At 44.7% G+C, this 54229-nt stretch carries 39 protein-coding genes; 14 read left to right on the top strand and 25 right to left on the bottom strand.

From position 1 onward, the window contains the following. The 8 genes from AB4486_RS15745 to AB4486_RS15710 all read right to left on the bottom strand — a co-directional run. On the bottom strand, nt 1-2507 hold a 2507-nt coding region (locus AB4486_RS15745), incomplete at its 3' end, for an AAA family ATPase (protein ID WP_372117685.1). Between the two features lie 262 nt (nt 2508-2769). Then, nucleotides 2770-5175, bottom strand: coding sequence for a phenylalanine--tRNA ligase subunit beta (pheT, locus tag AB4486_RS15740; RefSeq protein ID WP_372117682.1), 2406 nt, complete (start codon nt 5173-5175; stop codon nt 2770-2772). Nucleotides 5176-5193: 18 nt separating this feature from the next. Beyond that, on the bottom strand, nt 5194-6177 hold the full coding sequence (pheS, locus tag AB4486_RS15735) for a phenylalanine--tRNA ligase subunit alpha (protein WP_004734764.1): 984 nt from the start codon (nt 6175-6177) through the stop codon (nt 5194-5196). 218 nt (nt 6178-6395) lie between these two features. Further along, the gene (locus tag AB4486_RS15730) at nt 6396-7505 is read right to left on the bottom strand and encodes a GGDEF domain-containing protein (RefSeq protein ID WP_029235308.1); all 1110 of its coding nucleotides are present in this window, start codon (nt 7503-7505) and stop codon (nt 6396-6398) included. A 202-nt stretch (nt 7506-7707) separates the two neighbouring features. Beyond that, complete coding sequence (locus AB4486_RS15725) at nt 7708-8916, bottom strand: hypothetical protein (protein WP_372115155.1); 1209 nt, start codon at nt 8914-8916, stop codon at nt 7708-7710. Between the two features lie 9 nt (nt 8917-8925). Beyond that, nucleotides 8926-9732, bottom strand: coding sequence for an outer membrane lipoprotein-sorting protein (locus tag AB4486_RS15720; protein WP_017060448.1), 807 nt, complete (start codon nt 9730-9732; stop codon nt 8926-8928). Nucleotides 9733-9776: 44 nt separating this feature from the next. Then, a complete protein-coding gene (locus AB4486_RS15715) occupies nt 9777-12239 on the bottom strand; it encodes an RND family transporter (protein WP_372117679.1) in 2463 nt (820 codons plus the stop codon). Nucleotides 12240-12410: 171 nt separating this feature from the next. Further along, on the bottom strand, nt 12411-13196 hold the full coding sequence (locus AB4486_RS15710) for a TetR/AcrR family transcriptional regulator (RefSeq protein WP_004741595.1): 786 nt from the start codon (nt 13194-13196) through the stop codon (nt 12411-12413). A gap of 545 nt (nt 13197-13741) precedes the next feature. On the opposite strand from AB4486_RS15710, the gene AB4486_RS15705 reads away from it, so the two are divergent. Both AB4486_RS15705 and AB4486_RS15700 read left to right on the top strand, forming a co-directional pair. Then, nucleotides 13742-14533, top strand: coding sequence for a hypothetical protein (locus AB4486_RS15705; RefSeq protein ID WP_102321034.1), 792 nt, complete (start codon nt 13742-13744; stop codon nt 14531-14533). Then, nucleotides 14454-15236, top strand: coding sequence for a hypothetical protein (locus AB4486_RS15700; protein ID WP_372117687.1), 783 nt, complete (start codon nt 14454-14456; stop codon nt 15234-15236). The genes AB4486_RS15705 and AB4486_RS15700 overlap by 80 nt, the downstream gene beginning before the upstream one ends. A gap of 155 nt (nt 15237-15391) precedes the next feature. Here AB4486_RS15700 and AB4486_RS15695 read toward each other — a convergent pair whose 3' ends face one another. The 3 genes from AB4486_RS15695 to AB4486_RS15685 all read right to left on the bottom strand — a co-directional run bounded on the left by AB4486_RS15695 (nt 15392) and on the right by AB4486_RS15685 (nt 21600). Then, a complete protein-coding gene (locus tag AB4486_RS15695; protein WP_017065440.1) occupies nt 15392-15886 on the bottom strand; it encodes an outer membrane beta-barrel protein in 495 nt (164 codons plus the stop codon). A gap of 143 nt (nt 15887-16029) precedes the next feature. Further along, entirely contained in the window at nt 16030-20073 is a 4044-nt protein-coding gene (gene hrpA / locus AB4486_RS15690) for an ATP-dependent RNA helicase HrpA (protein ID WP_372117676.1), read from the bottom strand. A gap of 198 nt (nt 20074-20271) precedes the next feature. Beyond that, on the bottom strand, nt 20272-21600 hold the full coding sequence (locus tag AB4486_RS15685; protein ID WP_017070881.1) for a MipA/OmpV family protein: 1329 nt from the start codon (nt 21598-21600) through the stop codon (nt 20272-20274). An 81-nt stretch (nt 21601-21681) separates the two neighbouring features. On the opposite strand from AB4486_RS15685, the gene AB4486_RS15680 reads away from it, so the two are divergent. The 3 genes from AB4486_RS15680 to AB4486_RS15670 all read left to right on the top strand — a co-directional run bounded on the left by AB4486_RS15680 (nt 21682) and on the right by AB4486_RS15670 (nt 24884). Then, nucleotides 21682-22134 (top strand): hypothetical protein, encoded by a 453-nt coding sequence (locus AB4486_RS15680; RefSeq protein ID WP_102428589.1) that lies wholly within the window; start codon nt 21682-21684, stop codon nt 22132-22134. 101 nt (nt 22135-22235) lie between these two features. Beyond that, entirely contained in the window at nt 22236-24263 is a 2028-nt protein-coding gene (locus tag AB4486_RS15675) for an alkaline phosphatase family protein (RefSeq protein ID WP_372058509.1), read from the top strand. A 171-nt stretch (nt 24264-24434) separates the two neighbouring features. Continuing rightward, a complete protein-coding gene (locus tag AB4486_RS15670) occupies nt 24435-24884 on the top strand; it encodes a TerB family tellurite resistance protein (RefSeq protein WP_017060439.1) in 450 nt (149 codons plus the stop codon). 118 nt (nt 24885-25002) lie between these two features. Here the strand turns inward: AB4486_RS15670 and AB4486_RS15665 are convergent, their stop codons facing one another. Both AB4486_RS15665 and AB4486_RS15660 read right to left on the bottom strand, forming a co-directional pair. Next, nucleotides 25003-25533: a 3'-5' exonuclease gene (locus AB4486_RS15665; RefSeq protein WP_017060438.1), complete on the bottom strand. Its 531-nt coding sequence runs from the start codon at nt 25531-25533 to the stop codon at nt 25003-25005. Nucleotides 25534-25620: 87 nt separating this feature from the next. After that, a complete protein-coding gene (locus AB4486_RS15660; RefSeq protein WP_372117673.1) occupies nt 25621-27159 on the bottom strand; it encodes a diguanylate cyclase domain-containing protein in 1539 nt (512 codons plus the stop codon). Between the two features lie 350 nt (nt 27160-27509). Here AB4486_RS15660 and AB4486_RS15655 point away from each other — a divergent pair, with 350 nt between their 5' ends. The 3 genes from AB4486_RS15655 (at nt 27510) to AB4486_RS15645 (ending at nt 33100) form a co-directional block, all read left to right on the top strand. Further along, nucleotides 27510-28142: a DUF2760 domain-containing protein gene (locus tag AB4486_RS15655; RefSeq protein ID WP_372117671.1), complete on the top strand. Its 633-nt coding sequence runs from the start codon at nt 27510-27512 to the stop codon at nt 28140-28142. Beyond that, entirely contained in the window at nt 28142-30106 is a 1965-nt protein-coding gene (locus AB4486_RS15650) for an Hsp70 family protein (RefSeq protein ID WP_372117669.1), read from the top strand. The genes AB4486_RS15655 and AB4486_RS15650 overlap by 1 nt, the downstream gene beginning before the upstream one ends. A 153-nt stretch (nt 30107-30259) precedes the next feature. Beyond that, nucleotides 30260-33100: an Hsp70 family protein gene (locus tag AB4486_RS15645; protein WP_017067721.1), complete on the top strand. Its 2841-nt coding sequence runs from the start codon at nt 30260-30262 to the stop codon at nt 33098-33100. Nucleotides 33101-33271: 171 nt separating this feature from the next. Here AB4486_RS15645 and AB4486_RS15640 read toward each other — a convergent pair whose 3' ends face one another. The 4 genes from AB4486_RS15640 to tyrR form a co-directional block, all read right to left on the bottom strand. Next, nucleotides 33272-33487: a hypothetical protein gene (locus AB4486_RS15640; protein WP_017065431.1), complete on the bottom strand. Its 216-nt coding sequence runs from the start codon at nt 33485-33487 to the stop codon at nt 33272-33274. Nucleotides 33488-33755: 268 nt separating this feature from the next. Beyond that, on the bottom strand, nt 33756-34229 hold the full coding sequence (locus AB4486_RS15635; protein WP_017060433.1) for a DUF2947 domain-containing protein: 474 nt from the start codon (nt 34227-34229) through the stop codon (nt 33756-33758). Nucleotides 34230-34381: 152 nt separating this feature from the next. Further along, nucleotides 34382-34969: a ribosomal protein S5-alanine N-acetyltransferase gene (gene rimJ / locus AB4486_RS15630; protein WP_065584184.1), complete on the bottom strand. Its 588-nt coding sequence runs from the start codon at nt 34967-34969 to the stop codon at nt 34382-34384. Nucleotides 34970-34987: 18 nt separating this feature from the next. Then, nucleotides 34988-36532 (bottom strand): transcriptional regulator TyrR, encoded by a 1545-nt coding sequence (gene tyrR / locus AB4486_RS15625; RefSeq protein ID WP_372117667.1) that lies wholly within the window; start codon nt 36530-36532, stop codon nt 34988-34990. A gap of 265 nt (nt 36533-36797) precedes the next feature. On the opposite strand from tyrR, the gene traF reads away from it, so the two are divergent. Further along, entirely contained in the window at nt 36798-37946 is a 1149-nt protein-coding gene (traF, locus tag AB4486_RS15620) for a conjugal transfer protein TraF (RefSeq protein ID WP_065584182.1), read from the top strand. 56 nt (nt 37947-38002) lie between these two features. Here traF and AB4486_RS15615 read toward each other — a convergent pair whose 3' ends face one another. From AB4486_RS15615 to AB4486_RS15600, 4 genes are all read right to left on the bottom strand, one after another. After that, nucleotides 38003-39055 carry a YcjF family protein gene (locus tag AB4486_RS15615; RefSeq protein WP_102333205.1) on the bottom strand — a complete coding sequence of 351 codons (1053 nt, stop codon included), beginning with the start codon at nt 39053-39055 and terminating at the stop codon, nt 38003-38005. Between the two features lie 14 nt (nt 39056-39069). Beyond that, nucleotides 39070-40443 carry a YcjX family protein gene (locus tag AB4486_RS15610; RefSeq protein WP_017067718.1) on the bottom strand — a complete coding sequence of 458 codons (1374 nt, stop codon included), beginning with the start codon at nt 40441-40443 and terminating at the stop codon, nt 39070-39072. A 199-nt stretch (nt 40444-40642) separates the two neighbouring features. Then, the gene (locus AB4486_RS15605) at nt 40643-40828 is read right to left on the bottom strand and encodes a hypothetical protein (RefSeq protein WP_004734731.1); all 186 of its coding nucleotides are present in this window, start codon (nt 40826-40828) and stop codon (nt 40643-40645) included. 164 nt (nt 40829-40992) lie between these two features. Then, nucleotides 40993-42510: a fumarate hydratase gene (locus AB4486_RS15600; RefSeq protein WP_102320448.1), complete on the bottom strand. Its 1518-nt coding sequence runs from the start codon at nt 42508-42510 to the stop codon at nt 40993-40995. Between the two features lie 254 nt (nt 42511-42764). Between AB4486_RS15600 and pabB the strand changes: the two genes are divergently transcribed. Then, nucleotides 42765-44144, top strand: a complete 1380-nt coding sequence (gene pabB / locus AB4486_RS15595) for an aminodeoxychorismate synthase component I (RefSeq protein ID WP_372117663.1) — start codon at nt 42765-42767, stop codon at nt 44142-44144. A gap of 162 nt (nt 44145-44306) precedes the next feature. Here the strand turns inward: pabB and AB4486_RS15590 are convergent, their stop codons facing one another. Then, nucleotides 44307-46025, bottom strand: coding sequence for an ATP-binding protein (locus AB4486_RS15590; protein WP_017065652.1), 1719 nt, complete (start codon nt 46023-46025; stop codon nt 44307-44309). A gap of 1 nt (nt 46026) precedes the next feature. Then, the gene (locus tag AB4486_RS15585) at nt 46027-46569 is read right to left on the bottom strand and encodes a heme NO-binding domain-containing protein (protein ID WP_065584176.1); all 543 of its coding nucleotides are present in this window, start codon (nt 46567-46569) and stop codon (nt 46027-46029) included. Between the two features lie 303 nt (nt 46570-46872). Between AB4486_RS15585 and AB4486_RS15580 the strand changes: the two genes are divergently transcribed. The 3 genes from AB4486_RS15580 (at nt 46873) to AB4486_RS15570 (ending at nt 50517) form a co-directional block, all read left to right on the top strand. Beyond that, on the top strand, nt 46873-47472 hold the full coding sequence (locus AB4486_RS15580) for a CoA pyrophosphatase (protein ID WP_102320451.1): 600 nt from the start codon (nt 46873-46875) through the stop codon (nt 47470-47472). A gap of 309 nt (nt 47473-47781) precedes the next feature. After that, complete coding sequence (locus AB4486_RS15575) at nt 47782-49035, top strand: aromatic amino acid transport family protein (protein WP_102320452.1); 1254 nt, start codon at nt 47782-47784, stop codon at nt 49033-49035. A gap of 120 nt (nt 49036-49155) precedes the next feature. Then, on the top strand, nt 49156-50517 hold the full coding sequence (locus AB4486_RS15570; protein ID WP_017060420.1) for an L-serine ammonia-lyase: 1362 nt from the start codon (nt 49156-49158) through the stop codon (nt 50515-50517). A gap of 119 nt (nt 50518-50636) precedes the next feature. Here AB4486_RS15570 and AB4486_RS15565 read toward each other — a convergent pair whose 3' ends face one another. Both AB4486_RS15565 and AB4486_RS15560 read right to left on the bottom strand, forming a co-directional pair. Then, the gene (locus tag AB4486_RS15565) at nt 50637-51779 is read right to left on the bottom strand and encodes an amino acid permease (protein ID WP_017060419.1); all 1143 of its coding nucleotides are present in this window, start codon (nt 51777-51779) and stop codon (nt 50637-50639) included. Nucleotides 51780-51860: 81 nt separating this feature from the next. Beyond that, nucleotides 51861-52058: a hypothetical protein gene (locus AB4486_RS15560; RefSeq protein ID WP_048611631.1), complete on the bottom strand. Its 198-nt coding sequence runs from the start codon at nt 52056-52058 to the stop codon at nt 51861-51863. A gap of 501 nt (nt 52059-52559) precedes the next feature. On the opposite strand from AB4486_RS15560, the gene AB4486_RS15555 reads away from it, so the two are divergent. Continuing rightward, nucleotides 52560-54182 (top strand): methyl-accepting chemotaxis protein, encoded by a 1623-nt coding sequence (locus tag AB4486_RS15555; protein WP_017068771.1) that lies wholly within the window; start codon nt 52560-52562, stop codon nt 54180-54182. Nucleotides 54183-54229: the final 47 nt, after the last annotated feature.

The following is a 54229-nucleotide window of genomic DNA, read 5'->3' as shown; positions in this document are numbered from 1 at the left end:
ATTTGATCAACAACGCCGTTATATTCATCAAATGCATGGTGCTCTTGATTTTGACCTCCCCAGTTTATTAGGTCGTTTTTCAGGTAATTAAAGGTATCGACATTCCCGTTCAATGATTTCGCAAACTCGCTATAAGTAGCCTCTAAGCTAATTTCCAACCAATTATCTTTTTTGAGCTGTCTACTAGAAAATGTTGTCGTAATTTGAATTTGATTGTTGACACAATACTCATTGATCATAGTTTCAAACCAAATTCGCGAGTAGACTAAAGCCTGACGAATATCGTACACATCTAACGCTTCTTTAACCTTTTGAGAGTAACTTACACCAAAGTTTTGTATTACTATCCCCTTTGGTGTCGATTTTAATATTTGACTTGAAAATGTATCAGCATCAGTTGCTCTTTTATGTTTGTTGGAAATCTTTTCCCAAAACATTCTGTCATGTGTTGTTATTATCCTTTGAACCTGTTTTAGATAATCATCTTCACTAAACATATCTATAATATTTGACCGATGTTCAGTATCAATTGCATTGACTACATCATCAAAAATAATTATTGGATGACAATTTTTCTTTGCTACAGATAACAGTAAAGCAAGTCCCAAGCCTCTCAAGTGTCCTTCACTTAACACACAAAATGCATCATCTTCACGACCATCTTGCATCTTAAGAATAATTCTATATGTACCACCCGTTTGCTGAAATTTAACTTCCGACACAATTTCATTTGGGTTGTCATGCTTGTTGATCTGACTGTAATAATTGAGCGTTGATTGTTCTATCCCACTTATATTTTCAGCCTCTACTCCTCGCTTGTACTCATTAAGTTCTGAAAACAGTTTCTTGTAACTACCTTCTAGTTGTTTTGCAAAATCGTTAAACCTTTCATCACTAAGAATCTGATTAAGTTGATTTTTTCTTTGACTTAGAAGGCGAATTATCTCTTCGTGTGCCTCCGATAGATTGACAGACTTCGTGGCAATATTTGTTTCAAAAACTGTAGCTGAGCTGAGCTTTTCTTCGATCTTATCAATTTCAGAATTCAGAGATTCGAGGCGTTTAGCTTGATTTACTACTCTCTTATTTTTTGCTCTAATCTCAACATTTAATGTTTCTATCTCAGCCGAGAATTCGTTCAATGCTGATAATTGTATTAAATACTCGGCTGAATCCGATTTGTTTGAAGATAAAGTACTATCAATTGCGAGAACCAAGTTTTCCGATAAAGTATCCCGATGAAGGTTTAAGAACGTTTGTAGATAGGCAGAGGAAACTGTTATACGTTCTTGTAATTGAAGCTCGATCTTTGTGCAGGTTATCGATGCCCGATCTAAAAACTCTAGTTTCGGTAACTCGTCTTCAACAACTTTCTTTGGATGTTTGTAAACGTCTTTTATGGGTGTTTCACAAGTTGGACAACTCTCAATATCAGACATATCACCGAAATTTTGAATAGCCTTATACAAGTCTTTGTAGTTAACTTTGCTAGCATTAGTTGCTAACAAGTTCCTTCTATTTGCTAATAACTCAATTAGCCAAGTAATTGAATCAATATATTTAATAAGGGAGTCTAGTTTGATCTCTTCACTAACAACTTCAAATTTCTGAGTACTTAACACTAAATGTTTCTTCAACCGATCAAAGTAGTTTTTCCTTGCTACTATATGAGCACTATCATATTTTTCTAACCCAAACAGTTCCGCTAAGAGCTGTTGCTCGCCTTGGATTTCATCTATCTTTGTTTTTCTCAAGCGCCTTTTAGCAGCTAGTTCTTGATTAACCGCGTCATAACGCTCTTGACCAGAGCTTCGAATAAACTCAATAGCTTTAAATGAAGCTGGTTTAACCATTCCATTTACAATGTCATCAATTTCTTCGAGTTCAAACAATGTAGCAAGAACATCTGCTTGTTTAACGTTAGTATCCTTTGAACCCAATAGCGAGAATTCTTGAAGCCTGTTCCTATCAATAAAACAACTATTCCAAAATGGTGATTTAGGGACGACTCCATTGACCAACTCGCAGATAATGCTTGGTGTTCCGCCATTCTTTATATAGTTTTTTAACGGGGTATTTCTGCGATCAGCTTCTTTTACATTATCTGTAAGGCTATATTCGATAGCCTCACATAATGATGTTTTTCCCCCACCGTTTGGTGCAAAAAAGACATTAACACCCTTACTAAATGGGATTAATGTCCCTTGATCATTGTCGTTAAGGGAAGAGAAACCTCTAAAGTTTTTAACTTGTATTGACTTCAGCGGCGTCAGCACTAAATTAGAGCTGTCACGTGCTAAAGCCATATTTTGGTCCACAATTCGTCTATACCTTTCGACCTGCCTTCCAACTCTTCTTCTTAACTTTTCTATGTCACCCAGTTCTGAATAAATTGCTTTTGTAAGCTTTTTGCCCTTCTGCTTTTTAAGCAGAGACAATAAATATAGGTAAGAACAATTATCATCTAGAATTTGATTTTTGAGGAAATTATTTAAGTGAAAACTCATGGAGGGTGCGCCTGTGCAACTGGTTGTAACGACATGCTACCACTGAAGCTAACTACATGTTAGTCATAGTTTTATTTGCGAAAGGCTAGATTGATCTATGTAGATATTTGAGTTATTAAACGCGAAAAAGAGCACTGATAATCTCTTCTACACCATCACTAGTACTGAAATGTTAGACTAATTGTTAGTCCCTAGTCCCTTAGGACACAAACAAAAAGGCCTCGCAATGCGAGGCCTTTGTTTTTCTATCTATCAGAAGAGATTAGTCGCGAAGTGCTGCGCCGAATTTCTCTGAGATTGAAGCTACGATAGCATCTACTGAACCAGCGATGTCTGCATCTTCAAGTGTGCGCTCTACAGACTGTAGGCTAAGTGCGATTGCTAGGCTCTTCTTACCTTCTTCAACGCCTTGACCAACGTATACGTCGAACAGTTTAGCGCCTGTTAGGAATTCACCACCAGCAGCGATACACGCTTCTACGATGTCGCCAGAAGCAACTGCTTCATCAACAACAACGGCGATATCACGACGGTTTGCAGGGAACTTAGATACTGCTACTGCTTCTGGAAGCACGCGAGTGTTGATAGCTGCCCATTCGATTTCGAATACGATAGTACGGCCGTTAAGACCAAACTTACGCTCTAGTTCTGGGTGAACAGTACCAATGATACCCACTTCTTTGCCGTCTACTACGATAGCCGCAGTTTGACCTGGGTGAAGTGCTGGGTGCTTAGCTGCTTTGAAGCTGTATGCGATTTCGTTTGCAGAAAGCTCAAGAACTGCTTCTAGGTCACCTTTAAGATCGAAGAAATCTACAGTGTTAGTTGCAATGTCCCAGTGCTCTTCGCCACGAGTACCAGAGATAACGCCCGCAAGCATCATTTCTTGGCGCATGCCGTTTTCAGCCGTTGCTTCAGGGATGAAACGTAGGCCTGATTCGAATAGACGAACGCGAGACTGTTGACGCTTCTGGTTGTGAACAACTGTGTTTAGTAGACCTTGGATTAGGCCAAGACGCATTGCTGACATATCCGCAGAGATTGGGAATGGCAGGATTAGCGGCTCAACACCAGGTACAACAAGTTTTTGCTGTTCTGGTTCTACGAAGCTGTATGTGATTGCTTCGTGGTAGCCACGGTCTACAAGAAGGTCACGAACGCGCTTAAGCGGTTGGTTAGCTTCTTTGTGGTCATTCATTTTAAGTGCCGCTTTAGGCGCTTGGTTTGGAATGTTATCGTAACCGTAGATACGACCTACTTCTTCAATTAGGTCTTGCTCGATTGCGATATCGAAACGCCAAGATGGAGACGTTGCCGTCCAACCAGCTTCTGTCGTTTCAACGTTACAACCTAGGCGAGTAAGAATTTCCACTACGTCTGTAGATGGGATTTCGTGACCTAGTAGGCTGTCTAGCTTAGCGCGACGTAAAGCAACTACGTTTGCTTTAGGAAGATCAGCTTCAGATTCGCTGCCGTTTACTGGCGCAACTTCACCACCGCAGATTTCAACTAGAAGCTGTGTTGCACGCTCCATTGCTGCTGCTTGAAGTGTTGAATCAACACCACGTTCGAAACGTAGAGAAGAATCTGTGTGAAGGCCGTAAGCACGTGCGCGACCACGGATATGATCCGGTGCGAAGAATGCTGCTTCAAGAAGTACGTCTGTTGTTTCAGTCGTAACACCTGAATCTTGACCGCCAAAGATACCAGCGATTGCTAGTGCTTTGTTGTGGTCTGCGATAACAAGTGTGTTGCTGTTTAGTTCAGCTTCGTTGCCATCTAGAAGTGCTAGTTTCTCGCCCTGCTCTGCTAGACGAACCACGATGCCGCCTTCGATCTTAGCTAGATCGAATGCGTGCATTGGTTGGCCTTGCTCTAGCATCACGTAGTTTGTGATGTCTACAACTGGGTCGATTGAACGGATACCACAACGACGCAGTTTTTCTTGCATCCAGATTGGTGTTTCCGCTTTCACGTTTACGTTCTTAACCACACGGCCAAGGTAACGTGGACAAGCATCAGTTGCTTTGATTTCAACAGATACTGTGTCTTCAATGCTTGTTGCAACAGCGTCAACTGTTGGCTCTGTAACGTCTGCGCGGTTTAGTACGCCAACTTCACGAGCAAGGCCACGGATGCTGAAGCAGTCTGCGCGGTTTGCTGTTAGGTCTACGTCGATAGTTACGTCGTTAAGCTCAAGAAGCTCACGTACGTCCATGCCTAGCGTTGTGCCTTCTGGTAGCTCAAGGATGCCGTCAGACTCTACGTCGATACCTAGCTCAGAGAAAGAACAAAGCATGCCGTGCGATGGAACGCCACGTAGTTTTGCTTTCTTGATTTTGAAGTTACCAGGCAGTACTGCGCCAACTGTTGCTACTGCTACAGTTAGGCCAAGACGACAGTTAGATGCACCACATACGATGTCTAACAGCTGTTTATTTCCATCAAGATCGGCTTCACCAATATCGATTTTTGTAACTTGTAGTTTGTCTGCGTCTGGGTGCTGACCGCACTCAACCACTTTACCTACTTTAACGCCGGTGAATTCACCAGCAACAGGTTCTACATCGTCAACTTCCAAACCAGCCATAGTGATTTGGTGAGCTAGCTCTTCGCTGTTAATTGCAGGTTTAACCCACTCGCGTAGCCAAGATTCACTGAATTTCATAGTTTTGACTGCCCCGGATTACTTGAATTGTTTAAGGAAACGAAGGTCGTTCTCGAAGAACGCACGAAGGTCATTTACGCCGTAACGAAGCATCGTTAGACGCTCTACACCCATACCGAATGCAAAACCAGAGTATTTCTCAGGGTCGATGCCAACAGAGCGAAGTACGTTAGGGTGAACCATGCCACAGCCTAGAACTTCTAGCCATTTGCCATCTTTACGTTTCACGTCAACTTCAGCTGAAGGCTCTGTGAACGGGAAGAATGAAGGACGGAAACGCACTTCAACTTCTTCTTCAAAGAAGTTACAAAGGAAATCGTTAAGAATGCCTTTAAGTTGTGCGAAGTTTACGTTCTCATCAACTAACATACCTTCCACTTGGTGGAACATTGGCGTGTGAGTTTGATCGTAGTCGTTACGGTAAACACGACCCGGAGCAATGAAGCGGAAAGGCGGTTTGCCGTTTTCCATCGTACGGATTTGAACACCAGAAGTGTGCGTACGTAGCATTAGATCAGGGTTGAAGAAGAAAGTATCGTGATCAGTACGAGCTGGGTGATCGTCTGCGATGTTTAGTGCATCAAAGTTGTGGAATGCATCTTCGATCTCAGGGCCAGACTCAGTGCTAAAGCCAAGCTCACCAAAGAACTGTTCGATACGCTCAACTGTGCGAGTAACTGGGTGAAGACCACCGTTCTCAATGCGACGACCTGGTAGGCTCACATCGATAGTTTCTTCAGCTAGTTTCGCTTCAAGCTCTGCACGTTGAAGTGCGTCTTTGCGAGCTGCGATCGCTTGTTGAACAGCACCTTTCGCTTTGTTGATCTCTTGACCAGCAGTGCGACGCTCTTCAGGTGGAAGTTTACCTAGGCTTTGTAGTTGAAGAGTTAGTTCACCCTTCTTACCTAAATACTGAACTCGCACTTCATCAAGTGCGACTAACGAATCTGCTGTATCAATAGCAGTCGTTGCATTAGCAATGATCTCTTCTAGATGTTGCATCATTTCCTCATCTACCAGTTGGTAGTGTCCGTATCGGATGATTAGTTTTTTTAGATAGCTACACATAGTAATCAAACACGCAACCAATGCCAAATTGAATCGCTAAAAGAACAAGTTATTGCCTAAAAACACGGCAAATTTAACAGGATATTAATGAGGAGTAGGAAGAAGTGGAACAATTACAGGTTCCACTTCTTAATTTGGAAATGACCTGAAGGCTAGATCTGAATAGAACAAACGCTGTTCTTCCCTGCGTTTTTTGCTAAATAGACGGACTCATCCGCCGCTTTAATCAATTCGTTCATGGTTTCGAATTCTTGGGTCATTTCAGCGACACCGACACTAATACTGCCAATCCAAACTTGATGACTGGTTTCAACCTCTAATTCAGACACTTTCTGTCGAGCGGTTTCCGCGATGTACATCCCACCTTTAAGGTCGGTGTTTGGGCAAATAACCAAGAACTCATCGCCACCTAACCGGCAAACAATATCATCATTACGGAACGTGTTTTTCAGTTCACGCGAGAGGGTTTGTAGCACCAAGTCGCCTGCATCATGGCCGCTGGTGTCATTAATGCGCTTGAAGTGGTCGGCATCAATCATAATACACACTAAAGGCATGCCCAGTTCTTTGGAGTCTTGCCAATGCAGCGCTAACTGTTTAAAAGCACTACGACGGTTATGCAAATTAGTAAGAGAGTCGGTTAATGACAGTTCTTCAAGTCTCTTATTCGCTCGTTTTAATTCTGCCGTACGTTCCTCAACTTTATCTTCGAGTAACTGGTTGAAGCGTAACAACTGTTTGTTTCGTTCAGAGACTTGTTCAAACAGGCCGTTAAGCGCAGCCAATAGCGGGACAGTCGCAGAATCTTGCTGCTTTTCTTCCGCTTCAAAGGCTTGCAGAGGTGTCGCGCCCTCTTCTATCGCGGTCATTTGTCGCGCCATGTTTTGGTCGATGCCGAGGATGTGGTAAGCAAGCCAGTGGATCAATAAATCAAGTAACTGCCGTGCTGACGACTGATCTTCTTCCATGATGAAAGCTTGCATACTGTAGATATCTTGCATAAATACACGATGCACTTTGATATGCTCTTCAATGTGTCGCTCATACACACCGCAATCTCTCATCAAAGATTCTTCTTCTTTAAAGTGAAATTCGGCATAGCATGTGAGATCTAGTAAAGCGACGTTTATGTCGTCGATAGAGATAGTGTTCTCTGACAACAGATTTCCGTAGTGGTTGATAATACCAACAAGATATTGATGCTGTTCATCTACAACACCAATGCCTGTTTCAAAGTTTTTATCCCAATTAAATGAATTCATAAATCCCTTAAGGCCGATACCACCAGCACGATTTACATGCATATTCGGAGGTTATAGATACTGAAAAAATATAACCACTTTACCTGTAGGTTTATTCGATTGTTTGATCCACTTTATAAAAAGACGACTTTGAACATTCTAAATATGGCTCATCTTAAATTTGAGACGTCCCCCCCAACAGGAACGCCCCACGAAGCTAACATTAGAAATAATATTCCAACGCCATCTCAACAAAGTCATCCTTGCGTGCGAAGAACAACAAGTCCTCTGGGGTTTCGTTCTCAAACAACCAAGCATTCAGTCGCCACTTGAGATTGTTGTTAATACGGCTCGATGCCTCTAGCTTGGCACTGTAGACATCACTGTTATCTAAGTCTTGAGTGATACCAGTAAGCACTTCGGTGCCGTCTTCATCGTTCAAAGCGAAACGGGCGCCAAGGAACACATCATTTTGGCCGATGGTTTGGGCATTGTTGCCTCGGCTGTCATACAGGTATTCAGCGATGAAGCCGATGTCCCAGTACGATTCAAGCGCCCCTACCCAAGTGTATTCAAAGCCTGTCGCCACGCCGGTATGGTTGTCGTAGCTGTCGCGATAAATGCTTTCCAGCTTCCATAACCAGTCACCGATAATGCCTTGAACATCCAATCCGAAGTGTTGCATTTGGGCGTAGTATGGCTTGAGTTGATTGCCTTCCACACGGTAATAAGGGTCGCGGTTTGTGCCGCCTAAGTAGCTTAAACCGACATCCCAATCACCGTACATTTGGCTGTAACGCAATGCCACATCAACGTGTTTTTCTTCTCGTGAAGATTCGTAAAGCGCATCGTCCGATACTGGCACGGTTGGCCTTAATCGACCGTCTTCGCCTGCGAAGGTACGCTCACGAAAATACGGCAGTAACATGGCGTCTATGGTGCCCCACTCTTTTATCGAGGTGAAGTGCACCATAGGCTGACCTAACTTGGATTCGCCATCGACCGATTCAATGGCATCGGTCTGGTTTACCACATCCACTAAATGCGCCGATTCGGTTACGCCCCAAAATACCTTTCCAACACCCGCTCGCAGTTCGTAATCATCCCAATAGGTTAAATACAAGGCTTCGCGAATATCACCATGAGTTCGTTCATCGTCTTCACTGTCTAGGCGATAAAACGGGGTGAAGGTAATGCTGCCGTTGTCCTCTTGTTGCTCCCAGTAAAACTCTGGCTGCAACACCAGTGAGCTTTGTCCTTTGTCTTGCCCTTGAAAGCCGTCGCTAAAGAACTGCCTATGTTCAAGGTTAACCTGCCCTGCGATATCAGGACTAAAGCCTGCCGCCACACAAGGCAACGACACCTGCATAAGCCCGACGGTCGCCGCCAAGGTTAAGGATAATTGGGTTCCTGTTGCCACAATCCTTTTCATATTCCTGCCTTATTTCGCACGTTTTAGTGTGTTCTTTTGGAAATCCTTGTCTTTAAGACCGGTCTGGAACACTAAATCTGTCGTGGTTAATACGGTGCTTTTGCCTGTTTGATGGTTTTGCATCGCCATGGTGTGTGCGCGCCAGTATTGGTTTAGGTACTGTTTGTAATCTTGGAACGATAGAGTTTTAAGCAGTGCGCCTTTGCGGTCGTAAAACTCGACTTTCATTGGGCGGTAGTGCTGTTGGTCTAGCCATACCTTTTGCATGGTGTAGCCTGAGTTTTTATCGGTCGGTACTTGCTCTAAAACAAAGGTGTCTACGCCTTCCAGTTTCGCGTCTTCAATGTAGTTGAAGGTGTACTTTTCAAGTTCAAACGAGCTTAAGTCCTCATACGCAAATTCACTGCCCATAAACGGGCCAGATTTGTTGCGTGAAGAGATGCGTTTTACACGCTTGAGTGCAGGAAGATACAACCACTGGTCATCGGATTTGGTGATGTGCGAATGGTTTAGGAAAGCCGTGCCTTTTACGTCGCGTGGTTCATCAAAAATGGTTAAGCCTTTGTCGCCATCGTCATCGACTTCCAAAGATTTCAATCGCATCAGACGTGTACTGCTTTCGCCCTGTTTGTTGCGAAGTAGCATTTCCATGGTTGCGACAGAATCGCCCCACCCGACATCGACCGCTTTACGTTGCTCGGCAATTTCTAAGCCTTTCGCTGGGTCTGCTAATGCTGGGAAAGCGGCGAATGTGCTCAGTGCCAACGAGCTAACAGTAAGTAATGTAGTAGCGAATGTTTGTTTAACGCTTTTCATAAATATCTCCTTGAGTCAGCCCACCGCAGCAGGCCGACGTTTCCTTATTTGGTCGAAGTAGTCAGTTCGGCTGTCGATCTAGGCTGCGACTTGGTATCTGGCTTTGATTCGTGCTGAGTTTTAGCTGAATAGTGGGTCTGTTTGTCGAAGATCATCAGTAAGCTTGGTAGCAAGATGAAATCGACCACCAGCGCAATGAAAATCACAATCGCGCTGAGTAAGCCCATGTCGGAGTTGAGTCTGAAGCTCGACATCGCCAGTACAGAGAAACCGGCCACTAGCACAACAGTGGTGATCCACAAAGCGCGACCTACGGTGTGGAAAGCGTATCGAACCGCTTCTTCTGCTGATTTCCCTTCGATTCTTGCGCGCTGGTATTTACTCAAGAAGTGCACCGCATCATCAACCACGATACCCAACGTGAGCGTGACCACGACTGACAAACCGAGGTTGATTTCACCTGAGATAAGCGCCCATAAACCAAAGCCAATGATCGCAGGCGCAATGTTGGGCACTAGGCTGATCATGCCTAAGCGAACCGAGCGCAATGCAAAGATCATCAAGCCAGAGATAAGCACTAGGGTGATAGGCAAAGTTGATAGCATGCTCGCCATGTTGGTTTCGCCAATATGAGCAAACATCAGTGACGGGCTCGAAGCCACCACTTCATATTGCGGTGCATTGGCTGCAAACCATGAGTAAATGCGCTCTTCGAGTTCGACTAGCTCAACGCTGCCAAGGTTATCGACGGTAAGTACCATTTTGATCGATGATTTATCGACGTTGATCTGGTTGTTCAAGTCCAAGCCGTACGGCAGAGACATTTCGTAAAGCAGCAGATATTGCGCGGCAAGTTCACGGTTCAGCGGTAGCTTGTAGTAGCTGTCGTCGTCGGCATGCATATTCTTGTTCAAACGCATATAAACATCAGAAAGCGTTGCCACATGGTCAGTTTCTGGTTGAACGCGTAGCCACTTAGTAAAGTCACCAATTGCTTGCAAGAACACAGGATCAGCAATCGCTTGAGACTCGTTAGTTTTCACTGCGATACTGAGGGTTGTCATGCCGCTTACGGTCTCTTCCATGAAGTCAGCCGCTTGTCTGAATTCACTTGAGGTATCGAAATACTTCACCGATTCATCGTTGACTTTGTTGAGCGGAATTAACGCGGCAGCGCCAACAATCACTAGCGTAGAAATCGGCAGCAGTGCTTTACGGTTAGTTACGACAAAATCGCCCAGCTTATCCATGAAGGTGACTTTGTCTGCCGCCTTAGGGTTGGCAGGTAGACGTTCGACTGGCAGCAGTTTTAGCAACGCTGGCAACATAGTCACAGACAAGAAGCACGCAATAAGTACACCCAGTGCCGATAAGTTACCGAAATCACGCAGCACTGGTGAGTCCGACATGTTCATCATCAGGAAACCAATCGCAGTGGTCACCGAGGTGATCAGAATCGGCATCGCATTGAGCTTGATGCTGTATTGAATGGCTTGTGCTTTCTCCATACCGCGCTGCATCGCTTGTCTCATGGTCACAATCACGTGAACACAATCAGCCACCGCCAAAGTTAAAACCAAGGTTGGCACATTCACGGTTGCGGTACTCAAGAACATCCCTGCCCAACCAGACAATCCCATGGTGGCAACAATCGAAGAGATGATCACAATGAGCGTCGCCACCACACTAAAGAACGAGCGCAGCATAAAGGTCAGGAACACCAGTACCACCAACAGCATTAAGGGAACGAGCGTTGAGCTGTCTTCTTGAGCCGAAGTCATAAATGCGTTGTTCATGGCTATGATGCCCGCTTTATGGAATTCGACATTAGGATACTGAGCTTGGTACTTGCCGATCATGGTATTGATTGCCGCAATCACCTCTTGCACTTCTGCGGTTTTGTCCACTTCTGGCAGTTGCACGGTGACGTTCACAATCGTCACATCGCCAGAGGCCGACACCAAGGCATTCTTAAGCAACGGCTCGTTAAGGGCGATCTGTTTTACTTTGGCGATGCGTTCTGGTGTGTGTTCGTACTCTTCATACAGCAAGTCTTCTACCAAAAGATCATCTTCAATGGCTTCGGTGTGCTGATAATTAGCAAGGGAATCGACACGGCTTGAATACGGGATCTGCCACGCATCAACCGTGAGATTTTGAATCAGGGTGAGAGTTTCAGGGGTGAAGACATTGCCATCTTCAGGTGCGACAACAATCGCAAGGTTGTCGGTTTTTGCAAAGGTGGTTTGGATTTCATCGAACGCCATCAACTGCTTGTTGGTGCCTTCGAAGAAGATGTTGTAGTCCCCTCTAAAGTAGAGGTTCTTAGCCCCTAATGCAGAGAGAATGATGATTGAAAACACCACCAGCAGAACGATAAACGAACGCTTGGTAGGTATTGAGTGCCAACTGTTTAGATCTGTGTTTGCGCTATCGGCATTAGGGTTATCTCGGTTTTGCTGATCGAACGTGGGCTTCTGGCTGTCATGTTTCATCACAGTCTCCATTTGTGACGATTCGTCATATTTGTGTCATAAAAAGCCAGCCGAAGCTGACAAAAGACACAATGCTTAGTCAAACACTCAAGAAAACAGCAACCACAGTCGGTCAGTCTCAAGTTTGTGACGAATCGTCAAAAATGGTTATTAATAAACCCACATGTGTGGGCTTAACGGAAGCTATCGACCTACAGACTCTAAGTAAGCGATCTCTTCACTGAACAGTTCTTGTTCTACACGACGCCAAGTTTTGCGGTAATCCCAGTCACTAGAAAGGGGCTGCCAATTGAGGCCGTCTAGAATCATGTTCGCGTTGTGTAATACTGAATACGGGTCTTGTAACCGCTTAATACAATGACTGTTTGATGCATTCTGTGACAAAGCATTTGAACCAAATGCGATTGACCAGTTAGCAAAAACGATGGCATCTGAGCCAACGCCAGAAGAGAACTTTAGGTCACCCGCTTCTACCGCTTGGTTAACCATAGAGTCGCATTGTTCAATCACCAACTCTTCCAGTTCATTCATCTCGGCGACGCGTGCACTAGACGCTTTCTCTAGTACCCACGGGCTTTTAGCCATGATCGCACAGGTTGATAGTACCGGTTCCATGCGAGCATAGATTCGGTAAGCAACGTGCAATGCGACGATCTTTTCACGTGTGTTGCCTTCAAACTCTCCAGAGCGAGCAAACATCATTGCTTCTGTCTTGAGAGAGTGAATACATAACGCTAAAACGACGTCTTCTTTGCTGCAAAAGTGATTGTATATCGTACCTTTAGAATAAGAGCTCGCTGCCGTTAGCTTGTCCATCGTGAGGTTTCCGAACCCTTGTTCTCGAACCAGATCTTTTGCTAACAACATCAACTCTACTTCTCGGTCTGCAATAGACTGCTGCTTTTTAGACAACACGCCTTTGCAACCAAAGATACCTTGTTTATCGCCTTTACAACCAAAGCCAAACATAATTTTTTAGTCCGTATATGAGCTTAGCCGTTATCTAAGCTTCGCCAGTATTTAAAACACTCCTATCCAATATATTAACACGAATAGTAAATTCATGTAGTTAACCATTTTGTGACGCTTCGTCATTTCTGACTTATCGTCATAATAGCGCAAATATTGATCACATCAAGGGGTTTTATAAATTAAATACATTTTGTGAATGGAAAGAGAATAAATGGGATATAGCTAAGAAAATCATCAATAGTTGACCTAAAGAGAAGACTTTAAAAGAAGACCTGTATTGTGACCAACAGAATGTGGACGCGAATTGGGCATTCTTAACCTAACAAAGAATGTCGGCACTTTAAGCTGCTATGCGTATTCATGCCCAATGATTCCTAGCTTAAACCACAAGAATGAATGACTGTAGGCTTACTTTATGGGGCAGACGTCTCCTTATGGTCAATATTTGGCTTACTAATGCCGTTTTCTGTTAAGTTGCTATAAATTCGGTAAGGGGTGACTTACAATAGTGACAACGACTTACCTTTTTTGAGAACACGATATTGAGCGCCAAATATTCTTATTTAGCTTGGCAAGTGAATACTTCTAGCCCTGCAGAAAAGCTGGTTTTATTGATGCTTGCAGACGGTGCTGACGAATTCGGCTACACCAATGTGTGCCTACAAACAGCAGGTCAACTTTGTGCTCTCTCTACGTTTGGTTTAGCCGACTGTCTTAAGTGTTTAGTCGACCAAGGTTTTCTCGATAAGGTAAAAGTAGATTATCGGGATAAAAAAGAGATTCACGTTTTCAAAATGCTCATTGAGCAAGAGCAAACTGCGGCGCACGTTGAGGTTCAACCGACCAATAGTATTCCGGTCTACTCTACGGCACCTGCACCTGCACCTGCACCTGCACCTGCACCTGCACCTAAGTTTCAGCCTGCTCCGGCACCAATGCAACACATGCAGCAGGCCCCTCGCCCACAAGGTCGAGGCTCAATGAACAGCAACACCGTCTCTACTCATGATCTCAACGAAGAAGAGATACCATCATGGGCAGAACGTGCGTTTAAATTCTCCGGTTTGACCGGTGACCATAGTTTAGTATGGAAGAAATTTGTCCTCTGGTATAAAGCCAAAGCCAATGAATTAATGCCATTATCTCGGATTGAATCCAAGCTGCAGTACTGGCTAGTTAACGAGAAGCAAAATGAAAGACAACAACAGCAGAAGACCTCTCAATATTCAGGAAATGCAGGACAAGCTCAAGGAAATGGGTATAGACAAAAGCTTAGCCCATCTGAACGCTTCAGGCAGCAGCTCATTCAAAAAGGCAAAAAGCCAACCTTCTGAGCCAGCTCAACCTGTTGTACCTGACGCTACAGGTCCATTAGTACCTGAAGTGATTGAAGCGCAAAGTACCGAAGTGAAAGTAGCGGCTGCACAAGCTGCGGATTCTGGTGCGTCTCAAAAAGTGCCTGTTGTCGATCAAGATCCGGCAGAGTTAGAGCTGACTGATTGGTGTATCCATGTATTTGGTTCTTTCTTAAGCGTGTACGAAACACAATGGGAATACCAATACGGGAGCGAGCCGAGCGGTAAGTTTATTGAATTTGCTAACTCAGTCGATTCAGACGGCCTTAACCGCGTGCTAATGCACTGTCATGAACGTATTCAACTTGGCAACAGTTGGCCGCCGCAAATGGGTGAGCTTTGGATCCTGAAAGATTCTTTGACTGAAGAGGAGTTGTTGGATAGCCGTATTCGAGTGTTGTCACGCTCTGCAGATAATAAGATTGAACAATGGTTAATCCAGAATAAACTGTACGATTTAAAGCGCACGGCTGAAAACAAACTCGATGGCCTGTTCAAGAAGTATTACTTGGAAGCGAAACGTTTAGATGAGAAAGGCATGCTTGAAACTGAGTTACCAGAATTCCTTCTTGCCGCTAACTCTGTAAAGAACCTGAACGATTTAAAACGTGAAGAGTACGAAAGTAAACACGGTAAAGCGATTAACCCAAGAATTCAGCGTATTCTGAACAGTAAAAAGTAACCATCCGCTTGCTATCTGTTATAAGAAAACAGAGTAGCGATTACACGGTTAACAGATACAAAAATGCCAGCTATCAAGCTGGCATTTTTTACGAATTCTTACGAACTCTACAAATATCCGTGACCAACGGTACGTCTGTCACTGACTGCAAGTAATTACAGTAGGTGGATAGTTGCGTTTAGCGTGAATACGCCAGAGTCGTCATCTTTCATTTTGAAGTTTTGGTAGCTAGCGCCTACAGATAGTGGACCAAAGATGAAGTATTCAGCGCCTACACCGTACATGATATCAACATCGTCTTGCTTGAAGCCATCAGCTTTAAGCTCGTAAGAGTGAAGACCACCCTTCGCGTATACGTGAAGAGGACCAAAATCGATGCTTGGTTTAATCGCTAGGTAAGCAGTGCTTGCGTCTAAATTCTTAAGATCGCGGTTGCCGTAATTAACGCTGCCGAAAGAACCTAGATCCCAGTAACCCGCTTCAACACCGATTAGTGGAAGGATACCTGTACCTACGTGGATGCCCACCGCGTTTTCATCTTCACCAGCGAATGAGTTTTGACCACCCATTACACCGCCGTACAACCAAGAATCAGCCATTGCTGTTGAAGATGCACCTAGTAGTGCTAGTGCCAATAACGTTTTTTTCATATTCGACCTTTTTCGTCCTAGTGGCAGGCCTTGAGTGGTAATAAATTGCCACCAAGTCGCCCTGTATGTAATAACTATTCAATTAGTAATGCAATAAGCAAGATTTATACCCAAACCTTGCCATTGCGTCTAGCTTTATTCCTTTAGCAAGCATCAATCGCGTTTTTAACACGCTTATCTGATACTGGGTAAGGCGTACCGAGCTGCTGTGCGAAGAAGCTTACACGAAGCTCTTCTATCATCCAACGCACCTCTTTTACATTTTCTGGAACCGCGATCCCTTTTGGAATTTTATTCAGCAGTTCTTTGTAATCATTCATTACTGACTCAACTTTGATCATGTGAAGACGATCTTTGTTCGGGTCAATTGGCAGTTTTTCCATGCGGCGTTCAATCGCTCTCATATAGCGTAGAATATCCGGCAAGCGTTTCCACCCACATTCTGTGGCAAAACCCTTAAAAATCAAACCTTCTACTTGAGCTTTTATGTCAGAAAGTGCGAATGCCATAGAAAGATCCACGCGTCCTTTCAGCTTTTTACTGATGCTGAATGCCGTGGTTAGGATGGTTTCAACCTGTTGAGCAATCTCTACTACGGTATCACCCAGCTCTGCACGTACGTGTTCTTTCAGAGCTTCAAACTGCTCTGGTTCCCAAACCAAACCGCCCTTCTCTTCAATCAGCTTATCAATACCACAAGCGATACAGTCATCGATAAGATCGAGTACCTGTCCGTATGGGTTGAAGTACAAGCCAAGTTTCGATTTGTTCGGCAGGTTCGAGTGCAAGTATTTGATCGGTGATGGCACGTTCAACAAGATTAAACGACGCTGACCCGATTTCATTGCCGAGATTTGCTCTTGCTCGGTTTCGAACAGTTTGATCTCTACGCTGTCTTTGGTATCCACCAGCGCAGGGAAGGCTTTAACATCGTAGCCACCACGTTTCTGTTGGTAGACTTTTGGTAATTCACCAAAGCTCCACGTGTGCAGGTTCTGCTGCTCGATATCGTCGTCTGCCACTTTAGAAAGCGTTTCTTGAACCTTGTCTTTCAGGCTCTCTTTCAACTCATGCAGATCTTTCTGTTCTTTCAGCTTACGCTTGCGATGATCTACAGCGCGGAATGTTACCTTTAAGTGCTCTGGAATCTGGTCTAACTTCCAGTCATCACGTACCACTTCCACACCCGTCATGCGGCGTAGCTCTTTCTCAAGAGAATCCAGTAACGGTGCTTCAAGCGGTGTCACACGTGCCAAGAATGCATCTGCGTAGTTTGGCGCAGGTACAAAGTTACGGCGTAGCGTTTTAGGTAACGACTTAATCAAGCTAATTACTAGCTCTTGACGTAGACCCGGGATCTGCCAATCAAAACCGTTCTGGTCGATCTGGTTCAAGATAGGCAGCGGAATGTGTACCGTTACACCATCGTTATCGTCGCCCGGCTCAAATTGGTAACTCAGCTTGAGCTTGATACCGTTTTGGTGCCAGAAGTTCGGGTAATCCAGATCGGTAACGTGGCTAGCATCACCGCGGAACAGCATCGATTTTTCAAAGTTAAGCAGCTCAGGGGTTTTCTGACTGGTCTTCTTCCACCATGTATCAAAGTGACGGCCAGAAACCGCCTCTTCACCAACACGCTGGTCATAGAAATCGAACAGTTCATCATCGTCGATCAAGATGTCACGACGACGCGATTTATGCTCAAGCTCTTCCACTTCTTGCAGGAGCTTGCGGTTCTGTTTGAAGAACGTATGTTTGGTTTCCCACTCACCTTCAACCAATGCACTGCGTACAAACAATTCACGGCTGACAGTGGCATCAATCGCACCGTAGTTAACTAAGCGTTTTGGAATGATTGGGATTCCGTAAAGCATCACTTTTTCGTGTGCCATTACTGCCGCTTGCTTCTTCGACCAATGTGGTTCGCTGTAACTGCGTTTAATCAGGTGTTTCGCTAGCGGTTCAATCCATTCAGGTTGAATCTTCGCGATAACACGGCCCCAAAGTTTTGAGGTTTCCACCAGCTCAGCAGACATGATCCACTTAGGCTGTTTCTTAAATAGGCCAGACGCAGGGAAGATGTGGAAGCGTGCATTACGTGCACCTTGATACTCATTCTTCTCTTGGTCTTTCATACCAATGTGCGAAAGCAGACCTGATAGCAGTGACATGTGAATGCCATCGTAGCTGCCCGGTTCTGTATTCAACTTAGTATCTAGCTCACGCATTGCTTGGTGAATTTGGAAGTACACATCTTGCCATTCACGGATACGTAAATAGTTGAGGTAATCTTGCTTACACTGTTTGCGGAACTGGTTACTCGACAATGCTTTTTGCTGCTGCTTGATGTAATCCCATAAGTTCACAAACGTGATGAAGTCAGACTCTTTATCGAAGAAACGCTTGTGCTTGTCATCAGACGATTGTTGCTTATCTGATGGACGCTCACGCGGATCTTGAATCGACAACGCAGACGCGATCACCATCACTTCGTGTAGGCATCGGTTACGTGGCGCTTCAATTACCATACGCGCTAAACGTGGATCGATAGGCAGTTTTGCCAGCTTACGACCAATCGCGGTTAGCTTCTTCTTGTCGTCGCCGTGGTTCTTGTTTTTGTTCGCTGACGGTTCAACGGTGGCGATCGCACCAAGCTCTTCAAGCAGCCTTACACCGTCTTGAATGTTGCGCTTATCGGGCGCTTCAACAAATGGGAACGCTTGAATGTCGCCTAGACCAAGCGCTGTCATCTGAAGAATTACAGACGCTAGGTTAGTACGAAGAATCTCTGGGTCAGTAAACTCTGGGCGTGACTCGAAATCTTCCTCAGAGTACAAACGAATACAGATACCTTCTGCAACACGACCACAACGACCTTTACGCTGGTTTGCACTCGCTTGAGACACTGGCTCAATCGGTAGACGTTGTACTTTAGTACGATAGCTGTAGCGGCTAATACGCGCCGTACCCGGGTCGATAACATACTTGATGCCCGGAACGGTTAACGAGGTTTCTGCCACGTTGGTTGCCAGAACGATGCGTCGACCAGTATGAGACTGGAAGATACGGTTCTGCTCACCCGCCGATAGACGCGCGTAAAGCGGGACAATTTCGGTATCACGAAGGTTGCGTTTACTTAATGCATCTGCGGTATCACGAATTTCTCGCTCACCGTTCATGAAGATCAAGATATCGCCAAGGCCTTCATCACACAGCTCATCAACGGCTTCAAAGATGCCTTCGATTTGGTCGCGGTCTGAATCACTTTCATCACCACCTAATGGGCGGTAACGCGTATCAACTGGGTAAGTACGACCAGACACTTCAATGATCGGTGCATTGTTAAAGTGCTTAGAGAAACGCTCTGGATCGATGGTTGCCGACGTGATGATCACTTTCAGATCAGGACGCTTTGGCAGTAACTCTTTCAGGTAACCCATGATGAAATCGATGTTCAGGCTACGTTCGTGCGCTTCATCGATAATGATGGTGTCGTACTGATTTAAGAAACGGTCGTGTTGAATCTCCGCCAGTAGAATACCGTCGGTCATCAGTTTGATTTGGGTATTGTCAGAAATCTGGTCGTTGAATCGAACCTTATAACCAACGAACTCACCCAGCTGTGTTTCCATCTCTTCAGCAATACGGTTCGCAACCGAACGCGCCGCAAGACGACGGGGCTGAGTGTGACCAATTAAGCCAAAGCGGCCGCGGCCAAGCTCAGAACAGATTTTTGGTAGCTGAGTGGTTTTACCCGAACCCGTTTCACCCGCCACGATAACCACTTGGTTTTCAGCGATGGCTTTCGCGATGTCTTCGCGCTTTTGGCTAACCGGGAGAATTTCTGGGTATTCAATCGTTGGTTTCTGTGCCGCGCGCTGAGTTGCCGTCATCATTGACTTAGCAATGTCTAACGCAATCTCATCAAAGACAGCGTGCTTAGCTTGTTCGTTCTTAATTTTACTCGCACCAGCAATTCGCTTACTCAAACGGAAGCGATCGCGTATCATACATTCGTTGAGCGCTTTACGAAGAGAGGCTGGGCTATTCTGAGATGATTTGTTGTTTGTCGCTGATTGTTCAGCAGATTTTTTCGATGCAGCTTGGTTTGGTTTCGCTTTGCTCTGTGAAGAACTTGGCTGTGCTGCATTCTTGTTGTTATCTGCTTTTTCCGGAGACGAAGTCAAAGCGTGTCCTATTCTTGTACTTATTAAACTCGCGCGATTATATCACAAGTCTCAAACAAAAAAGCCTGACAGCAAAGGGAAAACCTTTAGCTATCAGGCTGATTAATCTCGCTAACACTCGCAGGAGCTATGAAAGCGCGGTCAAATGTAATTCGTACTTAGTCAACTCTGGTTTAAAGCTAACGTTAAAAACTGCGCTTAAAACTCATATTGGAAGTAAACCGTGTTGTAGTTACTACCGCCTTTGATACGACCATACTGAGAGGATTTTTCAAAGATTGCAGAACGGTGATGCAATGAATAACCGAACCATAAGTTGTTCAAGTCATTCTTACCAATCAAGTCGCCAACGTTGACATCGAATGAGAAGTCTAAGTAGTTCAATAGATGGCTTGCGGTGTAACCTTTACGGTCCATCTCAGAGCCTTCGATGTAGGTAATCGAATCGATGTAAGACATACCTTCTGCCACACCAACACGCCACTGAGTTGGCCAATCAAAGGTGTAATACGCTTTGATTGCGATGATGTATTCGGTGCTGCTTGATTGAACGTCTGAGCTCCAGTGGTGGGCAATACCTGGGGTCAAATAGATATCCAATGGCAAGCCGAAGATCTCATCAGTTAATGGGTGTCCATAGAAGAACGAGGTCAACTGGTTGTTGTATTCGTCTTTTTCTCTATTGAACTTCATGATGTCGCCAATATTGGATGGCGTTCCCCAGCCGTGTGCGACACGTAAGTAAGGCGCATTGCTCAGTTTAGGTTTTGGCGCTTTCTCTTTGTCGTTAAAGAAACCAAAGCCAAGGTACAATTCCCCCTGATAACGGTCTTCAACAATCGAAGAATCGTAAGCGTTATCGTCCAATCGAGTCACACTGGTTGAACCCAATAAGTACAAGTTAGAAACCACATGGTAACGCGTTTCAACACCAACATTTAAGTCAACACCAGCACCAATGGTTTCATTAGATGCGGAGTAATACTCACTGTTGAAATCAGCACTTTTATAACGCAGCGTCGCGCTCGGGTAAAACTCCCAATCTCCAGTTTCATACTTGGCTTTAGCTCGTAAGTTACCGTGGAAGTTGTATTCACTGTCGCTCATTAACTCCGTCTCGACAGACCAAGAATCATCAAGTTGGTAGGTCAGTTGAGCACCAAAGTCCGCCGTATCGCCTTCAATCGCGTTCTGCTCAGATGCAGGAATATCAATAAAGCGCATGCGAGAGATAGCATTGAAAGACCACTTCTCATCGTCAGTTTGATAGAGGTATGCCCCCATCTCAGTACCGTCAATAAACACATAATCGTTCTTGAAAAACAGCATCGGTACGAATGAGCTAACCGATTGGTCGCCACCAGACGTGTCATAAGGGATGCTTGCTGTACGGAACATTGCAGCGATGCCCCACTCTTGCTCTTCAGCGGCCCACGCATTAGCACTTACGAAAATGCCACTTAGGAAAGCGCTACCTAGTAAAACCAATCCAGATGAAGGAAGAGTCGGTAAATATTTGAGCTTCATTCTTGTGTAATTACTCTTTGAAAAAAATATTGTTTTACTGATTAGACATTTATTAACCATGACGGCTAACTATTTTTAGGTTTGCTCGGCATTGACCGTTACAATGTAGAATATTCTCGGTTAAATGAAAGTATTGTGAAAGTCTCCGAATTACAAAACATTATAGATCACTTACCCAAAGATTCCGATCCAGATATTGTTATGGGTGAGGCGTGGTTGCCTGAGCGTTTGGTGGATACCAACCTAGACGGTGACATGCTATTTCTTGAATTCGATAATGCCCCTGAAGACAATCAAGGGGATGAAGAAGGCCGTGGCTTTGTTGAGCACGAGATTGCTATGATTCGAGAAAAGCTCGAACTGTTATTAGACGAGCCTTCCGATACCAAGACCAAAGCCGATGCCCTATTGGCAATATTTCTAATGGGCCATGAACTTTCTAGCTCAGAAGTTATCGAAGTTCTTGAATCAACAGAATCTGAAACGACAGAGCCTGAGATTGCAGAGCATAATCAACAGAATCTGACTCAGTAGAATTTGAAGCATCAACGCTTGGAACCACAAAGCCAGACACGAACAAGCTCGAAACAAAAGAACACCACGACGACTAGCCACCAACGATTTTAGGTACCGTATTGAAACCCTCTACGACATCATCTCTTCCCCTGTTACTCGCCGGACCCATTTTAAGAAAAACCACCGCGACTGAAGTAGTACTTTGGTTAGCCACCAGCTCGCCTCTTACAGGCAGAGCCGAGCTTCATACTCAAGAAATAGACGATTCTGAAGCAGCACAAGACCAGCCGTTTTATACCTCATCGCTTGAAGAACATGATTCGATTCAAATCGGTACACATGCGTGGATAACGCTAATTCGCTTACAAGGTGAGTTTCCGACTAATACGCTGCTTGAATATGACATTCACACAGAGTCAGGTTCACTAAAAGAGCTCGCCCCTCACCTTGTTTACAACGGTAAATCTCGCGTTGAGTTTAAGATATCGACCTCAGCTGATTACATTCTTCATGGCTCTTGCCGCAACCCGCATCATCCAAGCAAAGACAGCCTAGTTGCAGCCGATAACAAGATGGCCGATCAAACCGTCGCTGAAAGACCCGACATGCTGATGATGAGCGGCGATCAGATCTACGCCGACCATGTGGCAGGCCCAACACTTGATGCTATTCAACAAGTGATTCACCTGCTTGGCCTTGTAGGCGAAAGCTTACCGACTGACTCGCAAATTAAACAAATCAACAACAGTGACGCTCTGTATAACAGTGAATACCACTTATACCAGCGTCATCACTATTTGCCGCACCACACAGCTTCAGAATCCATGCTCGATAAGTTATTCCCGAACCGTGGCGTGCCGATTTTTAGCTCTACCGATTGTGAAAACCACTTGGTCACGCTGTCTGAGTTTATCGCGATGTACTTATTGGTTTGGTCTCCGACACTGTGGCAATGCGTCAATCGAGAGCGTTTAATTGAGAATAACTTCACTCAAGGTGGACGCCAATTAACACCGACTGAGCAGCAACAATGGCGTGATGAAAGCGTCATCATGGATGATTTCATTGCTGGCTTACCGCAAGTGCAACGTCTGTTCGCGCATATTCCAACGTACATGATCTTCGATGATCACGATGTGACGGATGATTGGAACCTTACCGTGGGTTGGGAGCATGCCGTCGACCAAAACCAGTTCGCGACCCAAGTCATTGGTAACGGCCTTGCGGCTTACTGGATGTGTCAAGGTTGGGGTAACAAACCGGAGAGCTTCGATGAAACGTTTATCGAGCAAGCAAAACAGCTTTTTGTCGCTCAACCGCTCATTACTAAACAACCGCGCATTAGTAAACAAACTCATAATGAAGCCGGCAATGCAGCGACTACTCACTCTATTGGCAACATCGAGCCAGACAAGCATCAAGCCTTCATTGAGATGTTAAGTCGCTTTGAAGAGTGGCATTACACAATAGATACCTCACCCAAAGTCATTGTGTTGGATACTCGTACGCGTCGTTGGCGTTCAGAGTCACGCATGAACAAGCCTTCAGGTTTAATGGACTGGGAAGCCTTGATTGAGTTTCAACATCAGTTAATGAATCAAGATAAAGTGGTGATCGTTTCTGCTGCACCGATGTTTGGCGTGAAGTTTATTGAAACACTGCAAAAGATGGCGACCACAATCGGCAAGCCATTAGTGATTGACGCTGAAAACTGGATGGCGCATCCGGGCAGTGCTAATACGCTGATTAGCATCTTTACCCATACCAAAACACCGACCAACTTCGTGGTACTTTCTGGCGATGTTCATTACTCCTTCGCTTATGACATCAAGCTTAGGTATCGTCGCAACAGCCCGAACATCTATCAAATCACCTGCAGTGGTATTAAAAATCAGTTCCCTGCTCCGCTGCTTAAATTCTGCGATGTATGGGACCGCCTGTTATACAGCCCTCGCTCAGTTTTGAACTACTTCACTAAGCGTAAACGCTTGAAGATCGAAAAGCGAAGCCCTGACAATCAGACCTTCTATCGCCTTTCAAACCGCAGTGCGATTGGAGAATTGAGGCTAGACACTGATGGGAAACCGCAATCGATCACGACACTCAGTGGCGACGGTAAAATTACCCGTTTCCCAGAGCCCGATTGATAAAATGCTCCTTATCGCTCGCGTATCCGTAATGTCAGTTTTTAGTAAAGACGCTTGCGATCACACTCTGTAGACCCAATAGTTATGCTTATGCTTATGCTTATGGTTATGTTTATAGTTGATAGCTATCAGCGTTACGGAACTCGATACAAATTTTAACTGGAGCTCGTTATGTTCAATTCTCTCACATCAATGTTTAAACAATTGATTGAAGGCCAGGACCTAAGCAAAAACCAAGGCACATCACCTAATATCGCCATCGCGAGTTTGTTGTGTGAAGTCGCGGGTGCCGACCATCAGATCAATGAATCAGAAAGAGTCGCTAAGCTACAGCTTCTGCAGCGTTTGCTGGATTTAGATGAAGAACAAGCAAAGGTACTGCTCGCGCAAGCAGAGCCGAAAGTAGAGCAATCAGTATCGCTGTATGACTTTACATCGCAACTCAGAGACCTATCTCAGCCAGTGCGAATCGACTTAATCAAAGCGATGTGGGAAGTAGCGCATGCCGACGGGGAAATTGACCCTATCGAAGATTCTGTGATCCGTAAAACAGCAGAACTGCTCTACGTCGACCACTGTGACTTCATCAAGAGTAAGTTAAGTGTTTTAGGCGAAAATTAGTGCCTGAAATAATGAATTGGAAACTGAAATAAAAGCGACGGGTTAAGAAACCGGTCGCTTTTTTGAATCGGTAAACTGAAAGCTGACTAAACAGGGCTGAGAGGAGCTAAAAATTTAGCTACAACATAGTTAATGTGAGTTTCGCAAGATTATAAGCATCGACATAACCCGAGTGCTGACGACCTTCCCACTCAATATTTTTGGCTTCTTGAGCAGCGCGGTGACCAATGCGTTTGTCTTTCAAGCGATTCTGAACTCGATAAAGCGTGGCGATATTCAAGAACTCGCTGAACGGAGGTTCAATGCCTTTCTCAATACACTCTTTGTGTAAGATAAGATCGTCGCGTCCCCACGCTGCATAGATTTTCTTTGGGCCACCGAAGTTCTTAATCATCGACTTGATAACAGACTCTAATGGGCGACCCTGCTTTTCGATTTTACGAGGGGTAATGCCCGTTAACTCGGCGCAAAATAGAGAGACTTCGTCTTTTTCGGGCTTAACGTAATATTGCGCGCGCTTCACGATGGTTCCAGATACAAGATCGATCTCAGCAAGACCAATTTCAATGATCTCCCCTGTTGTTCCTACACCGTCTTCGCTCCAACAGCACATTTCCAAATCGAAACACACCACTCGATTGTGATTCATACGTCGCCTAATTCTCTCGTCAAAAATTTCGTGAAATTGTACATGAGCCTAATAAAGAACTCGACCCCAGTTGCATCAAGTGCTCATTTAGCCTGCAATTGTGACTCGATTTCGGCCATTTGACTTACTTAGGTATAACATGCTGTCAGTTTTTTGAAGGAGCGCTTCAATGTCTTCATTAGTGCGGATGGTAGCCCCGATGCTTAGAGTGCAACTCAATAGCTGGCCAGAATGCTCGCAATAAGACTCACTCACCGTATCTAAAATACATTCTAAATAGCGAGACAATGAGTCATGTTCAGTGATGCTCGAAATGATACCGAACTCATCCCCTCCCATCCGGAATAGGTTATCTCCAGACTTCAAGCTCACTGAGATAACCTTAATCACATGAATAAGTAACGCATCACCGGCTGGGTGCCCAAACTTATCATTGATCTCTTTAAACTTATCAACATCAAACACTATTAAGCTAAACGGCTTATCGCTTTGTATCGATTGACCAAGCATCTTATTAAAAGCTCGGCGATTATAAATTTCCGTTAAACTGTCATGATTGGCAAGAAAGCGAAGTTCTTCTGTTCTTTCATCAATCATTCGATACAAGCGCTCTTTCTCTCGAATTTGCAGGTTCACAATATAAGCGAGCAGTAATGAGATAGTGGTACCAACTATGCCGATTCCCGCCAACACTAAGTAACCATTAAATGAAATACATGCATCTATCTTGAAGTCGATAATCCATTCACGGTTAGTTAATGTAATCGTCTTTGTAATGTGCTGCCCAGTTACCGCTTCATAACCATTGGTTTCGAACATTATCGGGGCATCTTCAGCTTCAAAACCGCTATCGGTAACACGCACATAAACGTCCATATCGCCGACAGTAGACGCCAGAAGTTTCTCAAAATAGTATGTGGTACGAACAACACCAATCACAACCCCTAACAAATTGTCCGTTTGACCATCAAACACAGGGTGGTAGACCAACATTCCGCTCTTAGGTGTGTTGCTGTCTAAACCGTCTTGCAATAGACGAACTTTGTCTGAAATATTCGCTTCACGTGTTTTTTTAATGTTCTCAATGACCAGATTAAACCGCTCACGAGAAGAGTAAAAACCCAAAACACCGTTGTTCACTGGATCATTCGGATAAATATCTGTCGCGATAAATACGGGCTCGCCATCCAAGACATAACCATAAGTTTTTGGCCCATGTTTAGGGATAGTAAACATTCTATAGGATGGGTATTGAGCTTTCATTTTGGCGGTGTGCTCGGCGATATCTTCTACCGCTACTTTTTGCATCCACTGCAATCCGATCAGGCTTTTCGAGCCGTTAATCGTTTGCTGAGCAAAACGATCAAATCGGTCCCGACTATCGACATCATTAGAATAGAAAAAATTCGCACCGGAACCGATATAAGCGACATCGTTATCAATAAATGCTTTTAAACTGAGCGTTTGATGCTGAGCAAAGCTATCCAGATTCTCATTCAAAGACCTATTTTGATTCGCCGCAACCAAAACAAAACACAACACCGTTATCAAAAATGTGGCAAAAAAGACAACTAACGGCAAAGTTCGTTTCTTCAACCCTGTTATAGGGTCGGTAGTGTGGGGCATACAGCTTCCCATATGATGTTATTTTGAGTCGAAAGTATACACTGCCGGAATGCTAGGCTCTATTTATCTTTGACTCTCACAATGGGATAAAACTAACACTATTTACAACCCATGGACATTTACGGCTAATAAACCAACAAATCTCGATTAACTTTCAAGCTAACTCACCAAAAAGCCAGTTTATTGAAAACATTAAATAAAGCCCTTAAGCCTTGAATATGCTAGTATCCACCCATATTTATAGCTTGAAAGTGAACATTTCGGCCTTATGCCACTGAGTTTCTTTCCAACCTGTATATTCCTTTAAACCGACGAATATACCGTTAAATCAATTTTAAAGAGAAATCACTATGATCGTTGATTTGAACCTAATCCCACAAACGTTTGATATGCTTCACGCAGGCCTAACTGCATCAAGCGTTTTACTACTGCTAATTGCCGTTTCTCGTAAAACCAAAGTGGTCGAGAAAGTCGTAGAAAAACCTGTAGAAAAGATCGTTGAAGTTGAAAAGCCAGTTGAGAAAATTGTCGAAGTAGAGAAAGTTGTTGAAGTTGAACGTGTGATCGAAAAAGTAGTAGAAGTTGAATCTAAGCTGGCAACAGCACCAACAGATTCTGCAATGCAGCTACTGTCTATCATGCAGCAAGAAGCTCGTTTAATTGACTTCCTAAAAGAAGACCTAACATCATTCTCTGATGAAGAAGTTGGCGCGGCAGCTCGTGTTATTCACACTGGCGGTCAAAAAGTATTAGCCGATTACGTAACGCTGTCTCACATCCGCACTGAAGCTGAAGAAACACGTATCACTATTGCTGAAGGTTTCAACCCTCAAGAAATTCGCCTAACTGGCAACGTAACGGGTAATGCGCCATTCAACGGCACACTGGTTCACAAAGGTTGGAAAGCAACTGACATGAACCTGCCTAAGCTTGCTGAAAACTACGATTCATCTGTAATTGCACCGGCAGAGGTGGAGCTATAATGGAACACCAAAGTCATTTAGCTCAAGAGCCATCTTCTCAAGAGCAAAACCAGGTACCCAAGTTCAGTGTTGGTATCGATTTAGGTACTACACATTGCGTTTTGTCTTACATAGACACAAGCAATGAAGACGCTCGCGTTGAGGTGATGCAAATCCCTCAACTGACGGCGCCAGGTACAGTAGAAACTCGCAGCCAACTTGGCTCGTTCCTATACCAACCGCACGAACATGAAATGAATGCGGGCTCTCGCGTTCTTCCTTGGTCTTCAGAGCCAAAAGCGCTAGTGGGTGCAATTGCTCGTAACCTTGGTTCTAAAACCCCTATCCGTTTGGTAGCAAGTGCAAAATCTTGGTTATGCCACGGTGGTGTTAACCGTCGCGATGCTTTCCTTCCTGCAGGCAGCCCTGAAGAAGTTGAAAAAGTATCTCCGCTTAAGACAACTGAATTGTACCTTGAGCATCTTAAAGACGCATGGAACCACGCAAACCCAGAACACAAACTGGCAGACCAAGATGTAACGATCACGGTTCCAGCTTCGTTTGATCCTGCGGCTCGTGACCTAACAGCAGAAGCTGCACGTAATGTTGGTTTCGCTCACCTAACGCTTCTTGAAGAGCCACAAGCGGCTCTGTACAGCTGGATTGATAACAGCAACGACACATGGCGTGATGAAGTTAACGTTGGTGACATCGTTCTTGTTGTCGATATCGGTGGTGGTACAACCGACCTTTCGTTAGTTGAAGTAACACAAGATGAAGGCAACTTAAGCCTGAACCGTATCGCTGTAGGTGAACATATCCTACTGGGCGGCGACAACATGGACTTAGCTCTGGCTTACCGTCTGAAGATGAAACTGGCTCAAGAAGGTAAAGAACTGGCTCCTTGGCAGGTTCAAGCAATGACTCACGCGTGTCGTGATGCGAAAGAAGCACTGCTTAACGATGCTGAGCTTCAATCTGTGCCAATCGTTGTTCCAAGCCGTGGTTCTAAACTACTGGGCGCAACACTGAAAACAGATCTAACTCAGCAAGAAGTACAACAAACATTGGTTGATGGCTTCTTCCCGAAAGTAGCGGTGACTGAGCACCCAGTACAAAAGACGCGTGGCGCACTGACTCAAATGGGTCTGCCTTACGCTCAAGACGCAGGTATTACTCGTCACATTGCTGCATTCCTTTCTAAGCAAGCGAACGCGCTTTCTGGAAATAGTGAAACCGCTCAGCAAGATTTCAACCCGTTTGCAAACATGCCCGGTATGCCCGGTACAGAAGCGCAAGGGTCAGAAGCGCCAGCGGCAGACTTCATCAAACCAACAGCGGTACTGTTCAATGGTGGTGTTCTAAAATCTAACCTACTTGCTGATCGTCTTTCAGACACGATCAATGAATGGCTAATTAATGCAGATGCTGAATTTGCTAAACAACTTTCAGGTTTAGACTTAGACCTAGCGGTTGCAAGTGGCGCTTCTTACTACGGCGCAGTTCGTCGTGGCCAAGGCGTTCGTATCCGTGGTGGTATCGCATCTTCTTACTACGTAGGAATTGAAAGCGCGATGCCAGCTATCCCAGGTATGGCTCCTCCGATGGAAGCTTTGTGTGTTGCACCATTTGGTATGGAAGAAGGTTCAAGCGTACAAGTACCTAGCCAAGAATTCGGTCTAGTGATTGGTCAGCCAGTACACTTCCAGTTCTTCGGTTCAACCATTCGTCGTGAAGATGAAGCGGGTACGCACCTTGATCACTGGGCGCCTGAAGAGCTTGATGAGCTTCCTGAAATCCAAGTGACATTGCCGGTTTCTGAAGGCCGTCGCGAAGGTGAAGTGGTTCCAGTGACTTTGGCTTCTCGCGTTACTGAGCTAGGCACCTTACACCTAGAAGCGATTGCCACTGACAACGGTCAGAAGTGGCACGTTGAGTTCGACGTTCGTGAAGACTCAAATAACGACTCAAACGAACAAGCATAATGAATCAACGGCACCTTAGCGGGTGCCGTTACTTTATCAATGCATTTCTCAATCTAGTCCTGCCTGTTTCTCAGGAATGACGTTTACGAATAACAACAATAAGACCAAAGCTATCAAAAAACTGGTCATCACTCTGGAAGAATAAGGTTTTGTATGGCAACTCCTCGTTTTTTAGTCGGCATTGACTTAGGTACAACCAATACGGTTGTCGCTTACTGTGAAATCAACGACGACCTACAACATGCTCCCGTTTCTCTTTTCGATATTGACCAACTCATCGGCCCCGGTGAAGTGGTTCGCAAGCCCTTACTCCCATCCTTTCGTTACCACCCAGCACAAGGTCAAATATCCCCTTCTGACCTGACAATGCCGTGGGAACCAAGCCCCGTTGAAGGCGATATTAAGAACGTTATCGTCGGTGAATGGGCACGTGAATTAGGCGCTAAGGTTGAAGGCCGCCAAGTATCGAGTGCTAAGAGTTGGCTGTCACACCAAGCGGTGGATCGTAACTCCGACATTCTGCCTTGGGCAGGCGCAGCAGATGTCGATAAAGTCTCGCCAGTTGTGGCGAGTGCAAGCTACCTCAACCACATTCGCCAAGCATGGAACTACCGTAACCCGAGCAACAAGCTTGAAGACCAAGATGTTGTGGTTACCGTTCCTGCTTCCTTCGATGAGACAGCACGCAAGCTAACACTCGAAGCCGCAGAACTGGCGGGCTTAGGTAAGATTCTATTACTCGAAGAGCCGCAAGCCGTTTGTTATGACTGGTATGCCCGTCACCAACAAACCGCAGCAGATGAACTTCAACAAATCCCACTGATTCTAGTGTGTGATGTTGGAGGTGGTACCACCGATTTAAGCTTAATTGAAGCCAAATTCGATGCGAACAGCGACGGTAATAACGAGCTCGCACTCGACCGTATTGGTGTTGGTGAACACTTGATGCTTGGTGGTGATAACCTCGATTTAGCCCTTGCCCACCTTGCAGAGCAACGCTTCAATCAAAACAAAAAGCTGAATGCCTCTAGCCTAACCAAACTGATTCAACAGACTCGCGCCGCAAAAGAGAGCCTGCTTTCTGCCAATGCGCCCGATGATGTAAAGATCACCATGCTGGGCAGCGGTTCAAAACTGCTTGGCGGAACTAAGAGTATTGGTTTAACTAAACAAGAAGTCCATCAAATCGCATTGGAAGGTTTCTTCCCGCTTTCTGAGTTTACTGAAACACCCGACAAACGCCGCAGTGCTGTGGTTGAGTTTGGTCTGCCTTACGTGGCTGACCCTGCGGTGAGTAAGCACGTTGCAGAATTCCTAGCAACGCACCAACAAGTGTCTAAAGCCGCATTGGAAAACTCAGACTCTATTGAGTTCGATGACACCAAACCTGCAATTCCAGTTGGCGTGCTGCTCAATGGTGGTGTGTTTAACAGTGAACTGGTAACAGAGCGAATTACTCAGCTACTGGGCAACTGGAACGGTTCTCCTATCACAGTGCTTGATAACCCTCATCCAGATTGGTCTGTTGCCCTTGGCGCGGTTGCCTTTGGTAAAGCACGCCGCGGTGCACAGCTGAAAATCGGTGGCGGTGCTGCCCGTTCTTACTTCTTGCATCTGCAAGAGAAAAACAAGATGGGTAAAGCGCTTTGTCTGCTTGCCAAAGGAACCGAAGAAGGCCAAGAGATACGCTTGAACAGCCGTCGTTTCTCGCTGACTTTAGGTGAGCCAGTACGATTTAATCTTCTGACTTCAACACACGATCAAATTGCTCATGACACCGCCATTCAAAACGGTGTGATGGTCAATGTGGATGCCGACTTGTTCTCCCCTCTCCCACCGTATATTTCTACGCTGGAAGGCTCAGGTACTGCAGAACTTCAAGCCAACCAAAAAGAGCGTGTTGAAGTACTGCTCGCTTGTCAGTTAACCGAAGTCGGCACATTGAAAATGGAGTGTGTGAGTATAGAAGATGACTCTAAGCGTTGGTTGCTTGAGTTTGAAGTAAGAAACAAGCAAGGCGATGAATCTGATACCTCCGCGCTTCACCCAAGATTGGAAGAGTGTAAGGAGTTGATTTCTCGCCTGTACAGCGGCAACAAGAAGAGTGCTGAATCGAAAGAGATCAAAACACTATCGAAAGATCTTGAGAAGCGACTAGGTAAACGCGATGAATGGGACTTCACGACCCTTCGTCATCTATTTGATACCTTCTCATTAGGTCGTAAACGTCGTCGCCGCTCAGAAGCACACGAGAAGAACTGGCTACGTTTGGCGGGATACTCGCTACGTCCTGGCTTTGGCGATCCGACTGACTCATGGCGTATCGAACAGATTTGGGGCCTTTACCAACAGAACATTCAGTTCAAGAACCACCAAGGCTGGACAGACTGGTGGGTATTCTGGCGTCGTGTCGCTGGTGGGCTAAACCAAGAGCAGCAAGAGAGTATCTTGGCTGACATCGCTAAATACCTTCACCCAGGTGCAATGAAGAACCCTAAGACAGCCAAAGATGCGCAAGATAATGGTTATGAAGCCATGGTCCGTTTAGCGGCGTCACTTGAGCAACTTGAGGTTGAAGACAAAGTGCTGCTGGCAAGTTGGTTCTTAAGCAAAGCGATCAACCATAACCAATTTGAACAGGCTCACTGGTGGGCGCTAGGACGATTAGCATCAAGAACGCCTTTGTATGGCAGCCAACACAGCGTAATTCCTAGAGAGCAAGCTGAACAGTGGTTACCAAAACTGCTTGAACAGAACTGGCAGAAAGAGCAGATGATCGCCTTCGCAGCGGTGATGATTTGTCGAAAAACCGGTGACCGTCAGTTTGATATCTCTGACGACTATCGCAATCAAGTGATTGAGAAGCTTAAGCAAAGCAAGGTACCTGACTCATGGTTAACACTAGTGAGTGAAGTGACTGAGCTTTCTGAGAGTGAATCTAAGCGTGTGTTTGGTGATGCGTTACCAAGCGGATTAAGCCTAATCAATAACTAGGTTTGAAAACGATTAGCTTTCGTTGCTAATGGTAAAGAAGCTAGCAAGAAAAGAAAAAGCCACTTTCGATTCGTTGAAAGTGGCTTTTTTATTGGTGGCTTAAGGCTGGTATGTGTAATCGACTTATAGCTTTTTGGTTAAGAGCCTTAGCCGTGTTGCAGTTCATCATTGTTAATGTTTGGTTCCAGTTGGGTTGATAGGAAAATCCGTATTTTCATAAATGTCAGATAGTTTTTTCGGTTTATTCTCTTTTGCTCCTTTGTTCGATTGATTATGAGTTTCGCTTAAAAGCCATTCCTCATGCATTTTTGCTGAATCCAAAAACTCTGGATCCTCCATTGCTTCCTTGCGAAGTTTATTTACACGTTCGAGAGTATCCCAAATCATAATACTTCACCTCCACTAAGGCAGTAATATAAAGATAGCTCAACCCCATGAAACTTCAACTAACCCAATGAGATAGCGATCTCAATTTCGTAATTCACTCGCTTTAAATGAGTGGATATGGTCACCTTTAGTTGGGCTCAAATAGTGGGTCTTTCCCCATGATCTTCGAAGATCATTAGGCACAAAAAAAGCGAGCTCGATGCTCGCTTTTTGTTTATCTATCTGTTGCTCGGATTACCAGCACTAGCTCGATTAAATCACACCGAGGTTAAGCACGGTTACCAATTTTCACCTTGCCATTGGTAGCAAACCAAAGGGCTTCTGAACGACGACGACCGATTAGAATCGGGCCATCATCGTAGAACAAGAAGTTCTTCCAATGCTTCTTGAAAATCGCCCATTTGGTTTCAAGAACATTGTACTTTTCGTAACAAAAATAAACAGTTACGTCATCTTGCCAATCAATAAAGTTAAGAATCTCTTCTGGCATTTCAGGCTCATCCGCTTCCCAATGCGCCATCCAACTGATCTCTTCATTCCAGTTCGATGCTTTGCTTGGCCAGTCTTGCGAGCTCAGTCGTTCTGCGTCTGGGCTTTGAGGGCTCACGTTCTCTTTCCAGAACTGAGATGCTCTCGCCTGTGTCATTGGCTTAATCTTTTCCAAGTCCTCTGCCGGCAGCGGCATTGACTGGTGTGTGAAAATCCATTTTCTTTGGTATTCGTCCAAAGTTGTGTATGACATCAAAATTCCTCAAATATCTTCTCAGGCTGATGGATTTACCATGCCTATCTGTTCTTTTTGATGCAGTGACGGTTTCATTTTATCTATGTCGTCACTGCCTCTAAATCTGTATTTACGCTTAATTGGTACTTACGCCTAATGACTATTGATCTCTATACAGCGCGTCTATCTTCCCAGTTTGGGTTAACTAATGCCGTCAGTATATGGTCTTCCCATTTACCGTTAATCTGTAGGTAGTCTTTAGCAAAACCTTCTCGGACAAAACCAAGATGTTCTAATACACCAGCACTGCGTTCGTTGTGAGGCATGTAGCCCGCCATTAAGCGGTGCATGTTCTGCACATCAAACATGTAGTCTTTGGCCATGTTCAAACCTCTGCGCATGTAACCGTGGCCCTGTGCACTTTGCGCCAATGAGTAACCGACATTACAAGCGTAGAACGGGAAACGAGACAAATTACTGAACGATATGGTGCCTAACATTTCATTAGAGTCAGCGTTAATCAGTAAACAGTAATAGCCTAGCCCCATTTTATGAAGCTCGTTTAACTTGATCAGCCGCTGCGCCCAACTCGCTCTATCAAAGAACGCGTCTTCGCGAATCGGTTCCCAAGGTTTCAGGTACTCTCTGTTAACCTGAAAGTACTCGCTTATCATGCCAGCGTCATCAATTTCAGCCGTACGTAGAATCAGATTACCATCATGCTTATAAATGCGCTCTGGTGTACTCAAATCTTCCATAATCTTGTTCTTATTCGATCAGTTCTTTCTGATACCATAATCACGAAGCTTATTCGCAATTGAGGTATGAGATACATTCAAACGTTTTGCTAGCTTACGGCTTGATGGGAAAGACTGATAAAGCTTCTCTAGAATCTGAGATTCATAGTCTTTCATTATTTCATCGAGCGAGCCATCTAAGCTCAGGTTCGCCATTCCAGCCGTCATTGTTTCAAGCTGTGGCAAATGGAATTGCTCAACCGTTAGCGTGTCTGAATCCAACTCTGTTAGTGCGCGTAGAACCATGTTGTCTAACTGGCGAATGTTGCCCGGCCATTGGTAATTACCAAGCTGGTCGATCAGCTCTTGAGTCAGTTTTGGTTTTAACATACCTAACTGCTGCGCGTACTTTGCAACGAACAGTTCCAACAGTGGCACTACGTCGTTTGAGCGTTCACGCAATGCAGGGATAGACAGAGTCAGTACATTCAAGCGGTAAAACAAATCTTCACGGAACGAACCCGAGTCGGCTAATTCAGAAAGACGGTGGCGCGTTGATGCAATAATACGAACATCCGCGTGCATCTCTTCTTCTTCACCAACACGACGGAATGAACCATCTTGTAGGAAACGCAGCAGCTTGATTTGAAGATGCGGGCTCATCTCGCCAATTTCATCTAAAAAGACCGTACCGCCATTCGCTTGCTCGAAAATGCCTTTATGACCTTGCTCATGGTTGAATGAACCCGGCGCATGACCAAACAATTCCGTTTCCGCTACGTCATCAGGCATCGATGCACAGCTTAGAATCAAGAATGGGAAAGACGATCGATTTGAACGGTTATGACACGCTTTCGCCAGCATCTCTTTACCCGTACCTGTATCGCCTTCAATTAATAGAGGCTGATCCAGCATAGCCAATTTCTTAGCTTGGCTGATCAAGGCTTTATGGCGATTAGAGACACCAACAAAGTGTTCAAAACCCAGGTTGTTCTGTTCTGGGATTGAATCTGGCGAGTTCATCTCTTGATTACAAGAACGAATCGTCATTACTGCGCTTGCCAGTACCGCTTCGTTGACATCACCACCAAGGTAAATCGGCAGGATCTCAATAGAGAAATCTAAGCCATCCAACACGACAACTTCACGATGGCGCGTTACATCGCCTTCGATCCAACGAGCAAAGTTAAAACTAGGAACAAACGTCGCGAGCGGTTCACCGATGACTTCATCTTCTTGTTTGTTGAAGAGGCTCAATGCGGCGTGGTTAGCCATATCGACTGAGCCTTTAAGGTCAATCGCAATCACAGGATCAGGTAGGTTTGCCAGCAGAGCAATCAGCTCTGTGTTATGCCTTTCGCTTGGCATAAATTGGATTTTACGTACATCCTTCACACCTGAAATTCGGCGAATTTCAGCCATAAGTTCACTAAAAGCATCAAAATCAATATCAGGGCAGTTTAGATAAATAATACCTTTAACATCAATTTCGATTCCTCTTAAATCAATGCTTTTTGAGGCCAAGATATCGAGCAACTCACGCGTTAAGCCGAGTCTGTCTTCACACAATACTTCAAGACGCACAAATAGTCCTATTATAGGTGTCAGGATAAGTTGACAGTAGTGTGGATTAAGCTCTGAGTTCAGTCAAGAAGAAGAGTTATCATATATCTATTCAATTTTTAGATATCAACACCTTAGAAAGATCTAAAACCATTCACCACACTTATCAACATTTCCAACCGTAACACCTCGCAACATCCCCTTACTTTATAAATGGTTATTTTATGGAACTAAAGTCAAATCACCCATAGCCTATATTCTTCCGTATAAAAACATCGGCTTAAATATGAAATACTCTAAACTATTCCTCACAATAATCAGTACCTTCTCTGCGTCTAGTTTTGCAATGACTTCTTTCGATACAAGAAGTGTTGGCATGGGCAGCACTGGAGCTGCGTCAGCCTCTTACCTAACATCCAGTTTTCATAATCCTGCTTTAGCGGCTCGTTATAAAGAAGGAGATAACTTTGGGTTAATTCTTCCCGTTCTCGGAGCAAGGGTTCATGATGCAGATGACATGATCGACAAGTTGGATCACTTCCAAGATATTGATGAACGATTGCAATTTGATCCCGGGAATGAAGAACTATTAGAGGAATGGCGCAAAGCTTTAAAACAACTAGATAACGGAAACTTAAACGTAGAAGCTAATCTAGGTACAGTATTCGCTATTCCAAATAAACACCTGAGCACCAACTTCTTCATTAAATCTCAAGTAGCCACCATTGCTAGATTCAATGTGAATGATGATGACTTACAAAATGATAACCCTACAGATTCAGAACTGCTCTCAAGTGGTCAAGCGGTTGGTATAGCAATTGTTGATGTAGGTTTTACTTTTGCTGATACATTTACTTTTCAAGAACACGATTTTATGTTGGGTATTTCACCCAAATACCAACGAATTTATGGTCTGAACTACGTTGAAACACTGGATGATTTAGATGACGACTTTGATATTGAAGAGGATTACGTAGAAAAATCCGCATTCAACATAGATTTTGGTGCTGCTTATGAATGGGGAGATAACACCATTATTGGGTTGTCTGCTAAGAACCTCCTGTCACAAAAGCTAAAAACTAAAACTCACATGGGACAAAAAGCAACGGTACTTGTTGAACCAGAATATGTATTAGGTATTTCCTATGATAAATCGTGGTACAACCTTACAGCGGATATTGATTTAAACGCCGTCAAGCACTTTAAAGAGTACGACTACAAAACTCAGTATGCAAAAGTGGGCGCTGAGCTTGATGCATTCAGTTGGGCTCAACTTCGTTTAGGCTATATGCATAGTTTAACTAACTATGCAGATGACCTAGCCACTGTAGGCTTAGGCTTTAAACCATTCGGTATCTTTGGATTCGATTTAGCGGCACAAGCAGGCAAAGATAATAACTACGGGGCTTCTGCTCAGCTCATCATGCATTTTTAGTCTCTGCCAAAAGAACAATTTAAATAAACCGCACCCATTTTGTGGGTGCGGTATTGTTATTTGAGAGTGATACGCTTTATTTCAGAAAGGACGGCTTTGCGGAGGTCTGCCAGTTTTACTTTTCGTTCGTTATGCCAAGGCATAGGACGCAGCAATGTCATGGCTTTTAAGCCCAGTCTTGCAGTAAGGATACCGACACCTAGCCCCTGCCCTGCTCGAGCTGAGACTTTGCCTGCAAGATCCATCGAGACGAGATCCATACTTGCATCAATCGCGAGCTCACTTGCTCCTGCAGCGGCCATGTTGATTAACACCAGTTTAAATAGCTTAATGCGAGACCAGTAGCCAAGCTCAATGCCATACACATCAGCAAGCTTGTCTATCATGGTGAAATTTCGCCAAGCCACCAACAACATATCAGCCGCCGCCAATGGACTCACCGCGACCAAAGCCGCCGATTCGGTCGAAAACTTAGTGACGATTTGAGTCGCTACTTTGTCTTGTTGACTCACGACTAACGCATCGTACATATCCAACACTTCTGCATCACTGTGTGCTGGGTTAATGCTGTTTCGCCACTTATCGTACGAAGGAGACTCAGCGATAATGCCACCTTGCTTGGCGATGTTTTCACAGAACGCTTTGCCCTTGCCGACACTTTGACTTTGGAGTAGCTCTTCACTCTGCTCTTGCACACTAAAGTGATCTTTAAGTGAACGCAGTTTCCACAGCTCTTTGCCTATTGCGCCTAAACCCAATGAAGCAATGGCAGCAATGAAGCCTGCCCAACCTAACGCCAGCCAGTCAGCCGATTGAATCGCGGTAATGACCGAATCAATTGCCTGCCATCCAACTAGGCCAGAGAAAGCGACCAATAAACCCGTTCCAAACCACTTCTTCTTTTTGCTCGGTCGAATCACTTGTTCCAATTGCTGCTCAGCTTCACCATCAAGATCAGCTTTCACTTGCGGTGCGACAGGGACAAATTTCTCTTGCTCTGTGAACAGTTGTTGAGCGCCTAAATCCGGGCCAACGTCACTCTTGTCTTGCTCATCAAAAGAGGTCTTCAACGGTTCATTAAAGACCTGCTTTGTTTTTAATTCACTCATTTTGATTGCCTCAATTACTTCAACTTGTCGCCAATGAGATACTCTAAAACCTTGTCGACTCTTAGATGTTGGCAAGGCTCATCGGAATGTTGCTCCATCGGTCTAAAGCTCGTGAAATCAAACTGGTTGGTTTCCCAATACTGTTTATTAGGCAACTTACGCGGCACCTCTCCCGGATACATGGTTTGAGGGACATTATCCAAAGTCACACCTTGCAACGCCGGAACATTGTCTGAACCCGACGAGATATAACCCGCGCTGGTCGCTTGAATAGACGCGATACTCATACAACTCATGTCGATGTGTTCAAACGCCGCCTGCTGCCAAGCTGGATGCACCATCTGTTGTAACAGTGACACCAAGTTCGGATGTTGATCCGGTGTCACGTGGTCAGCTTTTGTGGCTGCAAACAAGATCTTGTCGATCTTCGGCGCGAATAAACGTCTTAAGATATTGCTTCGACCGTACTTAAAGCTCTTAAGTAACTGTTCTAACGCGCCACGCATGTCCATGAAAGAGTCATAGCCCGCATTAAGTGGCTGTAAGCAATCCACTAGCACGATTTGTCTGTCGAACGTCGCGAAGTGATTCTTGTAGAACGCTTTGACGACCTTCTGTTGATACTCTTCATAACGCGCTTTAAGTACCGCATAGTTACTTGTTTTTGAGAACTTACCCTCAGGTGCGATGCACGGGAAGAATTGCAACACAGGCGCGCCTTCAAGCTCACCGGGTAATACGAATCGACCCGGTTGTACCCAATGCAGCCCGTTACTTTTACAAGTATGAAGGTACTGAGTGTAGCTATCGGCAATCGCGACCAGTTTCTTTTCGTCCGCTTCTGCTAGCAAATCGATATCACCACGCATGGCGTTCCACTGTTGCGAGTAAGTTTCTCTGTCGCCTTTCAATGCGGCAAACTGAGATTGGCTCCAGGTATCGAAGTCCATATCCAGTAACGGCAAATCAAGCAGCCATTCACCTGGATAATCGACAATATCGAGATAAAGGGTGCTGTTTTTACTCAGTAGCTTTTTCGCGCCCTTCGCAGGCTTATATTTGATTGCTAGACGAATCTCACTGACATCACGCGTTGGCACAGGCCATTCTGGTGGCTGTGCATTCAACGACTCCATCGCTTCATCATAAGAGAAGCGTGGAATCATCATGTTGTGTTGCGGGATACGCTTTGCGCCAATAATTCTTCCATCTCTCGCCGATGCAAGCAGTGGCAAGTTTTTGTGGGTAGACGTATGAAGAAGCTGATTAACCAGCGAAGTAATGAATGCTGTCTTACCCGCACGAGAGAGCCCCGTGACCGCTACTCGAATATGAGAATCCGTTCCTCTGCTTATAAAGTCACTCATTTCTTGAGTTAGGTGTTTCATTAGAACGACTCCGTGATAGTTAGGCTAGCTGGTTATGATACTAGAAAGGCAAGCCTATGTTCTTTCCCCGTTGGGATAGTTTGTATGCTTTTGCTTATGTTGATGAGTATGCAATACACATTCTTAATGCTAGATGAATAAAAGCCCCTGACTACATTCATAATCAGGGGCTTTAGAATTTTTGCACGATATCCGACGTCTAATCGTCTTCAATCAACTTGTAGATAACAAACAGTGCAATCTCTGCAATTAGCCAAAGCGCACATGTAATCGTCACGTATTTATTATCAAAGATACTGATCCCTTTCAAGATCAGGTCGTAGCCAACAAAAGCACCAATCACCACTGCCAAGATAATCTGTAGGATCTGAATAAAACGAGGCATTCCTCTCTCCTATGTTCTTATATCAAACTATGTGTTTATCACTATATCATTGATAATAAGACAAAAGTGCAGATAATGCTGCACTTTTGTCTTTAACTTTCTGTCAAAAATTGCAATTCAAACGCTGAAGTTAGCGACAATTACGATTTTTTGGCGTCGATTAATTACGCTTTCTCAGCTTCAGCAATCTTCACTTTCCACGTGTCAGGGCCGATCTGGTGTGCGTTCACGCCGTTAGAGTCAACCGCTACCGTTACAGGCATATCTTCAACTTCAAACTCGTAAATCGCTTCCATACCGAGATCTTCAAACGCAACAACGCGTGCTTTTTTAATTGCTTTTGCGACTAAATAAGCTGCACCACCAACCGCCATTAGGTAAACCGCTTTGTGCTCTTTGATTGATTCAACCGTTGCAGGGCCACGTTCCGCTTTACCGATCATGCCCATAATGCCAGTTTCGTTCAGCATCATGTCAGTGAACTTATCCATACGTGTTGAAGTTGTTGGGCCCGCAGGACCTACCGCTTCATCACCTACAGCATCAACAGGACCCACGTAGTAAATGAACTTACCTTTGAAATCAACGCCAGCTGGTAAGCCTTCGCCGCTTTCTAGCATGCCTTGAATACGTTTATGAGCAGCATCACGACCGGTTAAGATCTTACCTGACAGAAGAACCGTTTCGCCGGTCTTCCACTCTTGTACGTCTTCTTTAGTCACTTCATCAAGGTTAACACGACGTGTATTTGCGCCCGCTTCCCAAGTGATGTCTGGCCACTCTTCTAACTTAGGTGGCGTTAGCTCTGCTGGGCCGCTGCCATCTAGTGTGAAGTGAACGTGACGCGTTGCTGCACAGTTCGGGATCAAACATACAGGCTTAGAAGCAGCATGAGTTGGTGCTGTTTTGATTTTTACATCAACCACAGTAGTGAGACCGCCAAGACCTTGTGCACCAATGCCAAGCTTGTTTACACGGTTGAAGATGTCTAGGCGAAGCTCTTCTTCTGCGTTCTCAGGACCTTTCTCGATAAGCTCTTGGATATCGATGTGTTCCATCAAAGATTCTTTCGCTAGCACAGCTGCTTTCTCAGCCGTACCGCCGATGCCTATACCTAGCATACCCGGTGGACACCAGCCTGCACCCATTGTTGGCAGCGTCTTCTCTACCCATTCTGCAATATCATCAGAAGGGTTCAGCATAACCATCTTGGTTTTGTTCTCAGAACCGCCGCCCTTAGCCGCGATTTGAATTTCAACTTTGTTGCCTGGAATCATATTAATGTGGACAACCGCTGGTGTGTTGTCTTTGGTATTAATACGCTTACCTGCAGGGTCCATTAGGACAGATGCACGCAATGGGTTATCTGGGTTGTTGTAAGCTTGACGAACGCCTTCATCAACCATCTGTTGTACTGTTTGATCCGTTTCCCACCTAACATCCATACCGATGTTCACGAAACAAGTAACAATACCCGTATCCTGACAAATTGGACGATGGCCTTCCGCAGACATGCGCGAGTTGATAAGAATCTGAGCGATCGCATCTTTAGCTGCTTGGCTCTCTTCTTTCTCGTACGCTTTTTCTAGGGCTTGGACAAAGTCTAAAGGGTGATAATAAGAAATGTACTGAAGTGCGTCAGCGACACTGCTGATCACATCTTGCTTACGAATAACCGTCATTGCATGCCTCTTTATTGTTCTGGTTCCATGTGGGTTCACAGTTTGACTATATGTGCCAAATCGAATTAGGTGGTTTAGCTTTTTATTGTGTTGAGCTGTATTTAGTTGCTTTAGCAATCGCTTGCATAGCTTTAAACTAAACCACTTGGATTACACCGTTCTAATCAAGAACCCATTTTATTTTCAATTTATGATACTCTTGCTTCCTCTCACACGCCATGCAGTGATCGAACTCTTTGTCACAAATTAAACAAATGAATAACAACGAATTTCGCTCTATCCAAATCAAGCCGCTTGAATATCAATCAACTTTAGCTAAACAGCTGTTTTCCCATATTGAAAACCTGCCGTGGGCAATGCTATTACGCTCCGCTTCAGAAAGCCACGTTGATAGTCGATACGATATTTTAGTTGCTCAACCCATCGCCACCTTCGAGACAATCGGTGCAGAAACGACCGTTAATGTTAATGAGACGTGCGAGGTTTCAGACTCTGATCCTTTCGAACTACTCGACCAATATCAGCAACAATTATTGCCTGCGACTAAAGAGCACACTCAGTTGCCATTCGTTGGCGGCGCTTTAGGCTATTTTAGCTATGATTTAGGGCGCAGAGTCGAGACACTTCCATCACTCGCAAAGCGTGATATTGAAGCACCTGACATGGCAGTTGGCTTGTATGAATGGGCTGTTATCGTTGACCACCAATTGAAAACGGCGTGTATTGTCGGTAGCAATATCGATGAACATCATGATTGGCTAATGCAGCAGATGGCTCAATCACAGCTATCACATGCGCCCTTTGGGTTAACCACACCGTGGCAATCCAATATGAGCGAAGAGAGCTACGCCACTAAGTTCGATAGTGTTCAAGAGTACCTGTTATCCGGGGACTGCTATCAGATTAACTTAGCTCAGCGCTTCAATGCCCAATACCAAGGTAGTGAATGGCTGGCTTATGACAAGTTAGAACAGTACAACTCAGCGCCCTTTTCGGGTTTTATCCGTTTGGCCGACTGCGCAATCATCAGTGTTTCGCCAGAGCGTTTCTTAGAACTCAAAGACAACGTCATTGAAACCAAGCCAATCAAAGGCACACGACCTCGTTCTGAGGACCCGATGATTGATAATGCCAACGCGCAAGACCTAGCAAGCGCCGATAAAGATCAGGCGGAAAACTTGATGATCGTCGACCTACTTCGTAATGACATTGGCCGAGTAGCAAAACCGGGCACAGTGCATGTACCAAAGCTCTTCGATATTGAAAGCTTCCCTGCCGTGCACCACTTAGTGAGCACGATACGAGCGGACCTTGATGACCAATACTCTGCAACTGACCTTCTGAGAGCCTGTTTCCCTGGAGGCTCGATTACTGGCGCACCAAAAGTTCGCGCGATGCAGATCATTGAAGAGTTAGAACCGCATCGACGTTCAGCGTACTGCGGCAGTATTGGCTACATCAGCCGAAATGGCAGAATGGATACCAGTATTACCATTCGTACATTAGTCGCCGAGAACAACACGCTTTATGCTTGGGCTGGCGGTGGTGTGGTATTTGATAGTGATTGTGCTTCTGAATACCAAGAAACACTGGATAAGCTGAGTCGAATTCTACCGGTACTTGAAGATTGCTAAACCTAGTGTCATTAACTGCGAGTTCCGCGACTTAATGACGAGTTCCGTAGCTTAACGGCTAGCAAAAGTTCGATATAAAAAGAAACCGAAGGATCGTAAGATCACTTCGGTTTTTTAGTCTGTAAGTTAGAGTACATAACTCACAACGCTTTATTCGCGTGTTTAAGCGACCTTCACCGCTGAGACACCCCACTTCTTGAGCATCTCTTTCAGATCGTTGGCGGTGTAAGGCTTACTCAAAATGTCATCCATTCCACACTGAATACAACGTTCGCGTTCTTCCAATGTCGTTCCGGCGGTCAGTGCCACAATAGATTTAACGTAACCCTTCTCTCTTAGCTTCTCTGTTGCTTCAAACCCGTCCATAACAGGCATTCTGCAATCCATGAATACAATGTCGTATTCGTTGTCTGACGCGAGCTCAAACCCTTCGACACCATTGCTTGCGATAGCAGGTTCAATCTCATGTTTACGAAGCATTTGCTGGATGATGATCTGGTTCATCTTAATATCATCAACCACCAGCACTTTAAGTAGTGACAATTCCGCTTCAGACTCAAAGCCCTTGGCGACACTATCACTCTCTGCCGGAACATCGACAACTTGAAGAGGAATCGAGATGGTAAAGGTCGTGCCTGAGCCAACAACACTGGTCACCCCAATATCGCCATTCATCAGAGCCACCAGTTTGCGACAAATCGCTAAGCCAAGCCCGGTGCCCTCATAGTTTCGGCTACTTGAGTTATCTGCCTGTGTAAAAGGTTCAAATAGCGTCTTATGTGCTGATTCAGCAATTCCGACTCCGGTATCTTCTACAGAGAAAACAAATTGGTTTTTGTCCCACTCAATATCAACATTCACATGCCCTTCTTCTGTAAATTTAATCGCATTACCTATTAAGTTCACAAACAGTTGTGTGATGCGCTCTAAATCGCCTTGGAAATGGGAGGGAACGTTTGACGTAACACTGATATTGAATTCGAGCTGCTTCTCAATTGCTCGATTGACGAAGATGCTTTCAATCGTGTTTCTCAAATCACGTAGGGCAAATTTCTTTGGAATAAGCTCCAACATCCCTGCATTGATTTTGCTGTAATCCAATAGATCATTAATGATGGTTCGGAGAAACTCTCCAGATTGGCTCAGGTTGTTCACTATCTCACGCTGAGAGCTATTCAGTTCGGTATCACTGATCAACTCGGCACTGCCTAGTAAGCCATTAAGTGGAGTTCTTAACTCATGATTAATCATGGCCACAAAGTCACGCGTTGCCCTTTCGGACTCTTCCGCTCGTTTACGTGATTCAATATTTCGGTTGATTGCTAGTTGATGGGTTAAGGCACTGCAGATAAGGTCCGTGACCAACAACAGTTGGCTTTGGATAAACTCGTAGTCTTGGTCTAACAACCTGACTCTGACGATTAACGCACCAACTATGACTTTTTCAACCTCTAAGGGCACGGTCAGTAGGTTGTCTTGCCAATGAGGTTCTTGAATGTCTTGCTCTAACACCTCGACAGTCTCATCGCCATAATCATAGGTCTGTAACTGAGGGATGAGCTTGGGAGGTAGAATCAAACGACTGGCTTCGATTAAGTAACTGTTAGTCACGTTGGTCGTTAGTTCAGATAGCATGACATCATCGAGATCATTTCTTAGAAACGCGCGCCCAAAATCAATCAACAGGTTGTCGATTTGTTCTTGGAATTCAATGCGGCGTATATTCGCGTTGGAGCGCTTTTCTAACTGACGCAAAGCAAGCTCAAGCTGTTGGTTAGCCTCGAACAGTTCGAGGCTCTTCTGTTCCAACAATCCTTCAGCCGCTTTCCTTGCCGCGATTTGACGCTTAAGCTTCTTCTCTAGGGCAGATGCCAGATCCATATTACTTTTCTACTTTGAGATTAAACCTAACCACGCTTTGGTCATCATTTTGTGGCGTCATCTCCACCGCGATAGATTCACCGTGGTATTCAGCACATCCTTCAATAAGCCCTAAGCAAACATGAGACATACACCTTGCGCTTTTGTAGTCAAAAACAAGTTGTGCTTCGTTCGTGGTGATAAAACTGAATTCAGGTGGCTCAGCATCTGGATAGAGCTTCTTCACTTCAACATGAATGTAACGCTCTACGTGCTGAATAAATTGAAAGGTGGTATTGCTGTGAGCAAGGCTCGCTTTATTCGGTAATGAGGCCAGTAAGTTCTTAAATACAGACTGCCCAAACACGCGTTGCAAGCTTGCCGCATCAATATCGGTTTTCTTACTCAAGTTGATAATCAACCTGACAAGGTCTTTGTGGTCGTAACTGCCGACCGACGTATAGATCCCTTCATCTTCTGACATTTCTAGAACTTCTTCCAAAAGCTCTAGCCCAAACTTGTCTTCAACAAGCTCTAAAAATTCGGTGAATATGATTCCTTTCATCTCATACCTTTTCTTCTATTTCTTTTTAGAATGGTCCACTAAGTTATTGTTATCAAATTCTTAAACAAAAAATCTACGTTTCGTCACCCAATTTTATGACATGGGTAACGCTTACTCGCCTGTATGCACATATTGAATATAGCAAAAATCGTCATTTTGAGGAGATTCATCGGTAAACAGCCTCTCATGACGCCCAATTGATAACTAAAAGAGGGAAAGTGAATGAAGAAAAACTCGATATTGGTAATCAACCCACGGTTATGTCTATACTTAAAATCATAATAATCAATATATTGGCTTGATATGAATAAAGAAAACTTCCTTCAGCAATTCCAACTTAACCCTACCGTTGGCTATCATCCTGAGTCAGTAGAGCGTGTTTCGCACATCAGTGGCGAGCAATTACGTAAAGCGGCAGTGGTGGTAGGTTTAGTTGAAAGAGAAGATGGTTTACATGTCATTTTTACTAAAAGAGCGGCTCATTTAAAGCATCACCCCGGCCAAGTCAGCTTTCCTGGTGGTAAACACGAACTTTCTGACCCTTCTATGCAATTCACTGCACTCAGAGAGCTCCATGAGGAGGTGGGAATTCGATCGGATCAAGTTAAAATTATTGGGCAATTACCAGCATTGAGTACTATTAGTAAATTTTCTGTGACGCCGATTATTGCCATGGTCGATCCTGACTATGAAGCCATCATTGATGAGAACGAAGTTGCCTCAATTTTTGAGGTACCCGCTACCTATGTTTTAGACCAAGCCAAGTTACACAGCCACACTGTTAACTTTAAACAAATCAAGCATCGGGTTTTTGCGATGCCTTTCCAAGAGCACCTAATTTGGGGCGTTACGGCGCAAATTATCCAATCGCTGCAGCAACACGTACTGCAACGAATCACATAGCAACTACGTTTTGTTTAATCTCTGTTAACAAAATCCAGACTTTCTATGGAACAGATTTATTAATGCAATTTTACGCAAACGTTTCCCTGATATAAATCTATACAACCCCGCCTTTCGCATAAATAAAACTAATACCAGGCATAAACATAAATCACATGTAGCACGCCATTTTCGTGATCAAAAATTCGTTTTTCGCATATCATGTGACACGCCGTTTCATTACATGATTTAGATCTATTTTTTGCAGAAGAAAATTCTGCAGAATTAGCCCCGACTTATTTCCTGTTCCCAAAAAATGAGTAATTTAACATGAACACAACAACTTCTTCGGCAAATGCCGTTAAAGATTCAAGCAAGTTTAACTATAAAGATTTTACCTGGTGTTTATCACTATTCGGTACAGCAGTTGGTGCTGGCGTACTATTCCTTCCAATCAAAGCTGGTGCGGGTGGTTTTTGGCCATTAGTTATCCTAGCTCTAATTGCGGCACCAATGACTTGGTTCGCACACAAATCTCTAGCTCGTTTCGTACTGTCTGCTAAAAACCCTGAAGCTGATATTACAGACACAGTTGAAGAGCACTTCGGTAAGACTGGCGCAAACATTATTACTTTTGCTTACTTCTTCGCTATCTACCCGATCGTTCTTATCTACGGTGTTGGTATCACAAACACAGTTGATTCTTTCCTAGTAAACCAAATGGGTATGGAATCTATTCCTCGTCCTCTTCTTTCTGGTGCACTTATCCTTGCTATGACAGCAGGTGTTGTATTCGGTAAAGAGCTGATGCTTAAAGCAACTTCAGCAATGGTTTACCCACTAGTATTCATCCTACTAGCGCTATCTTTTTACCTAGTTCCTGATTGGAACACTTCAATGATGGACGTAAGCCCAGAATGGTCAACAATGCCTTCTATTATCTGGCTTGCTATTCCAATCATCGTGTTCTCTTTCAACCACAGCCCAATCATTTCACAGTTCTCTAAAGAGCAACGTCGTGTATACGGTGATGACGCAGTTAAGAAAACTGACGCGATCACTGGTGGCGCAGCAATGATGCTGATGGGTTTTGTAATGTTCTTCGTATTCTCTGTAGTGCTTTCTCTATCTCCAGAGCAACTAGCAACAGCACAAGCACAGAACATCTCTGTTCTTTCTTACCTAGCAAACGTACATGAGTCTCCACTTATCTCTTACATGGGTCCTCTAGTAGCGTTCGCAGCGATTACTTCTAGCTACTTCGGTCACTTCCTAGGTGCTCACGAAGGTCTTGTTGGTCTAATCAAGTCTCGCTCTGGTTCTTCAGTAAGCACTATCGAAAAAGCATCTCTAGCGTTCATCGTTGTTACTACTTGGATTGTTGCGGTAGTTAACCCAAGTATCCTAGGTATGATTGAAACAATGGGTGCTCCAATGATTGCAGCTATCCTGTTCCTAATGCCTGTATTCGCGATGCAAAAAGTACCAGCAATGGCTAAGTACAAAACTTCAGCACCTGTGCAAATCTTTACAGCTTTATGTGGTCTAGCGGCTATTAGTTCTGTAATCTACGGCGCTCTTTAATCTCAAGCCCTTTTTATAAGATGGCATCCATCTTATATCGCGAGATTAGACAAAAAATATAATGATAATAAATGAGCCTCCCTACTCCCCTTGGGAGGCTCTCTTTTTGAGGTAATCGCTATGATTAGTGTATTTGATATCTATAAAATCGGTGTTGGTCCATCGAGCTCACACACAGTTGGACCAATGAAAGCGGGTAAAGAATTTATTGATGACCTACGTTCAATGGGAAAATTGCGCGACATCACTAAAATCACCGTGGACGTATATGGATCACTATCACTGACAGGGAAAGGTCACCACACAGATATCGCAATCATCATGGGTCTTGCTGGCAATACTCCTGAGCGTGTTGATATCGATTCTATTGCTGGCTTCATTGCTCGCGTAGAAGAAACTGAGCGCCTTCCTGTTGGCATGCACTGTCATACAGTATCGTTCCCACGCGATGGCGGTATGAACTTCCACACTAGCAACCTTTCTCTACACGAGAACGGCATGAGCATTCATGCATGGGTTGGTGACGAAGTTGCATACTCAAAAACGTACTACTCAATTGGTGGCGGTTTCATCGTTGACGAAGAGAACTTCGGCAAAGAAGAAGAAAACCCAATCAAAGCACCTTACGAATTCACAACAGCTGAAGAGCTGGTTAATCAGTGCAAAGAAAGCGGTCTTTCTATCAGTACACTGGTTATGAAAAACCAAGCAGCGTTCCACTCAGACGAAGAGTCTCGCACTTACTTCGCTAACATCTGGAAAACTATGCGTGAGTGTATGGATCGCGGTATGAATACTGAAGGTATCCTGCCTGGTCCACTACGTGTTCCTCGCCGTGCAGCAGCACTTCGCCAACAGCTAATGACTTCAGAAAAAACAACCAATGATCCAATGTCGGTTGTTGACTGGGTAAACATGTTTGCTTTCGCAGTAAACGAAGAAAATGCAGCTGGCGGCCGTGTAGTAACGGCACCAACAAACGGCGCATGTGGCATCATCCCTGCTGTATTGGCTTACTACGATAAGTTCATCCAAACAGTGACAGAGAAAGATTACATCCGTTACTTCGCAGCTTCTGGCGCGATCGGTGGTCTTTACAAGCGTAACGCTTCAATCTCTGGTGCTGAAGTTGGCTGTCAGGGTGAAGTTGGTGTGGCATGCTCTATGGCTGCTGCTGGTCTTGCTGAGCTTATGGGTGGTAGCCCTGAGCAAGTATGTATGGCTGCAGAAATCGGCATGGAGCACAACCTAGGTCTAACATGTGACCCAGTTGCTGGCCAAGTACAAGTACCATGTATCGAGCGTAACGGTATTGCTGCAGTTAAAGCAATCAACTCGACTCGTATGGCGCTTCGTCGCTCTTCTGCTCCTACTGTTTCTCTAGATAAAGTTATCGAAACAATGCTAGAAACAGGTAAAGACATGAACGCTAAATACCGTGAGACATCTCAAGGTGGTTTGGCTGTTAAGGTTGTTTGTTAATCATTCTGAATTAATAAACCGATAATAAAAAAGGAACGCCGCGGCGTTCCTTTTTTGTATCTGAAGCTTTTGGAGCTAAAGCTTGGTGACTGATTGATTCAACCGACCAAATTGTTTTGTTAAATCACTTGCGAAATAAGCAGGAAACAACCAAACAGCAGTGAGAACAACATCATTGCGCTGCCACCTTCTGCTCGGTATCGGTCATCAGCAACTTTCATGAAGCGCTGCTTGTGAACCATAACCAGAGGAACAAACACCGCTAGGAACACCAAGATGATGCCTGCGTAATTCAGCACTTGTAGGAACTTGTCTGCAGCAAGCAATGAACCCGCCAACGGCAAGATAAAGCTAATGCAGTACGTTACCGCTGTATTTTGGTTGAACATGTCTTTGTTCTGGTTGAACAACGCCATTGCTACGCCAAAGAAAGAGGTCAACAACGCCAAGCCCGTGAAGGTAGACAGAACGTTACCCACCCAAGGAGACTGAGCCTCAAACGCCGCCATCAAATCTGATACGTTCTCAAAGCTTCTGAATTGCTCTTCACTCAAGTTGCCCACTACCGCAAACAACCAACACAAGTAACACACTAATGGGATCAGAGAACCGATGATCACCATGTTACGCAGCTGTTTGTCTGTCGCTTCGTGGTTGTAAGAAACCAAGGTTGGAATCACCACCATAAAGCCAAAGCTCGTAAACAGGATGGCACTGGTTTTGATTAGGTCAACGTGGTCATGGCTGGTTACCTGCATCAAGTTTTCTTGAGTCATGCTCGGCGCTAAGAAGGCCATGGTTGCAAACAAACTAGCAAGCATCACGAAGAACAATGCTCGATTGAGCTTATCAATCACACCAGTACCACTTGCGACTACTGCGCCAGCAAGCAAGGTAAACACGGTTTGGCTGGTAGTCGCGGTAATTTCGACGCCAAAGTTAGACAGTAACTTACTCAGCAAGTCACCTGCGCCCAGAATGTAAGCCATTAATAGGCAAATCAACAACGCGTATAGCAAGCCGTTGGTAAGCAACTGACCTTGTTTACCCAAGGTTTTTCGGGCAATAGAGTTTAATCCTAGACCGCCACCCGCTTTGATGGTCGCTTCTAGAAGTAGTAATGCTGCGTAAGTCGTACCGAAGCAGATCAGTACCATAAGCAGTGTGCCGTAAAGCAATCCGAATTGAGCTAATACCATTGGGATCGCAAGCATACCAGCACCGAGAGCGGTACCAGCGATAATTAGGGAGCTACCCATCATTTTAATATTCATTGTTTTTAACTTATTTGTTTAGTTTTTATAGATGTGAGTCTTCGTTCATCGAGCGGATGACAAAGGAGTTCAGATAGAAATAAAGTTATAAAACGAATAACAATAGGAGCGATAAGCGGTAAAGAAGCGTGCAGAGACGTTGTCGAACAGGGCGTTCAAAGGGGAGCTTGTCTTAAAAGAGGTAAAACGAGAAGCGTGAGTAAGCATTAACTGATGTGGTGAACCTTCCGTAGGTTCAATAATCGGTGATGTAATCTTGAATTTCATGTATGTGTCCAATAAGTCACATTCCATAGTATTTGAAGCAGCGTATCCGTTGCTGCCCTACCTCTATCATAGAGGTCTTTTCATCTTATCGAATGAGCCTCGAAACACAACGCTATAACCACAATTTTTGCTATTAAATTGAACAAAACAACCATTTGGATATAAATTGACCACTAAGTCGTCTAAAACAATAGTCTTTATTGATAAAAGACAAGCGGACAAATACATCGAGCTAATTAACAACCTAGGCTTTTCTAATTATCAGCACAATCAAAACTCGATGCTGCACTTCAATTTTCCCAAAACAACAGTCTGTTTTAAGAACAGCGAGGAGCTTGAAGCGCGTTCCATTTCAACACCAGGTTCCGCACAAACTTGCTACATCACAGAAGCATAACCACAACCGGAGTGTGGTCACACAATTCGTTATACCCCATAGGTGGTAGGAATTCTTACTAGTACAGTATTTGCGTCATTATAATTAATAAAAACAAACACCTTATGCGCTCAACAATCACCTTTAAAATCCTAGTGGCCCTCGCCATCGTGTTCACCTTTTTGCTGGCAATATCGACCTATTTCCAATATTCGCAACAAAAGCAACTTGTAAACTCAGTGTTAAGTGAGCAGCTTCACGACAAAGCAAGTAACTACTTCGATAGCCTCAATATGATGATGCTCACCGGCACCATGGCACAAAAAGAGACCCTTCGTCAGAAAGCACTGGCTCAAGAAGGCATTGAAGACGTTCGTGTTTTACGCGCCGACGCTGTCAGCAAGTTATATGGCCCAGGTAATGACAACCAAACACCGGTTGACGATATTGATAAACGAGCGCTAGCGGGCGAAACCGTTATCGAACCTTTTTCTGCTGATTGGGGCAAAGGCTTGGTTATTGCTCTGCCAATGAAGTCGAGTGAAGATTACCGAGGAACCAATTGTGTCGCCTGTCATATGGCACCAGAAGGTGAAGTCTTGGGTGCGATTCGTCTCGAATATAACCTTAACCATGTTAACTCGCTGATTAACACTCAAACCATGGCTGCTATTGGCATTATGGCAGTGATCTCGTTTGCCGGATTTGTCCTTACGATGGGATTAATTCGTAAGATTATCGTGCGCCCGCTGCAACAGACTTCTCGCTTTATGACCCAAGTCAGCAACGATAAAAACCTATCCACTCGCCTGCCGGAACAAAGCAAGGATGAGATTGGCACGCTGGCTAACTCCATCAACTCGTTCATGGGAACCGTATCCGACAGCTTAGAAAAGGTACAAAACACCTCGCACAAACTGAATGCGTCTGCCAACCAACTGACTAGTGTCGCGCAAATTACCGAGCAAGCCGCCAGTGACCAGCAAAGCGAAACCGCCGAAGTGCAACATAATGTCGAAGGAATACAGGCACAGCAAGTCAATGTAGAACAAGCGACTTTAACGGCTTCAGAGCTTATTAATCACACCGCCGATGTGGCATGTAAGAGTGCCAACCAAGCACACGACGCAAGCAGTGAGATAAAAAACCTCGTTAGCAGCATAGAAGAAGTGAAACACAAAATACTGACACTCAATGAGCAAACCGGAGAGGTCTCTTCAATATTGAGTGTGATTCGTGGCATTGCTGACCAAACCAATCTTCTGGCCTTGAATGCAGCGATTGAAGCAGCTCGTGCGGGAGAACAAGGTCGTGGGTTTGCGGTAGTGGCAGATGAAGTTCGCCACCTTGCATCGCGAACCGCAGAAGCAACAGGCAGCATTGAGTCAATCATTCATCAATTCCAGCAAGGCAGTGAAGAGTCGCTAACTTCTGCCGATCGCGTTTGCGAACAAGCTCATCAAAGCTCAACCGATATCGACGCACTTTCAATTGAAATGAATGGTGTGGTCGAAGAGATGAAACAAGTCTTGGCTCACGCACAGAATATTCAGCAGCAAACACAATCCACCACACAAGCGACTCAAGATGTTCAACAAAAGGTTGAGACCATCACCTCTCACGCCAACAACACGTCGCAATCTGCGGCTGAAACTCGCAACATCAGCAATGACTTAGAAGAGCTGTCTGATCACCTTGAGTCACTGATTAATCAGTTTACTTTGTCGAGTACAAAGAAGAAGTCATAGATCGCCAACAAAAAAGCGCTCAACAATGAGTAATGCCGTTCACTTAA

This window comes from Vibrio sp. 10N.222.55.C6 (assembly GCF_041473395.1).
Lineage (GTDB): Bacteria > Pseudomonadota > Gammaproteobacteria > Enterobacterales > Vibrionaceae > Vibrio > Vibrio crassostreae_C.
This window is presented reverse-complemented; position numbering and strand designations above follow the sequence as displayed.

Bases quoted from the DNA above. Each gene is read 5' to 3' on its own strand.
- pheT (WP_372117682.1), bottom strand. From the start codon at position 5,175: ATGAAATTCAGTGAATCTTGGCTACGCGAGTGGGTTAAACCTGCAATT.
- pheS (WP_004734764.1), bottom strand. From the start codon at position 6,177: ATGCAACATCTAGAAGAGATCATTGCTAATGCAACGACTGCTATTGAT.
- AB4486_RS15730 (WP_029235308.1), bottom strand. From the start codon at position 7,505: ATGAATTCATTTAATTGGGATAAAAACTTTGAAACAGGCATTGGTGTT.
- AB4486_RS15725 (WP_372115155.1), bottom strand. From the start codon at position 8,916: ATGAAAAGGATTGTGGCAACAGGAACCCAATTATCCTTAACCTTGGCG.
- AB4486_RS15720 (WP_017060448.1), bottom strand. From the start codon at position 9,732: ATGAAAAGCGTTAAACAAACATTCGCTACTACATTACTTACTGTTAGC.
- AB4486_RS15715 (WP_372117679.1), bottom strand. From the start codon at position 12,239: ATGGAGACTGTGATGAAACATGACAGCCAGAAGCCCACGTTCGATCAG.
- AB4486_RS15710 (WP_004741595.1), bottom strand. From the start codon at position 13,196: ATGTTTGGCTTTGGTTGTAAAGGCGATAAACAAGGTATCTTTGGTTGC.
- AB4486_RS15700 (WP_372117687.1), top strand. From the start codon at position 14,454: ATGGGTATAGACAAAAGCTTAGCCCATCTGAACGCTTCAGGCAGCAGC.
- AB4486_RS15695 (WP_017065440.1), bottom strand. From the start codon at position 15,886: ATGAAAAAAACGTTATTGGCACTAGCACTACTAGGTGCATCTTCAACA.
- AB4486_RS15685 (WP_017070881.1), bottom strand. From the start codon at position 21,600: ATGAAGCTCAAATATTTACCGACTCTTCCTTCATCTGGATTGGTTTTA.
- AB4486_RS15670 (WP_017060439.1), top strand. From the start codon at position 24,435: ATGTTCAATTCTCTCACATCAATGTTTAAACAATTGATTGAAGGCCAG.
- AB4486_RS15665 (WP_017060438.1), bottom strand. From the start codon at position 25,533: ATGAATCACAATCGAGTGGTGTGTTTCGATTTGGAAATGTGCTGTTGG.
- AB4486_RS15660 (WP_372117673.1), bottom strand. From the start codon at position 27,159: ATGCCCCACACTACCGACCCTATAACAGGGTTGAAGAAACGAACTTTG.
- AB4486_RS15655 (WP_372117671.1), top strand. From the start codon at position 27,510: ATGATCGTTGATTTGAACCTAATCCCACAAACGTTTGATATGCTTCAC.
- AB4486_RS15650 (WP_372117669.1), top strand. From the start codon at position 28,142: ATGGAACACCAAAGTCATTTAGCTCAAGAGCCATCTTCTCAAGAGCAA.
- AB4486_RS15645 (WP_017067721.1), top strand. From the start codon at position 30,260: ATGGCAACTCCTCGTTTTTTAGTCGGCATTGACTTAGGTACAACCAAT.
- AB4486_RS15640 (WP_017065431.1), bottom strand. From the start codon at position 33,487: ATGATTTGGGATACTCTCGAACGTGTAAATAAACTTCGCAAGGAAGCA.
- AB4486_RS15635 (WP_017060433.1), bottom strand. From the start codon at position 34,229: ATGTCATACACAACTTTGGACGAATACCAAAGAAAATGGATTTTCACA.
- rimJ (WP_065584184.1), bottom strand. From the start codon at position 34,969: ATGGAAGATTTGAGTACACCAGAGCGCATTTATAAGCATGATGGTAAT.
- traF (WP_065584182.1), top strand. From the start codon at position 36,798: ATGAAATACTCTAAACTATTCCTCACAATAATCAGTACCTTCTCTGCG.
- AB4486_RS15615 (WP_102333205.1), bottom strand. From the start codon at position 39,055: ATGAGTGAATTAAAAACAAAGCAGGTCTTTAATGAACCGTTGAAGACC.
- AB4486_RS15610 (WP_017067718.1), bottom strand. From the start codon at position 40,443: ATGAAACACCTAACTCAAGAAATGAGTGACTTTATAAGCAGAGGAACG.
- AB4486_RS15605 (WP_004734731.1), bottom strand. From the start codon at position 40,828: ATGCCTCGTTTTATTCAGATCCTACAGATTATCTTGGCAGTGGTGATT.
- AB4486_RS15600 (WP_102320448.1), bottom strand. From the start codon at position 42,510: ATGACGGTTATTCGTAAGCAAGATGTGATCAGCAGTGTCGCTGACGCA.
- pabB (WP_372117663.1), top strand. From the start codon at position 42,765: ATGAATAACAACGAATTTCGCTCTATCCAAATCAAGCCGCTTGAATAT.
- AB4486_RS15590 (WP_017065652.1), bottom strand. From the start codon at position 46,025: ATGGATCTGGCATCTGCCCTAGAGAAGAAGCTTAAGCGTCAAATCGCG.
- AB4486_RS15585 (WP_065584176.1), bottom strand. From the start codon at position 46,569: ATGAAAGGAATCATATTCACCGAATTTTTAGAGCTTGTTGAAGACAAG.
- AB4486_RS15580 (WP_102320451.1), top strand. From the start codon at position 46,873: ATGAATAAAGAAAACTTCCTTCAGCAATTCCAACTTAACCCTACCGTT.
- AB4486_RS15575 (WP_102320452.1), top strand. From the start codon at position 47,782: ATGAACACAACAACTTCTTCGGCAAATGCCGTTAAAGATTCAAGCAAG.
- AB4486_RS15570 (WP_017060420.1), top strand. From the start codon at position 49,156: ATGATTAGTGTATTTGATATCTATAAAATCGGTGTTGGTCCATCGAGC.
- AB4486_RS15565 (WP_017060419.1), bottom strand. From the start codon at position 51,779: ATGATGGGTAGCTCCCTAATTATCGCTGGTACCGCTCTCGGTGCTGGT.
- AB4486_RS15560 (WP_048611631.1), bottom strand. From the start codon at position 52,058: ATGAAATTCAAGATTACATCACCGATTATTGAACCTACGGAAGGTTCA.
- AB4486_RS15555 (WP_017068771.1), top strand. From the start codon at position 52,560: ATGCGCTCAACAATCACCTTTAAAATCCTAGTGGCCCTCGCCATCGTG.